The organism is Paenarthrobacter sp. NPDC089675 (assembly GCF_044749185.1).
Taxonomy (GTDB): domain Bacteria; phylum Actinomycetota; class Actinomycetes; order Actinomycetales; family Micrococcaceae; genus Arthrobacter.
The window spans coordinates 1-57,671 of sequence record NZ_JBIVHM010000002.1; the positions used below are offsets into that span (position 1 = coordinate 1).

The 57,671-nt window shown below is 63.4% G+C and carries 51 protein-coding genes (1 of these 51 running past the window's edge); 14 read left to right on the forward strand and 37 right to left on the reverse strand.

What is annotated here, in order from left to right:
* Positions 1-121 precede the first annotated feature (121 nt).
* On the reverse strand, positions 122-2,515 hold the full coding sequence (locus tag ACIPY2_RS04135) for an ATP-binding cassette domain-containing protein (RefSeq protein ID WP_400265113.1): 2,394 nt from the start codon (positions 2,513-2,515) through the stop codon (positions 122-124).
* Between the two features lie 213 nt (positions 2,516-2,728).
* Between ACIPY2_RS04135 and ACIPY2_RS04140 the strand changes: the two genes are divergently transcribed.
* From ACIPY2_RS04140 to ACIPY2_RS04150, 3 genes are read left to right on the forward strand one after another with little or no spacing between them, the layout of a single operon-like run.
* Complete coding sequence (locus ACIPY2_RS04140; RefSeq protein WP_400265114.1) at positions 2,729-3,865, forward strand: type III polyketide synthase; 1,137 nt, start codon at positions 2,729-2,731, stop codon at positions 3,863-3,865.
* A complete protein-coding gene (locus tag ACIPY2_RS04145) occupies positions 3,862-4,584 on the forward strand; it encodes a class I SAM-dependent methyltransferase (RefSeq protein WP_400265115.1) in 723 nt (240 codons plus the stop codon). The genes ACIPY2_RS04140 and ACIPY2_RS04145 overlap by 4 nt, the downstream gene beginning before the upstream one ends.
* Complete coding sequence (locus ACIPY2_RS04150; RefSeq protein ID WP_400265116.1) at positions 4,581-5,711, forward strand: FAD-dependent oxidoreductase; 1,131 nt, start codon at positions 4,581-4,583, stop codon at positions 5,709-5,711. The genes ACIPY2_RS04145 and ACIPY2_RS04150 overlap by 4 nt, the downstream gene beginning before the upstream one ends.
* A 2-nt stretch (positions 5,712-5,713) precedes the next feature.
* On the opposite strand, the gene ACIPY2_RS04155 is transcribed toward ACIPY2_RS04150, so the two are convergent.
* Positions 5,714-6,121, reverse strand: coding sequence for a nuclear transport factor 2 family protein (locus tag ACIPY2_RS04155; protein ID WP_400265117.1), 408 nt, complete (start codon positions 6,119-6,121; stop codon positions 5,714-5,716).
* 70 nt (positions 6,122-6,191) lie between these two features.
* On the opposite strand from ACIPY2_RS04155, the gene ACIPY2_RS04160 reads away from it, so the two are divergent.
* Entirely contained in the window at positions 6,192-6,866 is a 675-nt protein-coding gene (locus tag ACIPY2_RS04160; protein ID WP_400265118.1) for a peptide deformylase, read from the forward strand.
* An 18-nt stretch (positions 6,867-6,884) separates the two neighbouring features.
* Here the strand turns inward: ACIPY2_RS04160 and ACIPY2_RS04165 are convergent, their stop codons facing one another.
* Positions 6,885-8,897 (reverse strand): S9 family peptidase, encoded by a 2,013-nt coding sequence (locus ACIPY2_RS04165; RefSeq protein ID WP_400265119.1) that lies wholly within the window; start codon positions 8,895-8,897, stop codon positions 6,885-6,887.
* A gap of 69 nt (positions 8,898-8,966) precedes the next feature.
* Between ACIPY2_RS04165 and ACIPY2_RS04170 the strand changes: the two genes are divergently transcribed.
* From ACIPY2_RS04170 to ACIPY2_RS04185, 4 genes are all read left to right on the forward strand, one after another.
* Positions 8,967-9,824, forward strand: coding sequence for a methyltransferase domain-containing protein (locus ACIPY2_RS04170; protein ID WP_400265120.1), 858 nt, complete (start codon positions 8,967-8,969; stop codon positions 9,822-9,824).
* A gap of 81 nt (positions 9,825-9,905) precedes the next feature.
* The gene (locus tag ACIPY2_RS04175; RefSeq protein WP_400265121.1) at positions 9,906-10,367 is read left to right on the forward strand and encodes an NfeD family protein; all 462 of its coding nucleotides are present in this window, start codon (positions 9,906-9,908) and stop codon (positions 10,365-10,367) included.
* Positions 10,368-10,456: 89 nt separating this feature from the next.
* Positions 10,457-11,437 carry an SPFH domain-containing protein gene (locus ACIPY2_RS04180; protein WP_400265122.1) on the forward strand — a complete coding sequence of 327 codons (981 nt, stop codon included), beginning with the start codon at positions 10,457-10,459 and terminating at the stop codon, positions 11,435-11,437.
* A 250-nt stretch (positions 11,438-11,687) separates the two neighbouring features.
* A complete protein-coding gene (locus tag ACIPY2_RS04185; protein WP_400265123.1) occupies positions 11,688-12,035 on the forward strand; it encodes an RNA polymerase-binding protein RbpA in 348 nt (115 codons plus the stop codon).
* Between the two features lie 74 nt (positions 12,036-12,109).
* Here ACIPY2_RS04185 and ACIPY2_RS04190 read toward each other — a convergent pair whose 3' ends face one another.
* The 18 genes from ACIPY2_RS04190 to ACIPY2_RS04275 all read right to left on the reverse strand — a co-directional run bounded on the left by ACIPY2_RS04190 (position 12,110) and on the right by ACIPY2_RS04275 (position 32,765).
* The gene (locus ACIPY2_RS04190) at positions 12,110-12,862 is read right to left on the reverse strand and encodes a polyprenol monophosphomannose synthase (protein ID WP_400265124.1); all 753 of its coding nucleotides are present in this window, start codon (positions 12,860-12,862) and stop codon (positions 12,110-12,112) included.
* Positions 12,863-13,003: 141 nt separating this feature from the next.
* Positions 13,004-14,653 (reverse strand): amidohydrolase, encoded by a 1,650-nt coding sequence (locus ACIPY2_RS04195; protein WP_400265125.1) that lies wholly within the window; start codon positions 14,651-14,653, stop codon positions 13,004-13,006.
* Between the two features lie 47 nt (positions 14,654-14,700).
* The gene (locus ACIPY2_RS04200; RefSeq protein ID WP_400265126.1) at positions 14,701-17,649 is read right to left on the reverse strand and encodes a DEAD/DEAH box helicase; all 2,949 of its coding nucleotides are present in this window, start codon (positions 17,647-17,649) and stop codon (positions 14,701-14,703) included.
* A gap of 24 nt (positions 17,650-17,673) precedes the next feature.
* Positions 17,674-18,468: a twin-arginine translocase subunit TatC gene (gene tatC / locus ACIPY2_RS04205; protein WP_400265736.1), complete on the reverse strand. Its 795-nt coding sequence runs from the start codon at positions 18,466-18,468 to the stop codon at positions 17,674-17,676.
* 48 nt (positions 18,469-18,516) lie between these two features.
* Entirely contained in the window at positions 18,517-18,795 is a 279-nt protein-coding gene (gene tatA, locus ACIPY2_RS04210; protein ID WP_400265127.1) for a Sec-independent protein translocase subunit TatA, read from the reverse strand.
* 35 nt (positions 18,796-18,830) lie between these two features.
* Positions 18,831-19,181 (reverse strand): hypothetical protein, encoded by a 351-nt coding sequence (locus ACIPY2_RS04215; RefSeq protein ID WP_400265128.1) that lies wholly within the window; start codon positions 19,179-19,181, stop codon positions 18,831-18,833.
* 9 nt (positions 19,182-19,190) lie between these two features.
* Entirely contained in the window at positions 19,191-21,230 is a 2,040-nt protein-coding gene (locus ACIPY2_RS04220; protein ID WP_400265129.1) for a helix-turn-helix transcriptional regulator, read from the reverse strand.
* A gap of 94 nt (positions 21,231-21,324) precedes the next feature.
* Positions 21,325-21,720, reverse strand: coding sequence for an FKBP-type peptidyl-prolyl cis-trans isomerase (locus ACIPY2_RS04225; protein WP_387438366.1), 396 nt, complete (start codon positions 21,718-21,720; stop codon positions 21,325-21,327).
* 79 nt (positions 21,721-21,799) lie between these two features.
* Positions 21,800-22,729: an FKBP-type peptidyl-prolyl cis-trans isomerase gene (locus tag ACIPY2_RS04230; protein ID WP_400265130.1), complete on the reverse strand. Its 930-nt coding sequence runs from the start codon at positions 22,727-22,729 to the stop codon at positions 21,800-21,802.
* Positions 22,730-22,855: 126 nt separating this feature from the next.
* The gene (pafA, locus tag ACIPY2_RS04235) at positions 22,856-24,220 is read right to left on the reverse strand and encodes a Pup--protein ligase (protein ID WP_400265131.1); all 1,365 of its coding nucleotides are present in this window, start codon (positions 24,218-24,220) and stop codon (positions 22,856-22,858) included.
* Between the two features lies 1 nt (position 24,221).
* A complete protein-coding gene (gene prcA, locus ACIPY2_RS04240) occupies positions 24,222-24,926 on the reverse strand; it encodes a proteasome subunit alpha (RefSeq protein WP_400265132.1) in 705 nt (234 codons plus the stop codon).
* Between the two features lies 1 nt (position 24,927).
* Positions 24,928-25,737: a proteasome subunit beta gene (prcB, locus tag ACIPY2_RS04245; RefSeq protein WP_400265133.1), complete on the reverse strand. Its 810-nt coding sequence runs from the start codon at positions 25,735-25,737 to the stop codon at positions 24,928-24,930.
* Positions 25,738-25,815: 78 nt separating this feature from the next.
* Entirely contained in the window at positions 25,816-26,019 is a 204-nt protein-coding gene (locus ACIPY2_RS04250; RefSeq protein ID WP_400265134.1) for a ubiquitin-like protein Pup, read from the reverse strand.
* 116 nt (positions 26,020-26,135) lie between these two features.
* Complete coding sequence (dop, locus tag ACIPY2_RS04255; protein WP_400265135.1) at positions 26,136-27,809, reverse strand: depupylase/deamidase Dop; 1,674 nt, start codon at positions 27,807-27,809, stop codon at positions 26,136-26,138.
* Entirely contained in the window at positions 27,806-29,614 is a 1,809-nt protein-coding gene (arc, locus tag ACIPY2_RS04260; protein ID WP_400265136.1) for a proteasome ATPase, read from the reverse strand. Before arc ends, dop begins: the two co-directional genes overlap by 4 nt.
* Positions 29,615-29,711: 97 nt before the next feature.
* Positions 29,712-30,770 (reverse strand): tRNA (adenine-N1)-methyltransferase, encoded by a 1,059-nt coding sequence (locus ACIPY2_RS04265; RefSeq protein WP_400265137.1) that lies wholly within the window; start codon positions 30,768-30,770, stop codon positions 29,712-29,714.
* A 111-nt stretch (positions 30,771-30,881) separates the two neighbouring features.
* Entirely contained in the window at positions 30,882-32,045 is a 1,164-nt protein-coding gene (locus tag ACIPY2_RS04270) for a site-2 protease family protein (protein WP_400265138.1), read from the reverse strand.
* Entirely contained in the window at positions 32,046-32,765 is a 720-nt protein-coding gene (locus ACIPY2_RS04275; RefSeq protein WP_400265139.1) for an HAD family hydrolase, read from the reverse strand.
* 122 nt (positions 32,766-32,887) lie between these two features.
* Here ACIPY2_RS04275 and ACIPY2_RS04280 point away from each other — a divergent pair, with 122 nt between their 5' ends.
* Positions 32,888-33,793, forward strand: coding sequence for a PAC2 family protein (locus ACIPY2_RS04280; protein WP_400265140.1), 906 nt, complete (start codon positions 32,888-32,890; stop codon positions 33,791-33,793).
* Between the two features lie 14 nt (positions 33,794-33,807).
* Here the strand turns inward: ACIPY2_RS04280 and mshC are convergent, their stop codons facing one another.
* Together mshC and ACIPY2_RS04290 are read right to left on the reverse strand one after the other, a co-directional pair.
* Positions 33,808-35,088: a cysteine--1-D-myo-inosityl 2-amino-2-deoxy-alpha-D-glucopyranoside ligase gene (mshC, locus tag ACIPY2_RS04285; RefSeq protein WP_400265141.1), complete on the reverse strand. Its 1,281-nt coding sequence runs from the start codon at positions 35,086-35,088 to the stop codon at positions 33,808-33,810.
* 15 nt (positions 35,089-35,103) lie between these two features.
* Positions 35,104-35,937 (reverse strand): undecaprenyl-diphosphate phosphatase, encoded by an 834-nt coding sequence (locus ACIPY2_RS04290; RefSeq protein WP_400265142.1) that lies wholly within the window; start codon positions 35,935-35,937, stop codon positions 35,104-35,106.
* Positions 35,938-35,988: 51 nt separating this feature from the next.
* Here ACIPY2_RS04290 and ACIPY2_RS04295 point away from each other — a divergent pair, with 51 nt between their 5' ends.
* The gene (locus ACIPY2_RS04295) at positions 35,989-36,921 is read left to right on the forward strand and encodes an aldo/keto reductase (protein WP_400265143.1); all 933 of its coding nucleotides are present in this window, start codon (positions 35,989-35,991) and stop codon (positions 36,919-36,921) included.
* Positions 36,922-36,955: 34 nt separating this feature from the next.
* Here ACIPY2_RS04295 and rfbA read toward each other — a convergent pair whose 3' ends face one another.
* Positions 36,956-37,822, reverse strand: coding sequence for a glucose-1-phosphate thymidylyltransferase RfbA (gene rfbA, locus ACIPY2_RS04300; RefSeq protein WP_400265144.1), 867 nt, complete (start codon positions 37,820-37,822; stop codon positions 36,956-36,958).
* Positions 37,823-37,876: 54 nt separating this feature from the next.
* On the opposite strand from rfbA, the gene rfbB reads away from it, so the two are divergent.
* The 3 genes from rfbB to ACIPY2_RS04315 all read left to right on the forward strand — a co-directional run bounded on the left by rfbB (position 37,877) and on the right by ACIPY2_RS04315 (position 43,233).
* Positions 37,877-38,875 (forward strand): dTDP-glucose 4,6-dehydratase, encoded by a 999-nt coding sequence (gene rfbB, locus ACIPY2_RS04305; protein WP_400265145.1) that lies wholly within the window; start codon positions 37,877-37,879, stop codon positions 38,873-38,875.
* 5 nt (positions 38,876-38,880) lie between these two features.
* Positions 38,881-40,290 carry a sugar nucleotide-binding protein gene (locus tag ACIPY2_RS04310; RefSeq protein WP_400265146.1) on the forward strand — a complete coding sequence of 470 codons (1,410 nt, stop codon included), beginning with the start codon at positions 38,881-38,883 and terminating at the stop codon, positions 40,288-40,290.
* 219 nt (positions 40,291-40,509) lie between these two features.
* The gene (locus ACIPY2_RS04315; protein ID WP_400265147.1) at positions 40,510-43,233 is read left to right on the forward strand and encodes a WecB/TagA/CpsF family glycosyltransferase; all 2,724 of its coding nucleotides are present in this window, start codon (positions 40,510-40,512) and stop codon (positions 43,231-43,233) included.
* Here ACIPY2_RS04315 and ACIPY2_RS04320 read toward each other — a convergent pair whose 3' ends face one another.
* The 13 genes from ACIPY2_RS04320 to ACIPY2_RS04380 all read right to left on the reverse strand — a co-directional run bounded on the left by ACIPY2_RS04320 (position 43,234) and on the right by ACIPY2_RS04380 (position 57,496).
* Entirely contained in the window at positions 43,234-44,559 is a 1,326-nt protein-coding gene (locus ACIPY2_RS04320) for a hypothetical protein (RefSeq protein WP_400265148.1), read from the reverse strand.
* 4 nt (positions 44,560-44,563) lie between these two features.
* Positions 44,564-45,940 (reverse strand): O-antigen ligase family protein, encoded by a 1,377-nt coding sequence (locus tag ACIPY2_RS04325; protein WP_400265149.1) that lies wholly within the window; start codon positions 45,938-45,940, stop codon positions 44,564-44,566.
* A complete protein-coding gene (locus ACIPY2_RS04330) occupies positions 45,921-46,610 on the reverse strand; it encodes a hypothetical protein (RefSeq protein WP_400265150.1) in 690 nt (229 codons plus the stop codon). Before ACIPY2_RS04330 ends, ACIPY2_RS04325 begins: the two co-directional genes overlap by 20 nt.
* A gap of 2 nt (positions 46,611-46,612) precedes the next feature.
* Positions 46,613-47,386: a hypothetical protein gene (locus tag ACIPY2_RS04335; RefSeq protein ID WP_400265151.1), complete on the reverse strand. Its 774-nt coding sequence runs from the start codon at positions 47,384-47,386 to the stop codon at positions 46,613-46,615.
* The gene (locus tag ACIPY2_RS04340) at positions 47,386-48,552 is read right to left on the reverse strand and encodes a glycosyltransferase (protein ID WP_400265152.1); all 1,167 of its coding nucleotides are present in this window, start codon (positions 48,550-48,552) and stop codon (positions 47,386-47,388) included. Before ACIPY2_RS04340 ends, ACIPY2_RS04335 begins: the two co-directional genes overlap by 1 nt.
* Positions 48,549-49,820 carry a glycosyltransferase gene (locus ACIPY2_RS04345; protein WP_400265153.1) on the reverse strand — a complete coding sequence of 424 codons (1,272 nt, stop codon included), beginning with the start codon at positions 49,818-49,820 and terminating at the stop codon, positions 48,549-48,551. The genes ACIPY2_RS04340 and ACIPY2_RS04345 overlap by 4 nt, the downstream gene beginning before the upstream one ends.
* Positions 49,817-51,283, reverse strand: coding sequence for an oligosaccharide flippase family protein (locus ACIPY2_RS04350; protein WP_400265154.1), 1,467 nt, complete (start codon positions 51,281-51,283; stop codon positions 49,817-49,819). The genes ACIPY2_RS04345 and ACIPY2_RS04350 overlap by 4 nt, the downstream gene beginning before the upstream one ends.
* Entirely contained in the window at positions 51,280-51,942 is a 663-nt protein-coding gene (locus tag ACIPY2_RS04355) for an acetyltransferase (protein ID WP_400265155.1), read from the reverse strand. Before ACIPY2_RS04355 ends, ACIPY2_RS04350 begins: the two co-directional genes overlap by 4 nt.
* Positions 51,939-53,111 (reverse strand): DegT/DnrJ/EryC1/StrS family aminotransferase, encoded by a 1,173-nt coding sequence (locus ACIPY2_RS04360; RefSeq protein WP_400265156.1) that lies wholly within the window; start codon positions 53,109-53,111, stop codon positions 51,939-51,941. Before ACIPY2_RS04360 ends, ACIPY2_RS04355 begins: the two co-directional genes overlap by 4 nt.
* Positions 53,108-54,127 carry an NAD-dependent epimerase/dehydratase family protein gene (locus tag ACIPY2_RS04365; RefSeq protein WP_400265157.1) on the reverse strand — a complete coding sequence of 340 codons (1,020 nt, stop codon included), beginning with the start codon at positions 54,125-54,127 and terminating at the stop codon, positions 53,108-53,110. Before ACIPY2_RS04365 ends, ACIPY2_RS04360 begins: the two co-directional genes overlap by 4 nt.
* Positions 54,124-55,233, reverse strand: a complete 1,110-nt coding sequence (locus ACIPY2_RS04370) for a Gfo/Idh/MocA family protein (RefSeq protein WP_400265158.1) — start codon at positions 55,231-55,233, stop codon at positions 54,124-54,126. Before ACIPY2_RS04370 ends, ACIPY2_RS04365 begins: the two co-directional genes overlap by 4 nt.
* Positions 55,234-55,279: 46 nt before the next feature.
* Positions 55,280-56,968: a sugar transferase gene (locus ACIPY2_RS04375; protein ID WP_400265159.1), complete on the reverse strand. Its 1,689-nt coding sequence runs from the start codon at positions 56,966-56,968 to the stop codon at positions 55,280-55,282.
* Between the two features lie 267 nt (positions 56,969-57,235).
* Positions 57,236-57,496 (reverse strand): hypothetical protein, encoded by a 261-nt coding sequence (locus tag ACIPY2_RS04380; RefSeq protein ID WP_400265160.1) that lies wholly within the window; start codon positions 57,494-57,496, stop codon positions 57,236-57,238.
* A gap of 39 nt (positions 57,497-57,535) precedes the next feature.
* Between ACIPY2_RS04380 and ACIPY2_RS04385 the strand changes: the two genes are divergently transcribed.
* Positions 57,536-57,671 carry the 5' portion of a DUF5703 family protein gene (locus ACIPY2_RS04385; protein ID WP_400265161.1) on the forward strand. 98 nt of this gene lie beyond the right edge of the window, so 136 of the gene's 234 nt are visible here — the first part of the coding sequence; it begins with the start codon at positions 57,536-57,538; its stop codon lies beyond the right edge, outside the window.

Below are 57,671 nucleotides of genomic sequence, written 5' to 3' on the forward strand. Positions count from 1 at the left end.
GGCCCCCGAAGGGCAACGCATCGGTTTCAGGCTGACTCTAGCCATCCGTCGAAACCCGTCTACTCCCGGCTCACGAATACCCGTGCATGCCAGTTGGAGGATGATCCGGAGAGGGGTCTGGTCAGGCGCCCACGTAAGCCGCCAAGTGCTTTGCCGTCAGCGTTTCCCGGCCAGCCACCAAATCCGCCGGCGTTCCCGCGAAAACGATCCTGCCGCCGTCGTGCCCCGCGCCTGGACCCAGGTCGATGATCCAGTCCGCATGAGCCATCACGGCCTGGTGATGCTCAATGACGATCACCGATTTACCTGATTCGACCAACCGGTCCAACATGCCCAGAAGGTTTTGCACATCGGCCAGATGCAGGCCTGTGGTTGGCTCATCCAGAACGTAGATGTCACCTTTTTCCGACATCTGTGTGGCGAGCTTTAGCCGCTGGCGTTCGCCCCCCGATAACGTGGTCAACGGTTGGCCGAGCGTCAGGTAACCGAGTCCGACGTCGGACAAGCGCTCCAGGATCTTCTGTGCGGCTGGCGTCCGCGCTTCACCGTCGGCGAAGAACTCCTTGGCCTCGTTGACCGACATTGCAAGCACTTCTGCAATATTGCGGCCGCCCAGCGTGTATTCGAGGACTGAGGCTTGGAACCGCTTGCCTTCACATTCCTCGCAGGTTGACTCCACAGTAGCCATGACTCCGAGGTCGGTGTAGATGACGCCCGCCCCGTTGCACGTTGGGCAAGCCCCCTCGGAATTTGAGCTGAACAGCGCGGGCTTCACGCCGTTGGTTTTGGCGAAAGCCTTTCGGATAGGTTCAAGAAGGCTCGTGTACGTTGCCGGGTTGCTGCGACGGGACCCTCGGATTGCCCCCTGGTCGATGACAATGACACCTTCGCGTTTGGCCACCGATCCATGGATGAGCGAACTCTTGCCGGATCCGGCCACGCCCGTCAGCACGCACAGGACGCCCAAAGGGACATCTGCATCGATGTTACGGAGATTATTGGTGGAGGCTCCCCGGACTTCCAACCAGCCAGTTGCGGGGCGTACCGAGGACTTGATGGAAGCCTTGTCGTCAAGGTGGCGGCCCGTGATGGTGTCACTCCCCCGCAAACCTTCCAAGTCACCTTCGAAACACACTGTTCCGCCTCCCGAACCGGCCCCGGGGCCGAGATCCACCACGTGATCGGCAATCGCGATGGTCTCTGGCTTGTGTTCCACCACCAGCACGGTGTTCCCCTTGTCGCGCAACTGGAGCAGCAACTCATTCATCCGCTCGATGTCGTGCGGGTGGAGGCCGATGGTTGGCTCATCGAAAACGTACGTGATGTCTGTCAGGGAAGAACCCAGATGGCGGATCATCTTGGTTCTTTGAGCCTCTCCCCCGGACAAAGTGCCGGCCGGACGGTCAAGTGACAGGTATCCAAGGCCGATTCCCGCAAAGGAATCAAGGAGGTGCTGAAGCCCCTTGAGGAGAGGCGCAACGGATGGTTCATCGATCCCCCGGATCCATTCGGCCAAGTCACTGATCTGCATCTTGCAGACATCCGCGATGCTCTTTCCCAGGATCTTCGAGGACCGCGCCTCGGGGCTGAGGCGCGTGCCGTCGCACTCCGGGCATGTGGTGAACGTTATGGCCCGTTCCACGAATGCCCGGACGTGGGGCTGCAGGGAATCCACATCCTTGGACAGCATCGATTTTTGGATCTTGGGGATGATGCCTTCGTAGGTGAGGTTGATTCCTTCAACCTTCACTTTGGTTGGCTCGCGGTACAGGAGATCGTGCAGTTCTTTCTTGGTGAACTTGGCGATCGGTTTATCCATGTTGAAGTAACCGGTGCCACTGAAGATGCGCCCGTACCAGCCATCCATGCTGTAGCCGGGAACTGACAGTGCACCCTCGCTGAGGGATTTGCTGTCGTCGTAGAGCGCGCTCAGGTCGAAGTCGTTGACGGAGCCCATGCCTTCGCACCGGGAACACATACCGCCGAGGCGGCTGAAGGAGGCTTTCTCGGTTTTGGTCTTTCCTTCGCCCCGGTCGACCGTGATCGCGCCACTGGCCTTTACGGTGGGAACGTTGAAGGAATAGGCGTTGGGTGAGCCGATATGCGGTTGACCCAAGCGGCTGAAGAGGATCCGCAACATGGCGTTGGCATCGGTGGCCGTTCCCACGGTGGATCTCGGGTTCGAGCCCATTCTTTCCTGGTCCACGATGATGGCCGTGGTCAAACCTTCGAGGACGTCCACGTCCGGGCGTGAAAGCGTCGGCATGAAGCCCTGGACAAATGCGCTGTAGGTTTCGTTGATCATGCGCTGGGACTCGGCTGCGATAGTGCCGAAAACAAGCGAACTCTTGCCGGAGCCAGAGACGCCCGTGAAGACCGTCAGGCGGCGTTTAGGGATCTCAATGCTGACGTCCTTCAAGTTGTTCTCCCGCGCGCCTTGGACGCGGATGAGGTCGTGGGTGTCGGCAGCGTGCGGCGGGGCGGCCTGCGTATCGAGGTTCGCGGCAATGCTCATGATCTCTCCATCTGTGGCGGCGGCGCCTGACGGTTTCCCCTCGGCGCCGCATGTCCCTGCCGGCTTGCAGGCCAGTACGTTCGATTCTCGTTCGTCGGCGCGGGCGCGGCAACGGCTCCTCCACCCTAACCGGCGGCGCAACTGCGGGGCTGGAACACGCCAGGACAAATGTCGAGCCATTGTCTTCCGCCCCATACTCACTAAGAATGGAGCATGCCGGTATACATGAGGTCCCTCGAAACCGCAGTCCCGCCAACCATCCTCGTTCAGTCCCAGGCGAGAGACGTCTTTGCCGCACAACCTGGCCTGACACGTCTGGGTTCCCGGCTTGTCACCACCTGCTTCGACTCCGCAGCCATTGATACCCGTTACACGGCCGTCGCGGAACTGAGCTTGGACGCCCACCCCGAAAATCCGCTGTTCTTCGATCCCGCGTCCAACCGCGTGCTGAGCCCAAGCACCAAGGTTCGCAACGCAATCTTCGCCACCGAAGCAACCAAGCTCTTCATTGAAGCAGGCAAAGCGGCCGTTGCCGCCGCGCCCGGAATCAGCCTCGACGACATCACGCATGTGATCACGGTTTCGTGTACGGGGTTCTTCAATCCCGGACCGGACTACAAGGTGGTCCGGGCCCTTGGCCTGCAGCCGTCAGTGCAGCGCTACCACCTTGGCTTCATGGGGTGTTACGCGGCATTTCCCGCACTGAGGGCGGCCAAGCAGTTCTGCACGGCAGACCCGGACGCTGTGGTACTCGTCATCTGTACCGAACTGTGTTCGCTTCACGTGCGCACCTCCAATGATCCGGACACCATCATGGGCTCCGCCATTTTCGGTGATGGTGCCGCGGCGGCCATCGTCACCGCCAAGGAACCGGAAGGGCCCGAACCCGTCATTCGGCTGGACCACTTCGAGACGGTCCTGACGCCGGTTGGTGAAGAAGCCATGGCGTGGAACATCGGTGACGAAGGCTTCGAAATGGTGCTTGGTTCCTACGTTCCGCACATCATCGAAGAGCACATCACGGGAGCGTTGGAACCGCTCCTGGCAAAGGAACCAGGGCTTGCGGAAATGCCCTACCGCGACATCACGCACTGGGCCATCCACCCTGGTGGGCGAAGCATCCTGGACAAAGTCGAGTCAAAACTCGAACTCACCCCGGAGCAGCTGGTACCGGCGCGGGAGACCTTGCGGGAATACGGAAACATGAGCAGTGCAACGGTGCTGTTCGTCTTGAAGTACATGCTTGACCGACCCGCCACTGAACGGGAGGAGCGCATCTGCTCCATGGCGTTCGGACCGGGACTAACGGTGGAGACGGGCCTGCTGACGCTGGTCTCCCCCGGGCTGTGACACCTTGGGGGTCCCTGCGCGAACGGGACGTGCATGCCGTTGAAGACATGGACAGGCCGGACTGCGACCTTCGGCGCCTGAACCGCAGTTACGCGCGATTTCCCGTTGTTAACTCGCTTCTCTCGGGGTGGCGGACGACTTATCGGAAGCGGTTCGTCCCATTGCTGCGGGTACGTGAATCAGCGGAAGTGCTGGATATTGGCTGCGGGGGTGGCGACGTTGCCCGCAGCCTGGCCCGATGGGCGTTGCGGGACGGATTTTCTCTTCGGGTCACGGCGATAGATCCGGATGAGCGCGCTTATGAGTTCGCAAGGACGTCCCCCTCTGTGGAAGGCGTCCGCTACAGGCAGGCGCACAGCTCTGAATTGGTTTCAGAGGGGCGGCGCTATGACATAGTGCTGTCCAACCATATGCTGCACCATCTCGACGACGCCCAACTCGCCGGCGTGCTCAGTGATTCGGAACTGCTTACCTCGGGCGTCGCGCTCCACAACGACCTGAAGCGCAGCAATCTGTCCTATGCGCTTTTCCTTGCAGGCTTCTGGCCTTTGGGACTTGGCTCTTTCATTTGCGGAGACGGCCTGGTGTCCATCCGCCGAAGCTACACCCGGGCGGAGCTGGAGGAGCTTGCTCCCGAAGGTTGGCGGGTCCAAGACAACGGCCCGTGGCACAACCTGGTGGTCTACGAGGCAACGAAGAATCAAGGAAAGGTGCCGTGACGGACGTAGCCATCATCGGCGCAGGTCCGGTCGGCCTGATGATGGGACTGCTGCTCGTGCAACGGGGCCGGTCGGTGCGCATCCTGGAGCGGCGTACTTCCAGGAGCGGTCTGACGAGGGCCATCGGCGTCCACCCGCCTGCCCTGAAAGTACTTGACCGGGCCGGCATCGCCCCGGCGCTGATTGCCGAAGGGGTGCGCATCGGGAGAGGGCTCGCCTACAGTCGCGGCCGCAAGGTGGCCGAACTGGCTTTCGACGGCGACCCCGACTTTCCGTTCATCCTTGCCGTCCCCCAGCCGGTCACCGAACGAGCTCTCGAGAGTGCCGTTCTCGCCTTGGACCCCTCGGCAATTGTCCGGGGCGCGGTGGTGGATACCGTTGACGACGACGGCGGCAGCGTCAGGTTGGCCTTTGGCTCACCGTCGGGTCGGGGCTCCTTGAGGGCCAGGCTCGCCATTGCTGCTGACGGAGCCCACTCGGTCTTCCGGGAACGTTTGCTGCCCGAGCTGTGTGCCCGCACCTACCCTGACAGCTACTTGATGGGGGACTTCGAAGACACAACAAAGCATCCCAGTGACGCCGTGCTCTTCCTCGAACCGGAGGGAATTGTGGAGTCGTTCCCGCTTCCCGGCGGTGTGCGCCGATGGGTGGTCCGGCTGGCCGCCCCGGCGGTGAATCCGACGGCGGACGGCCTTGCCGGGTTGGTAAGAGCACGGACAGGCGAGGTACCCGAAGCGTCAACGAACACCATGCTCAGTGCCTTCGAAGTGCAGTCACGGCTCGCCGGACGGATGGTTCACGGGCGGACCGTGCTGCTGGGCGATGCTGCCCACGAGATCAGCCCCATCGGCGGACAGGGTATGAACCTCGGCTGGCTCGACGCCGCTGCGTTGGCTCCCATCATGGATGCCTCCTTGGCCGGCGCAGATGTGGGAAGGCAACTGAAGGACTTCGAGCGGAGCCGCAGGCGGGCAGCGTGCAGGGCGTCCAACCAGGCGGGACTGAACATGGCGCTGGGAAGGCCGCTCCCGCCCGCCGCAATGAAGCTCCGGAATTCGTTGTTCGCCGGCGTCCTGCAGTCCAAAGTGGTGGCGGATATGGTCGAACGACGGTTCACGATGCGCTGACGTTACGAAGGAAGAGTGTAATAGCAGTCGTACGTATCCTGGCTCGTGATGAGCCCTCCCTGCACTTCAAACACGGCAGTGCTGCGGGCACGGATAGTCTCTCCGGCATCCCAGTGCGGAAGGTCCATCAGCAGCACCGCCGACCAGTTCATCTCGAGTACCACACGGGTACCCTCGGTGGTTGTCCGGACTATCTCGAAACGCTGCCCGGCAACGATGGACTTACTGTCGTCCGCGCCTGACAAGGTCTCCTGCTTTGTCCGGGTGGAACCGCTCCGGGCCAACGCATGCGGCCACTCCGTCAGGGTGAAGTCCTCCGACAGGAAGCGACCGATCTCGGTGGCGCCTCCGCCGGCCTCGACAGTCCGGACAAAGCCGAGCACCACGTCCAAGGGGTTGATTTTGCTCATTCGATGAGCCTAGCCCACGGCGGCGGCACCCTTGAGGGTGAAAGGAAGTTCCAGCAGATAGGCTCTGTCCATGACGCAGCGAACTAGCCCGCAGCCCGGGCCGGCTACTGACTACAGCCCTGCCCAAATCCGGGATATCGTCAGGTCCCTGCTCGACGGCGAGGCACTTCCGCCCATTGTCCAGGCAGGACACCCCGTGCTCAGGCAAATGGCGGCGCCATACGATGGGCAGTTGGAGGACTCGGAACTCGACGGACTCATTGCCATGATGCGTGAGGTCATGCATGCCGCACCCGGAGTGGGCCTGGCCGCACCACAGCTGGGCATCCCACTCCAGATCGCGGTGCTTGAAGACCAGTACGAAATTGATCCGGCTTCGGCAGCTGCCCGCAGCAGGGAACCGTTGGCGTTCATGGCAGTGATCAATCCGCAGTACCAGCCCGCCGGGAGCGACGTCGAAACGTTCTACGAAGGGTGTCTCTCGGTAAGCGGGTACCAGGCGGTTGTCTCCCGGCACCGCACGGTGGAATTGAACTGCATTGACCGTGATGGTCGTTCGCTTCGGCAGCTTTACTCGGGTTGGCAGGCCCGCATTGTTCAGCACGAAACAGACCACCTGCACGGCACTCTTTACCTGGACTGCGCGGAAATCAGGTCCCTCACCACAAATGCCGAATACGCTGCCCGCTGGGCGCAACCCGACCCAGGCCAGGCACGACGGGCGTTGGGATTCCTTCCTGACTAGTCCAAGCAGCGGACTTTGTCAGTCTTCCATCCGGTTCAGCCTGCTTGGCAAGTGCTTCGCCCACCAAGCAAGGATGTGTTCGAACCTCTGTTTGCGGTGGTGTGGTGTTCCCGACCTCGATAATTCGTGGTCTTCGCCGGGGAAGACGAGGAGGGCCGCCTCGACTCCTCCCGCCTTCAGGGCTGAGTAGTACCTCTGCCCCTGTTCGATAGGGCAACGGAGATCGTCCTCGCTATGGATGACAAGAGTGGGCGTCTTCACGTTGTCGACTACTGCCATGGGGCTCTGTGCCTGAAGCTGCTCCGGGCTGCCGCCGGTGTATTCATCGCCAAAGAACCAGCCGATGTCCGCTGATCCCTTGAAACTGACCGGATCCAGGAAACCGCGTTCCACGATTGCGGCTTTGAAGCGATGATCATGGGCGATGGTCCAGGCGGTGAGGTATCCACCGTAGGAGCCGCCCATGATGCCGGTCCGCTCCGCGTCCAGCGTGGGGAACCGGGACATTGCGGCATCGAGGAACGCGAGAACGTCCTGCATGTCCAATGTACCCATACGTTCTTTGATAGCGGCGCCGTGGGCCTGTCCGTAACCGGCTGATCCGCGGGGATTGCACATGACCACCGCGTATCCCGCAGCCGCATAGACCTGTGCCTCATCGAAGAAGGCTCCCGTGTATTGGGCGAACGGCCCGCCATGGATCGAGAGCAGGACCGGGTGGGGTCCTGGACCTTCCGGCAGGACCACCCATCCATGGACCGGGTACCCGTCGGTCGACACTGCGTCCAGCTCCAGAGGCTCCGCCACCCTGCTGTTGTTGCGAAGTTGACCTGAGAAATCCGTGAGGAGACGGAGTTCTCCGCGTTCCAGGGTTGCGACATCTCCTGCGGTTGCAGCGTCCGAAAAGCTGACAGCGATCTCCCCGTTTGCCGCGACCGTCGCACCGGTCACTACACGGTTTCCGTGTACCAGCGGTGAAACCTTGCCCGCGGCGGTGATGTCGAGCAACTCCACTGTGCCCAGGGCCGTGTTGAGCACCAGGACGCTGTCCGGTCCACTCGGCTCCAAGGGACCGGAGGCATCCAGCTGCTCAGGATCGGTTAGCCCGAGGGCCGCTCCGCCGTTTGCCGGCATCACATACAGTGCCGAGTTGCGGGCCACAAAGTCACGGCCCGACTCCCCCAGTTGCCGTGCGGTGAAGAAGAGCCACTGTCCATTGCTTGACGGCCTGACGGCATCGACGGATTGCGGCTTGTTGTTGGTGGGTAGTACGGGCTCGGGCTCGCCACCTGAAGCGTCCATCCGGTAGATGGAGGTGACGAGGTCGTCGTCGTGCTGTGCGTGCAATGCGGCGACGAAGTAGACGTACCTTCCGTCAGCACTGAAGCAGGGAGCATCATGGTCAGAGTCCCCAAAAGTGAGCTGCCGGATCCTGCTGACGGGGGCGGGAACGGCGGTTGTCTCATGGGCGGCCCGTCCGCGGGGAACAACAACAGGTTCGCCACCCAGCTCCGGAACGTCCAGGACAAACAGCTGCTGGCGCTGGTCGGCAACATAGCCAATCCCGTTCATTCTGTACTGCTTGGCCGTGACCAGGCGGGCATCTTCACGTCCGGCGGTTACGCCGTCGACGGTTCCGTAACGGCCAGGCTCGGGCACGCGGGCTGTGAAGACGATCCTGTGCGAATCCGGTGCCCATGCAAAACCGGTGACTCCCGCGTGTTGTTCCGTAACCTGTTGAGGTTCGCCGCCGGCCGACTCAACCACGAACAGTTGCGGCTTGCCGTCCGCGGTGGTGCGGAGGAAAGCCAGAACCAGGCCGTCCGGAGAGAAGGCCGGAGCGGAGTCCCGGAACCCCCTCGTGATGCGCCGCGGATGCTTGGAAGGATCCAGGGGCACGGACCACAGCTGCCCCACGTAAGCATCTGCAAGGAAATCGGGCCTGGTGACGGAGACCACGGCCTTGGTTCCGTCGGGATGGATCGCAGGTGCGGAGACGGCATTCAACAGCGTAAGTTGCTCGGGTTTCACGTTGGCGAGCCTAGCCGCGCAACCACATAGCGGCGGCCTGACACTCCGTCGCGCCGTAGGATTGAAGCCATGCTTTCCGACGCCATTGCCGCCCTTCGCTGCCCCGTCTGCCATGGGAACTGCCGGCTCAACGAGGGCGCCCGTCGGTCCGTGGTTTGCTCTGCCGGCCACGTCTTCGATGCAGCCAAGCAGGGCTATTTCAATCTGCTGACCGGCAAGGGCACCGTGTTTGAAGCGGACACCGCCGTCATGGTGGCCGCCCGCCAACGCTTCCTCGAAGGCGGGCATTACGCGGAACTAACGAATGCCCTCGCCGGCATTGCCGGCACATCGCTTGCAGGCCCGGAGCCGCTGATCCTCGATGCCGGAACGGGAACCGGCCACTACCTGCACGCGGTCCTGGAGGAGTCTCCCGCTGCCACGGCCGTGGGTCTGGACATTTCCAAATTCGCCTTGCGCCGCGCTGCCCGCCTTAATCCGCAAGCGGCCAACCTGGTGTGGGACATCTGGCGTCCCCTTCCCCTGGCACGGCACTCGGCGGACGTTGTCATGGTGGTGTTCGCACCTCGAAACGCCCCGGAGTTCGCCCGCGTACTTCGACCCGGCGGAAAACTCATGGTGGTGACCCCCCGTCCGGGGCATCTCGCGGAAGCGGCCGAACGCACAGGGATGCTTGCCATCCAGGATGACAAGGCAGAGCGCCTGGTGGAGTCCCTGTCCCGTCATTTCCGTCTGGAAGGGCTGGAGGAGCTCGAAATCCCGCTGGTCCTGTCCCCCGACGACCTGGCCGATGTAGCGGTCATGGGGCCGGCGGGACACCATATCGATGCTGAAAACTTGGCAGGATCGCTCGCTGCCACCGGACCTGTCTCCACGGTTGCCAAGTTCAGCATCAGCGTTTTCAGTCCCCGGTTTTCCGCGCCCTGACGTGGGGCTCTGCCGCGGGCTAGGATGGAAGAGCAGCGGCTGTGACTTCCGTTGGCGGAGTCCGGGACCAAGGGGGAACCGATGTTTGAATGGCTCGGCGAGAACTGGTGGGCTTTGTGGCTCACCCTCTTCCTCGCGTTCGCAGTGGTGGAGATGCTTACGCTCGACCTCTTCTTCATCATGCTGGGCGGTGGCGCCTTGGCCGGACTGGTGGCGGACTTTGCCGGCGCCGACTTCTGGTTGCAGATAGTCATCTTCAGTGTCGTCTCCCTCCTCATGATTGCCTTCGTCCGTCCTGTCGCGCTCAAGCACCTGCACAAAGGTCCGGTGGAGCAGCGCACCAATGTGGACCGCCTGATCGGCCAATCAGCCCTGGTCATGGAACCCGTGAGCGGGACCAGTGGCCTGGTCAAGATCGCCGGTGACGTGTGGAGCGCCCGCAGTACGGCCGGAACCATCGACGCCGGTGCGACGGTGCAAGTCACCGGCATTGACGGAGCGACGGCGGTTGTCGCCTCCACCACTGAAAGCAGCCCCCGCTAGGGCAACCAGGTTTCTCTCGACACGGCAGCCCCGGGGCTGCCTGCGTTGAGCCGTATCAAACCACTCAATTGGGGAAATGAAGGAGATGTATGGACGGCCTAGGAGGAACAGCAGCCGCGGTAGTGCTGATTGTTCTTGTCATATTTGTCATCATCGTGTTGGTCCGCTCGGTCAGGATCATCCCGCAGGCCCGTGCCGGCGTCGTTGAACGCCTCGGCAAGTACCAGCGCACGCTCAATCCGGGACTTACCATCCTGATCCCGTTCGTGGACAGGCTGTTGCCGTTGCTGGACCTCCGCGAACAGGTGGTGTCCTTCCCGCCGCAGCCGGTCATTACCGAAGACAACCTCGTGGTCTCAATCGACACGGTGGTCTACTTCCAAGTGACGGACCCGCGTGCAGCCACTTACGAGATCGCAAACTACATCCAGGCCGTGGAACAGCTGACCACCACCACGCTGCGCAACGTCGTGGGCGGGTTGAACCTGGAAGAGGCCCTGACGTCACGTGACCAGATCAACGGCCAGCTCCGCGGTGTGCTCGACGAAGCGACAGGTCGCTGGGGAATCCGCGTTTCGCGGGTGGAACTGAAGGCGATTGATCCGCCGCATTCCATCCAGGATTCCATGGAGAAGCAAATGCGTGCCGAGCGTGACCGCCGCGCGGCCATCCTCACGGCTGAAGGAACCAAACAGTCCCAGATCCTCACCGCCGAGGGCCAGCGGCAGGCTGCAATCCTGGCCGCCGAGGGCGACGCGAAGGCCGCTATCCTCCGGGCCGATGGTGAAGCGCAGGCCATCCAAAAGGTCTTCGATGCCATCCACAAGGGAAACCCGGACCAGAAGCTGCTCGCCTACCAGTACCTGCAAACGCTGCCGAAACTGGCAGAGGGTACCTCCAACAAGCTGTGGATCATCCCCAGCGAAGTGGGTGAAGCCCTGAAGGGCATCGGAGGAGCACTCGGCGGGACCAACGGTGAGTCGCCGGTCCAAGGACTTTTCGGTGGAACCAGTGTTCCGAAGGAACCTGCGGCCGCCGGTTCCCCGGAGGAAGCCGCGGATTCGCGGTAAGGGGAAGTCCCTGCGGGAGCGGTTGGCCGGCGGCCGACCGCTCCCCTTTTTAATGCTTTTGAGCTGCGGCCAAGCATGAGCGTATAATGGGATATTTGTCCGGCTGGTTCAGCCTGGATGGAACATAAAAGCTTGGCCAGGCGTTGCAATAAGTGATGCAAGGTGTGCAGAAGTAGTCCGTGAGCAGCCAGAGTACGGTTTACGGCTAGCGCGGGGTTTCCGGCCCTGCGAACAGACAGAGGGAGTAATCATGAGCGATCGCAGCCTGCGGGGCATGCGTCTTGGCGCCCAAAGCATGGAAACCGAATCCGGTGTGGAACCGGCACCGCGCCAGCGGGTCGAATACCGCTGCGAGGATGGCGAGCAGGTCTTCGTAACCTTCTCTGCCGAAGCCGAAATTCCTCCTGTTTGGATTTCCAAGACCGGTAAGGAAGCCCTCCTCGTTGACGGTGAGCGCCCGGTGGATGCCAACGAGAAGGCCGTACGCACGCACTGGGACATGCTTCTGGAGCGTCGCACGCTTCCTGAGCTGGAGCAGATCCTCGAGGATCGCCTCAACATCCTGCGAGAGCGCCGCGGAGAGCGCCGCTCCGCCTAAAGGGATCCCGAACAGAAAGGTCGGGCCCGGTTTTCCTTGCGGAACGCCGGGCCCGACCTTTCTGTTTGCCGTTCCTATTTGGCCAGCGCGTTCTTTTTTCCCGTTTTACCGGTGATCTTGGCCCAGCGGGCGGCGAGCCCCCATTTGGTGACGTTGAGCATTGCCTCAACCACAATGTTTCCACTCATCTTGGATGCACCGAGCTCACGTTCGACGAACGTGATGGGCCGTTCTTCGATACGCAGGCCCAGCTTGGCTACACGCCAAGCCAAATCGACCTGGAAGCCGTACCCGACGGACTCGACTTCATCCAGCTTGAGTGCCTCCAAGGTGGTGCGACGGAATGCGCGGTAGCCGCCGGTGACATCCTTGATCTTTACGCCCAGCATGATCCTGGCGTAGGTGCTGCCGATTCGGGAGATGGCCTGGCGGTACAACGGCCAGTTAACCACGCTGCCGCCCGGTACCCAGCGCGAACCCATGGCGAGGTCGGCACCATCTTTCACTGCTTCCAAGAGCAGGGGAAGCTGTTCGGGCTTGTGCGAACCGTCCGCGTCCATTTCCACCAGGACGTCGTAACCGGCCGCAAGGCCCCACTTGAAACCTGCGATGTAGGCGGCGCCGAGGCCTTCCTTACCCTTGCGGTGTAGTACGTGTACCTGGGAGTCCTCGGCAGCGATGCCGTCAGCCAGCTGTCCTGTGCCGTCCGGGCTGTTGTCATCAACCACAAGAACATCCGAGTCCGGTACGGCTGCGCGCAGGCGGCCCAGTGTCTTGGGGAGCGATTCCAGCTCGTTGTAGGTAGGAATAATCGTCAGGACACGCAAGAAGAGGCCTTTCCTTGATGGAGCGGTCAGATGAGCCGGACCGGGCCAGGAAGCCTGGCGCGTCTGGCGCAACTCTCCATTATAGGACGAGCTCTGAAGGTAAACCGCCGATTGTGGCACCGCCCACAAAGACAGGGATGGTCAGGCCCGGAGGGACCCGTGGGAATACAGCTCGATGCCGTCCCTGACCGTTTGCAGGCAGACAGGATCTGACCCGGTATCCAAGGCCGGAAGGAGAGGAGTCCGGGCGCGCGGATCCGTGCTCCACGACTGAACGCGGCTGTCTGCAACCTGAACCATCAGTTCTTCCACTTCCCAGACGGCAAAACTTGCGGGGGCGCCGGGAACCAGTTGGCCCATCAGCGGGTTGGGGTTCTTCGTGGCCCGCCACCCGGCCCGCGTGTGGCCGAGGAACGCTGCCCGGGCCGAGATCCGCTCTTTCGCATTATTGTGCTCCAGGCAGGCCCGAACGCTGGACCACGGACGGAGCGGGGTGACGGGACTATCGCTTCCAAAAGCAATGGGTACCCCATTGGAGTAGAACGAGGCGAAGGCATTCATTTCCTTGCTTCGCTCTCCCAGGCGCTTCTCGTAAAGGCCGCCGGCTTCACCCCACGCTGCGTCAAAGCCAGGTTGTACGCTGACGGTGACCGAGTACCGGGCAAGCCGTTCCACTGCTTGCTGATCTGCGAGTTCGACGTGCTCAAAGCGGTGGCCGGCAGCACGCACCCGCTGTTCACCGATCTCCCGGGCGGCCACATCCAAGGCTTCCAGCGCCGCGTCCAGTCCGGCATCGCCAATGACATGGAATCCGCCCTGAACGCCGGCCAAGGAGCAAGCGGCCAGATGCGCCGCGGCTTCGTCCACGGACAGGTACAGGTTTCCCTGATGGCCCGGGGCATCGGAATATTCAGCCCGCAACGCCGCAGTCCGGGACCCGATGGAGCCATCGATGTTGAGGTCGCCGGCGAGGCCCAGGACACCGGAGCCCAATCCATCGACGATGCTGCGCACATGCTGCTCCGATGAGGCCAGCTCGCCCCAGTAAGGCAGCACGAGTGGCATGCTGCCCGTCCGGTTCCACGCGTCTGCCAATTGGAGGTCTTTGCGTCCGGAGATGTGGGGTGCAGCCATCTCGGCAACTGCCACGTAGCCATTGGCCGCGGCTTCGCCGAGCGCCCGCTCCTGGTAGGCGCGGCGTGTCTCGTCGTCGAAGTTCCGGGCCGCACGGCGGGCGGCGGTATGGGCGTCACGAACCACGTGGGGTGTCCCGCCGAACCCATCCCGCCCGGTCAGCCCGGCCGATACAACAAGGGCCGGGGACACCAAAGCGGAATGCACATCAATCCGGGAAAGATACACTTCCTTGCCGCCGGCGGCACGGTCCAGTTCCTCGAGGGTCGGGAGGCGGGGATCGTCCCACGCGGTTTCGTCCCAGCCATGACCCACGACGATGCGCCCGTCAGAGGCACCGGCGACGGCGTCGAGCAGTTGCTGTGCCGAGCGGACATGGGCCAACTGCAGGCCGGCGAGGGCCACACCCGTCTCCGTCAGATGGACGTGGGAATCAACAAAGCCGGGAGCCAGGAGCGCGCCACGTAGATCAATGACCTCCATGCTTGCGTCCGCGATGGATGTCGCTGCTTGTTCGGATCCCACCCAAGCGACGGTATCGCCGTCGACCACCATGGCCGTCGCGAAGGGATCAGCCGCGGTGTAGATGGATCCGTTCCGGTACAGCGTGACCTTGCGGTCTGGATTCTGGGCGGCAGGCGCGCCTGGCTGGTTCATTCGCTAAGCTCCTCGAACGATTGGAAAAGTAGGAAATGGAACAGGTCTCAGGCCACAGTTGAGTAGGCCACTACGCCGCGGCGGACAAGGTCTATGGCTTCCCGGCAGATGCGCGCAATGCGCGGATCCAATTGCGGGATCTTGGCCAGCTGGTCCAAAAGGTCAACTACCTGCTTTGCCCAGCGAACAAAATCGCCGGCGGCGAGATCGGTGCCGTTGAGGACGTCCTGCAGGTGGCGCCCCTTGGCCCATTTGTACATCGGCCACACCAGGCCCAACTCAGGTTCGGCAGTCAAAGGCAGGCGGTTCTGCTCTTCGGTGTCTTCGAGGTGCGACCATTCACGGACAACGATGTCCACGGCCGTCTCCAAAGATACGGTTGGCATCTTGGGACGCAGCCCGCGGTCTTCCCGCTTGGCCTGGTAGACCAGCGTGCTTGCCAGGCAGGCAAGCTCGGCGGCATCGAGGTCGTTGATGGCCCCTTGGCGGATGGACTGGGAGATCAGCAGGTCCTTCTCCCCGTAAATCCAGCGCAGCCGCTGTCCGTCGGGGCTGATGGCGACCCGGCCGTCGTCGTTCGTCTCCAGATAGCCGTAGGCGGACAGGACATCGCAGACACGGTCGAAAGTCTTGGCGATGGTGTTGGTCCTGCCTTGGATCTGGCGGACCAGCCCGTCTGTTTCCTTCCGGAGCTTCCACCAGCGCTCGGACCAACGTGCGTGGTCCTCGCGTTCGCTGCACCCATGGCAGGGATGTGCCCGCAATGCCCTGCGGAGGTCTGCGATCCTCTGTTCCTGGTCCTGCGCGCGGGAGCCCAGTCCGAAGTCCTCGTGCCTGCTGTTGCGCCGTTGCCTGGGAGCATCGTCATTGACAGCGTGCCGCATGGAAGCAGCGAGGTCCCTGCGTGACTTCGGGACTTTGGCGTTGAACGACTTGGGGATCCGGATCCTGGTGACCGGCGATACTGGAGCATCCACATCGTGGACGCCAAGCCGCCGCAGCTGATTGTCCGAGGTCAGGATGGAGGGCCTCGGTTCGCGGGCGTTGGGGTCCGTATCAAGCACGACGGCGTACCCGGCCAGCCTGCCGCCGCCCACACTGATGACGTCCCCCGGGATGAGCCGGGTCAGCGAGTCGGAGACCCGGGACCGGCGGGCCCGCTGATGATCGCGGGCAGCATGGTTTTCGGCCTCACCAAGTTCACGCCGTAGCCGGGAGTACTCGCTGAAGTCTCCAAGATGGCACTCCATGGACTTTGCATAGCCCGCCAACGACTCTTCACGGCCGCGGACCTGGCGTGCCAAGCCAACCACGGAGCGGTCGGCCTGGAACTGGGCAAAGGAAGACTCGAGGATCTCGCGGGCCCTAGCCCTGCCGAACTGCGCAATGAGGTTGATACTCATGTTGTACGTCGGCCGGAAGCTCGAATTGAGCGGGTAGGTTCGCCTCGAGGCCAGACCAGCCACTGCGGCGGGGTCGGTGCCCGGTTGCCAAAGGACCACCGCATGGCCCTCAACATCGATGCCGCGGCGTCCCGCACGGCCAGTAAGCTGCGTGTACTCGCCGGCGGTGATATTGACGTGGGCCTCTCCGTTGAATTTCTCAAGCTTTTCCAAGACCACGCACCGGGCGGGCATGTTGACGCCCAATGCCAGGGTTTCCGTGGCGAAGACGGCCTTCACCAGCCCGTCCGCGAACAGTTTTTCCACCACTTCCTTGAAGGTCGGGAGCATCCCGGCGTGGTGGGCCGCGAAGCCCCGGATAAGCCCGTCACGCCATCCCCAGAAGCCCAGTACGTCGAGGTCGTCGGCAGGGATCTCGTGGCTTGCCTCATCCACCCGCTGGGCAATCAGCTGCTGTTCGCGTTCCGTGGTCAGCCAAAGGCCGGAAGCTGCGCACTGGGCAACGGCAGCATCGCAGCCTGCCCGCGAGAAAATGAAAGTGATGGCCGGGAGCAGGCCCTGCCGGTTGAGGCTGTCGATGACTTGGGGACGGCTGGCCTTCCTGACCGGGCTGCGCTGCGCCGTTTGCCGCTCATCACGCTGCCGGTCCTGGCGCCGCCTGCTCCGTCCCGCATGGCCGAAACGAGTGCTCGCATTCATCCGCGTTTCGGAACGGGCCATGGCGAGCAGGTCAGGGTTGACCTCGAACTCCGGCCCGGTCACGGCCTGCCGGACCTTGGAGGCGGCCGATCGCTTTGCAAAGGAGGAGCGTGGTTTTTCTACTGCTTCGTCAGATTCGCTGATGTCCGGAACCTCTGTATCCGGAATCGCCGGGGCGATTTCATCGAACGTCGTGTCGCCGGCGAAGAGGTCCACGATCTGCCGCCCCACCATGACGTGTTGCCAGAGCGGAACCGGCCTGTGCTCGGAGACGATGACATCCGTGTCGCCACGGACGGTATCCAGCCAGGCTCCGAATTCTTCCGCATTGGAAACCGTGGCACTCAGCGAGGCAACCTGCACTTCGCTGGGCAGGTGGATGATGACTTCTTCCCATACGGCGCCACGGAAGCGGTCGGCGAGGTAATGGACCTCATCCATCACGACAAAGCCAAGGTCACCCAAGGTTTCCGAGTCCGCGTAAAGCATGTTCCGCAGCACTTCGGTGGTCATGACCACCACCGGTGCCTCGCCGTTGATGGTGGTGTCACCCGTGAGCAGCCCAACGTTCGCAGCCCCGTATTTGGCGCCGAGTTCGGAGAACTTCTGGTTGCTGAGTGCTTTGATGGGGGTGGTGTAGAACGCTTTCAGGCCGCGCTGCAGCGCCAGGTAGATCGCGAACTCGCCAACGATTGTCTTTCCGGCTCCGGTGGGTGCCGCCACGAGTACTCCGCGGCCCTCTTGGAGCGACCGGCAGGCCTCCCGCTGGAAATCGTCGAGTTCGAAGTCAAGGGATCGCGCAAAGGAACCAAGGTAGGTCTTGGCTTCTGCTGTCCGGTTGGCTGCCGCCTGGTAGCGGTCTGACGGTGATGGAGAACCGGAGATGGAGGACATGCATCAAGCCTAGTGGCCCAAGGTCTACAGATTCTCCAGATCCGAGGCCGGGGTGGCGATATCTGCCGTGGCTTCCGTCTCAGCTGCATGCTTGATGGCGCGGCGTTCGCGGCGGCGGTCGTTGTAGATGCAGAGTCCGATTGCGGCAAAGAACAGGACAAGCAGCGGTCCGGCCAAGAGGAACATGGAAAGGGCATCAGCCCCCGGAGCCGCTACTGCCGCGAGGACGAAGACGAGGAATACGGTAATCCGCCACGCCTTGAGGATGGTCTTGCCGGAGACCAGTCCGGCCATGTTGATTCCCACCAGCAAAACTGGGACCAGGAATGCAAGCCCGAGGAACAGGATCATGCGGGTGACGAAGTCGATGTAATCCCTGGCATCGATGATGTTGGCAACCCCGGACGGGGTAAATTGCGTGAGCGCCCGGACCACCTGCGGCGTGACCATCCAGCCGACCCAGACCCCCGCCAGGAACAGCGGTACGGCCGCAGCCATGAAGCCGAGCGTGTATTGCCGTTCCTTCTTTGTCAGGCCCGGAGTGATGAACGCCCATAGCTGATAGATCCAGATGGGGCTGGAAAGGACAAGCCCGATAAGGATGGCTATTTGGAGCTTGAAGTCGAAAGGGGAAGCAATGCTGTTGAAGTTGATGGTCGCAATAGCGCCCGTATGGCCGGCAATGGAATCGACCGGCGACTTCAGCGTATCAATGACGGTATCGTACAAAAACCAGCCGGCGACGGCGGCAACTACCACACCTATGGCTGCCTTGATAAGCCGGTTCTTGAGCTCCTTCAGATGGTCCAGAAGAGCCATCCGGGCTTCAGGGTTGGCTTTGCGCCCTTTCGTTGTTACCACTTCTTCTTAGGCGCGGCTGGAGGGTGGGACGTCGGTTTCGCCGGTGTTCCGGGTCTTCGCGTCCGGGTGGTCGACTACCCTGCCTTCCACGGCGTCGCTGCTTCCGGCGGCGTCCTTGTTTTCAGGCTTGCCGTCGTTCTTCATTTCCTTGACCTCGGACTTGATGATGCGCATGGACTGTCCAAGGCTCCGGGCCATTGCCGGCAACTTCGGCGCAGCGAACAGCAGGAGAGCAACGATGATGATGATGACAATCGGCCACGGCCCGTCAAATAGTCGTCCCATTGGGGAGGTCCTTTCCTTTTGGATACATCCTACGTCTATCTTAATTCTATGTCGTGCAGAGACTGGGGTTGTCCCCGCTCCGCTTTGCGCTGCACGCGCTTCTGGCGACGAACTTCCTGACGGAAGGCTTTGGCCGTCAGGTAATCATGACGCATCTGCTCCGGCGAGGCAAAAACGGCCGAGCCAGGTGCCGGGCGTTCCAACGCCCCCTCCAGGTCGGAGGTTTCCGCTGTTGGGGAGATGTTGGTGAAACGTTTACCGGCGTCGCCCAGGTCATGGACCGTCGCCATGAATTTCCGGAAGAGCCGGTAGCCCAGCATGACGTGGAGGAGCAAGGAAAGGGCAATCAGCGCGATCCACAAAAGGACCCAAAACCACCAAGGCATCTGAGTAGTCTAGCCAGCCCTTCCGGATGAAGGGGATTCGTACTGCGTAAGTGCGGATTGGAGCCATGCCAGCGACTCGGCCCGGAGCTCCGCAGGGTCAATAATCCGCGCCGCTCCCCCATGCTGGGAAACCAGCATGGGTAACCAGTCCGTGTTGCCAAAACGCACTTCTGCCAGGAGTCCGCCGTCGGGCAGCGGCGCAGTGCGCTCCGCGTAGTAGTCGTCCGCCAGCCCGGAGCCTTGGCGCGTCAGCTCCAGGACGACCAGGACGTCGTCGTCACCAGGTGTAAAAAGCCGCGCTGGAACGTCTGTGCCCGGTGTTCCGCTGGCCGATACAGGCCGTCCGTTTGGCTCAAGGGACTCGATTCTGTCCAACCGGAAGTTCCGCATTCCGGACTTGCTATGGCAATAGGCCTCGAAGTACCACGTATTGTCCAGCGAGAAGAGCCTCAGGGGATCAACATCGCGTTCACTGACTTCGTCGCGCTGGGTAGACAGATACCGCAATCGAAGCTGGCTGCCCTCTCGCAGCGCTTGCGTGATGGTGGCAAAAGCCTGTGACTGCTCGGGCGCAACCGATGCGCCGGCCACAGCGTGGGCCAGGCGACCTGCTTCCCCGGCAGCGCCCGCCAGCTTGATGGTGACAGACTCCAAGGCGCTTCCGGCGTCGTCCCCGGACACTCCGGCCAAGGCCGGAAGGTCTCCGAGCATGGCGAGCCCCGTCAGCAGCGCGGCGGCCTCCTCTTCGCTGAAGCGGACCGGGCGGTTGAGGTCCAGGTGCTCTGTGATGTACACGTGGTCGTTTTCCCACTGGATGTCCAGCAGGTCATCCGGATAGCCTTCGGGCAGGCCGGAACAGATGAGGATCTTCAGGTCATCGATGAGAGCCTTGCGGCTGATGCCAAAGCGATCGGCCACTTCCTGGATGTGCAGGCCTTGGTGGTGTACCAGGAAAGGCACCAATTGAAGCATCCTGGCCAACTGGTCTTCCGAGGTTCGCTTCCGGGCCCGCGCAACGGGAACGGCGTCAGGGAACGTCACGGGAATTGCAGGAGCGGCGGTAAATGCTGCGGCGGCTTCGAGGCGGCGAACGACGGCGGCGCGCAACTCCGCGGGGCCCTCCACCCGGACGTGGGGTCCGTAGGACGCCAGTTCCTCCGCTAACTGGTCCGGGTCGCGGAAAGCCACAGTCAGTCCGTCGCGTCCATTCATGGACGCCGCTTCCGGCTGTCCTTCCTGATCAGCAGCCTGCCCGCCCCCGGCACGTTTCCGCAGGGCCAGGAGGCGGCCCGGCTCAACATACAGCCGCGCCTCTTGCAGCGGGAGCTCATGGAGGGTGTCAAGCTCCTGACGGATGTCGAAGCCTGCCGGCGGCTCAAAAGAATTGCCGTTCAGAATCGACACCGCGGTGGTCATCCTGGAGAGCCGGTAGAACCGCTTGGCTCCCCTCCCCCGGTCCAGACCCACGAGGTACCACTGTCCGAAACGGCTCCCGAGGCCCCAGGGTTCCACTTCCCGTCTTTCTTCCTTGCCGGTGCTTCCGGCGAGGTAGCCGAAACTGACCGGATGGCGTCCGTGCATGGCTGCCACGACGTCGTCGAAAGCCTGTCCGGCAGGCTTGATGCGTGGCTGGACGCCGGCGGGAGGCTCAGCGTCGCTGATTCCGCCTGCGGCCTGAAGCTTCCGTACCGCGTTGGCGGCGGCGGATCCAAGCGCAGCACGCTCCCACAACTGGGCGGCCAGCAAGAGTACGGTACTCTCGGCCGGCGTGAGCCTGACTTCCGGAAGCCTGTTGGAGTCCTTGCCGATCCTGTAGCGGGTAGACGCGGGATCATCGCTGCCGAAGCCAGTGTCCATCAGTGTTTCAATTTCGAACCCGAACTGCTTAAGGTCCACTTTGTCGCGTTCGAACATCCGGCCGAACGCAGCGTCATTCTCGGCCGAACCGTGGTAGACCTTTTCCCGCAAAACGGCGCGGCTGAGGCCGACCTTTGTGTTGAGCAGGGCAAGGAGCAGATTCAGGAGACGTTCGGTACGGGATGCGGACACGGTTGCTACGTTACTAAAAACCCGGCCTAAAACAGCAAGGCGCGTCTCCCTACGGATACATCCGGAGGGAAACGCGCCTTGTGCGTTGGCCGACTTAGCGGACTGCTACGAGGTCAACAACAAAAATGAGGGCTTCGTTGGGCTTGATCGCTCCGCCGGCGCCGCGGGAGCCGTAGGCGAGCTCCGAAGGGATTTCCAAGCGACGGCGGCCGCCGACCTTCATGCCCAGCAGCCCCTGGTCCCAGCCCTGGATGACCTGACCCACACCCACTCGGAAGTCCAGCGGCGCGCCGCGGCCCCAGGAAGCGTCGAACTCTTCGCCCGTGGACCAGGCAACACCCACGTAGTGGGTGGAAACGGTGTCGCCGGCTTTGGCTTCAGCGCCGGTGCCTTCGATCAGGTCCGTGATGCGGAGTTCGGTGGGGACTTCGCCTTCCGGGAAGTCGATCTCCGGCTTGGTGCGGTCGTAATCACGCTGTCCAAATGACATGGTTTCTCCTTGAAGTGGGTGGGTGTCAGGTTCAAGCTTAAGCCAGTGTCCGTTTTTTGGACTGGCTGTCCTTCTACCGTTAGCTGGCGCCGAGGATATCCACGACGAACACGAGGTCGCCCTTGGCTCCTCCGGAACCCGCTGCACCGTAAGCAAGATCCTGCGGGATGACCAAGAGGACACGGGAGCCCACGGTCTTTCCGGTGAGGCCCTGCGTCCAGCCCTTGATGACGTTGGAGAGCGGGAAGCTTGTGGACTCGCCGCGGTCATAGCTGGAATCGAACTTTTGGCCGCCAACCAGGTTGACACCGACATAGTTGACCGTGAGGGTGTCCGTTGCCTTGACCGTGGCACCGGTTCCCTTGATGAGATCCTGCGCAATGAGCTCCTTGGGAGCGGCCACACCGTCCACGGAGATTTCCGGAATGCCCTTGTCGTTTTCCTTGACGGTGGGAAGGCCGGCCGGCGGGGTGACTGTTTCGCCTTCAGGCTTGTCCAATGCTTTCGGTGTGTCCTTGGCGGACAAAAGCTTGAAGACTACCAACTGGGTGGAGGCTGCTTCTCCGCCGGTTGCGTTGCCGGGTGCCGCAAATGCGATGTGCGAGCCTACCTTCGCACCCACGATTGCGTTGTAGATGGCGGCATTGCCGGACTTCAGCTTATCGCTGAGCTCAATCGGCTGGGGGCCCGAGGGGTAGGTGTCTTCCAGCGTTTTGCCGTCCGTGCCATCCACGGCTACGTAGGCCAGTTCGGCGGTCTGGCCGGCCTTGATGGTGTCGCCCTTTCCTTCATCGACTACCTTGACGGTGGTTTCAGTCACGGCAAGGGGCTTGGAGAAGTCCACGCCCGGGGCCTTGTTGTCACCGTTGTCGGTCACTTTCAGGGAGGACAGCTTTGAAACGTCACCCGTGGACTGGCTGGTGGGCTCTGGCGCAGGCGTGCTGCCTCCTCCCCCGCAAGCAGTCATGAGCAGGAGGGCAGGAATGAGTATTGCTAGGAGTCGTCGCACAAAAAAGACACTTTCGTCGGGACAGCGGACATTCGGAGCGGCAGGCAAAAGCCAAGGTGTGCCGCAGCCGATCAGGTGCCTCTTTGGAAAGAGACCAACATCCAGAGTAACCGGCGAAGCTGGGAGTCAGCTCATAGAGTCCAGCAGGGCATCGACTCTTTCATCGACGCTGCGGAAAGGATCCTTGCAGAGGATGGTCTGGTGTGCGCGGTCGTTGAGCTTCAGATGTACCCAGTCCACCGTATAGTCGCGGCCGAGTTCCTGGGCCCGCCGGACAAAGTCCCCGCGCAGCTTGGCCCGCGTGGTCTGCGGCGGAGCGTCCACGGCATCCTTGACGTCGGTCTCCGTCACGAGGCGGCGCGCGGCCCCCCGGGACTGGAGAAGGAAGAACAGACCGCGCTGCCGGGAGATGTCGTGGTAGGTAAGGTCGAGTTGGGCGATTCTTGGCGAGTCGAGGCTCAGGTCGTGCCGGTGCATGTAGCCATCCATGAGCTTCTTCTTGATGGCCCAGTCCACCTCAGTGTCGATGGTCCGGGTGTTGCCGCTTTCGATCGCATCCAGCGTCCTGCCCCAGAGGTCCAGGATCAGCGGAACATGGGCGTTGTGGGCCCCGTTGGCAGCAACAAACTCGGTGACTTTGCCCAAGTACTCGCGCTGGATGTCCAGTGCCGAGAGCTGCCTGCCGTTGGCAAGACGCACCAAGGCGCGGCCGCTGAGGTCGTGGGAGATTTCCCTGATGCTTCGTATGGGGTTCTCCATTCGCATGTCACGCATGATGACGCCGGCCTCGATCATGCGAAGGATGAGGTCCACCGTGCCGACCTTGAGCAATGCGGTCGTTTCGGACATGTTCGAGTCCCCGACGATCACATGGAGCCGGCGGTAGAACTCTGCGTCGGCATGCGGTTCGTCGCGCGTATTGATGATGGGCCGCGATCTGGTGGTTGCCGAGGAAACACCTTCCCAAATGTGGTCGGCACGTTGGGAGAAGGCGAATGTTGCTCCGTGGGGTGTCTTCAGGACCTTGCCCGCGCCGGCGATCAACTGCCGGGTCACCAGGAATGGGATCAAGATCTCGGCGAGCCTGGAAAACTCGCCACGACGTGGAATGAGGTAGTTTTCGTGGCTTCCGTAGGAGTTGCCCGCTGAGTCCGTGTTGTTCTTGAACAAGTAGACCGTGCCGTTGAAGCCCTCTGCCGCGAGTCTCGCCTGGGCTTCGTCGACGAGGTCGTCCAGAATCAGTTCTCCGGCGCGGTCGTGGGCGATCAGCTGTGCCAGGTCGTCACATTCGGCGGTGGCGTACTCGGGGTGGGAACCAACATCCAGGTACAGTCTGGAACCGTTGGTCAGGAAGACATTCGAGGACCGGCCCCAGCTGACAACTTTGCGGAAGAGGTACCGCGCCACTTCTTCAGGAGCCAGGGGCCGGGAATCGGGACTCGAATAGGAGATCCCGAACTCGGTTTCAATTCCGAATATCCGCTTGTCCATCTCAAGCCTCCTCTGTGAGCAGCTGTGCCACGTCTTCCGGGAAAAGGCGCCGGAATGCCCTGCGGGAGCCCTCGTTTTCCGATGCCCGCTCCAAGACCGCGGCTTCCACCGCTGTTGCCGGAAGTGCCTCGGCTTCCTTGTCCGCTGCGAGGGCGCGCAGGGCCAGGCGCATGGCACCGGCAAAGCCCAGGCCGGGCTCCCAGGACGCCCTGACGACGTCCGAGATCTGGTCTGCGACGCCACCCATCACCACAAAGCCGTTTTCGTCCGCGATCGAACCATCGAAGGTGAGCCGGTACAGGTGGTCTTGCTCCTGGTGCGTACCGACCTCCGCCACAGCAAGTTCTACTTCAAACGGTTTTTGTTCCGCAGTGAAGACTGCACCCAGGCTCTGGGCATAAACGCTGGCAAGGCCGCGGGCTGTGACGTCCTCGCGGTCATACGAGTAGCCCCTGACATCCGCATACCTGACGCCCGCCTGTCGCAGGCTTTCGAACTCGTTGTACTTGCCCACGGCGGCGAAGGCGATCTTGTCGTAGATCTCGCCGATCTTGTGCAGGGACGGTGAAGGGTTTTCGGCGACCAATGCGATGCCGTCGGCACAGCTGATCACAATGACGGATCGGCCGCGGGCAATGCCCTTCCGGGCAAAGTCGGCACGGTCCTTCATCAACTGCTCGGGTGAAACATAGAACTGCTGCGTCATGTCAGGCCTCCCGTCCGGCGATTGCACGCGATTCAACAATGGACGCGGAGATTGCCGCCAGCTCGCGTTCCGGCACTCGGCGGTGGCCGGCGCGGTTTACCGCGTAGATCACCGGATATAGCTGCCGGACCGGGTCGGGGCCGCCGGTCGCGGAGTCGTCGTCGGCGGCGTCGTAAAGGGCTTCCACCGCAACGGCCACAGCGTCTTCCTCAGGAAGATTCGGCCGCCACAGTTTCTTCAAGGCACCGCGGGCGTAGACAGACCCGGACCCGACAGAGTGATGTTCGTATTCCTCATACCGGCCTCCGGTGAGGTCGTATGAAAACAGGCGGCCGGTTGCCGACACATGGTCGAAGCCGGCAAAGAGGGGTATGACCGCCATGCCCTGCATGGCCATGGGCAGGTTGCCACGGATCATCGCCCCAAGCCGGTTGGCCTTGCCGACGAGGCTGAGCAGGGTGCCCTCGATCTTCTCGTAGTGTTCGAGTTCAACCTGGAACAACCTGGTGATATCGATGGCCAGTCCGGCCGTGCCGGCAATTCCCAGGACGGAGTAACGGTCGGCGGGGAAAACCTTCTCGATATGGCGGCTGGCAATCACATTTCCCATGGTTGCGCGGCGGTCGCCGGCCATGAGCACGCCTCCGGCGTACGTCATCGCAACGATGGTGGTGGCATGCGGCGTCGCCGGAACCGGACCGGAAGGCAGCGATTGGTTGAACGGCAGGAGTTCGGGACGCGAGCGTTGGAGATGTTCCGTGAATGAAGACGTTGCCTGGTTGGCCAGGGGGCCGATTGATGGGTCCTGCATTGCTGCACTCCTTCGACTCGCGTTCCGTTGCCCGGCGGCCTCGCGCCTGCCGGGCATTACATCCGTTGTGGGCCGGGGCTACTGTCCGCCCTTTTGGACAAAGGCCCTGACGAACTCTTCGGCGTTCGACTCAAGTACGCCGTCGATCTCGTCAAGAAGGTCATCCACGCCCTGGGTTGCCTCGGAGGCCTGGGCCTCGGGCGCCGCCGGAGGAGCCTCCGGAACGTCGACCTCGGTCTCCGTGTCCCGTGCCTGCGGTTGCTGCTGCTCCTGAGCTGCCATTTCTTTCTCCCTACTGTCAGTCCCCGTCATGAGGACTTCCTACTGCCATATTGCCACGCAACGGGTGGTTGCGCCCGGCTTTGCCGATGCACCATTTGGTTGTGCCGGGCGGTGTTTCAGCCCCTTGGCGGAGCAGGGTTTTGGCCCAGCAATTCCGCCAGGAACGGACCCGCTTCCCGGTGCCGGTCAAAGAGCCCTCCCGTCAGCGCGCGTGTCCCCCGCAACGGCTCACGGGTGGGGACGCGTTGCAGCTTTCCCAACCCCGGAACATCGAAGATCACTGAATCCCAACTGGCTCCCACAACATCCTTGCCGAAGCTGGACACACACCGTCCCCGGAAGTAGGCACGTGTGTCCGACGGCGGTTCGCCAACCGCCCGGGCGATGTCGGCGTCGTCGACAATCCGCTTCATCCTGTCCTTGGACAGCAGTCTGTAGTAAAGGCCCTTCTCGGGCCGAATGTCGGACCATTGAAGATCCACCAGGCCAAGCCGGGCGTCGTTCCATTCCAGGCCATCGCGATTGCGGTAACCCTCAAGGATCGACTTCTTGGCCACCCACTCCACCGAAGAAGCCGCAGACGACGGATCGTTGCCCAATGCGGTCAGTGTGGCTTCCCATTGCGAAAGCACGCCATGCGTATGTCCGTCCCCAGCGACGGAATCGGCAACCCCGGTTTCCTGGGCCAGTTTGGCTGCGGCTTCGAAATACATCCACTGCAGGTCAAGTGCTGTCACCTGCCTGCCATCGAGGAGCCTGACCTTGGCGGCGAGAGTGGTGTCGTGGCTGATCGACTGGAGTGCCTGGACGGGCTCATGGACCTCGATCCGCGGAGCCTGCCCGGCCTCGATGAGGCTCAACACCATGGCCGTGGTCCCGAACTTAAGGTAGTTGGATACCTGGCTCAGATTGGCGTCGCCAATGATGACGTGCAGGCGCCGGTACTTGTCCGCGGTGGCATGCGGTTCATCCCGCGTGTTGATGATCGGCCTGCGGATGGTGGTCTCCAGGCCAACTTCGGCCTCGAAGAAGTCCGCCCGCTGGCTGATCTGGTAGCCGGAAGTGGAACTGTCCTGGCCGCGGCCCACACGGCCGGCGCCACAGACAACCTGGCGCGAGACGAAGAACGGCGTCAACCCACGGATGATGTCTCCGAAAGGAACCGATCGCGGCATGAGGTAGTTCTCGTGTGAACCGTAGGAGACGGCCTTGTTGTCCGTATTGTTCTTGTACAAGTTGATCGGCGGGAGGGAGGTATCCGTCGCGACCTTCCGCACGGTTGCAAGGGCAACGAGGTCTCCGGCCGCATCCCAGATGACGGCGTCCCTGGGGTTGGTCACCTCCGGGCTTGAGTACTCGGGGTGGGCGTGGTCGACATAGAGCCGTGCTCCGTTGCCGAGGACCATGTTCATCAGGAGCGAGCCGGACTCGTCTGCCCCGTCGAGTTCGAGCTCCTGCCGTCCATAGGCCAGGGCGACAGCCTCGGCGTCGAGCACCGGCGGCTGGTCGGTGAGCTGGCTGGGGTCCGCGGCGGAACGCTCCAAGGTCCAGCCGCGGGCGTCGTGGAGCGGCTCCTCGTCGGTGTAGTCCCACCTGGTTTCCGCGCCACCCGCTGCGCGTTGCCTGGTGACCGTGGCGTAGGCCTGGATGATCCGGGCAGACATCATGGTGGCATTTGCGCCGGGCGCGGACGGAGCATGGATGCCATACTCCGTCTCCGAGCCCATGACGCGCATGGCCCCGCCTGCCGGCAGCTTCTCCTGGGGCGTTCCTTCGGATCCAGCCGTCACAGGTACTGGCCCGTGTTGGCAGTGGTTTCAATGGACTTTCCGGGTTCCTGGCCCGCCTTCCCCTGCACGATGGTACGGATGTAGGTGATCCGTTCGCCCTTCTTGCCGGAAATCCGCGCCCAGTCGTCCGGGTTGGTGGTGTTCGGCATGTCCTCGTGCTCACGGAACTCGTCCACCACCGCACGCAGCAGGTGATCGATGCGCAGACCCTTCTGATGGTTGGTCAGCAGGTCCTTGATGGCGTACTTCTTGGCACGGTCAACCACGTTCTGGACCACGGCTCCGGAGTTGAAGTCCTTGAAGTAGAGCATCTCGGTATCGCCATTGGCGTACGTGACCTCAAGGTACTCGTTGGACTTCTCCGTGGAGTACATGGCTTCGACGGTCCGCTGGATCATGGCATCCACGGTGGCCTGCACGTCACCGCCGTACTCGGCCAGGTCCTGGGCATGGAACGGCAGGTCCGTGGTGATGTACTTGCCGAAGATATCTGCTGCGGCTTCGGCGTCGGGCCGCTGGATCTTAACCTTCACGTCCAGTCGACCGGGCCGCAGGATGGCGGGGTCGATCATGTCCTCGCGGTTGGAGGCACCGATCACGATGACGTTATCCAGGCGCTCCACGCCGTCGATCTCGCTGAGCAGCTGCGGAACGATGGTGGTTTCGACGTCGGAGGACACGCCGGTGCCGCGGGTTCGGAACAGGGAATCCATCTCATCGAAGAACACCACAACCGGGCTGCCGTCCGAGGCCTTCTCGCGGGCCCGGGCAAAGATCAGCCGGATGTGCCGTTCGGTTTCGCCGACGTACTTGTCCAGGAGCTCCGGCCCCTTGATGTTCAGGAAGTAGCTCTTGAGATCCGTGTTCCCGGCGCGCTCGGCGGCACGGGCGGCCAGTGAGTTGGCCACGGCCTTGGCAATGAGGGTCTTGCCGCAGCCCGGGGGGCCGTAGAGCAGGATGCCCTTGGGCGCCTTGAGGCCATGCTCGCGGTACAGGTCGGGGTGGAGGAACGGTAATTCGACGGCGTCGCGGATCTGCTCGATCTGGGGTCCAAGGCCACCGATGTCCTGGTACGTGATGTCCGGTACTTCTTCCAGCACCAGGTTCTCGACCTCGGCACGCGGAACCTTTTCCAGGGCATATCCGGTGCGGGAGTCAAGCGACAGGGCATCGCCCACCTTCAGATGGACGCTCTGCAGGGCACCTGACAACCGGACCACGCGTTCCTCGTCCGCGCGGCCCACTACCAGGGCACGGTCCTTCCCCAGCAGTTCCTTGAGCGTCACCAGCTCACCAGCACGTTCGTAACCGAGCCCTGCCACCACAAGGAGGGCCTCGTTCAACAGCACTTCCTGGCCGACCGCGAGTTGGTTGACGTTGACCAACGGGCTGATGCCGACGCGCATCTTCCGGCCCGCGTTGAAAATATCAACCGACTCTTCCGTGGCCGCCTGGCCGGAATTTCCGGCTGTCGGCTGGCGGCGCGGGTTGATCTGCACTACGGTTCCGAAGCTGTACGGCGGCTGGCCTTCCTGCTCCAGGGCGCCTTTCAACCGGAGGATTTCGGCCTTGGCGGTTTCCAGCATGGAAACCAGTTTGGTGTTGTTCTGGGTGGCGGCGGCGAGCTGCCGATCGATGTGGCGAAGCTTGTCCCGAAGGATGTTGATCTGCCGTTCGGCAACCGTGAGTTCGCTCGAAGGGTCTGGCGGTTGGATGGCTGCGAGCCTTCGGCGGGCAGCCTCTTCCGCTGCGGCGTTTGCTTCTTCCGGCGTCGGCCGTCCAATGTCGTTGTTCGACGTATCCACGATTCATCAGCCCCTTCCTGCGCTTAACAAGACCTTAGTCCCGAAAAGCTCAGGGTGCTGGGTGACATCCGGAATGCGGACCCTATTGTGACCTTTGTCAGTTTGTGACCGGGGGGTCGTCCTGGACGTTTGTTCCGGCAATGGCATCGCGCGCCGCGCGCCGCAGTTTCTTGTCGGAGACCGAACGCTCCCCGACCGCCCCGGGCGTCCATGCGTTCAGGTCTTCTTCGCTGAACTCGGTCTTTGACGGGCGGCGCTTGACGGAAATGCCCGTCACGCCGTCGGCCAGCCGCCGCGTTACCAGCAGGAATCCGGTGTGTGCCACCATTCGGTGGTCCGGACGGACGGCCAGTCCTTCGAGGTGCCAGCCGCGGACCATGGATTCCCAGGCATCGGGCTCGGTGAAACGGCCGTCGGCCCGGATTGCTTCCGCAGTCCGGGAAAGCTGCGTCACAGTGGCGACGTAGTTGATCCATACGCCACCGGGCGCGAGGACAGTGGCCACGGCGTCGAGGCACTCCCACGGTGCCAGCATGTCCAGCACCACGCGGTCGATGGAGCCGGGTTCTTCGGCCTTGACGACCTCTTCCTGGAAGTCGCCCAGGGAGATCTGCCAAGCCGGGTGCGGACCACCGAAAATGGTTTCGACATTACCGCGGGCGATGTCGGCGAACTCTTCACGCCGTTCGAACGAATGGAGGTAGCCGCCGTCGCCGACGGCGCGGAGCAGCGAGATGGACAAGGCACCGGAGCCGACTCCGGCTTCCACGACGCGGGCGCCCGGGAAGATATCGGCCATGGTGACGATCTGCGCGGCGTCCTTCGGGTAGACAACAGCGGCGCCGCGCGGCATGGACAGTACAAAGTCGGACAGGAGCGGACGCAGGGTCTGGTACTGCTGGCCGATGTTGTTGCTCACCACCGAGCCGTCCACCTTGCCGATGATTTCGTCGTGGTTCAGGTATCCCCGGTGCGTGTGGAAGGCTCCGCCAACCTCAAGGGTGATGGTGTTCATGCGGCCGCGCTCATCGGTGAGCTGAACACGTTCTCCCACACGGAAAGGACCCCGCCTGCGTGCTGCACCCGTTGGTTGCGCTGGCGCGCCCGTTGTTGCCTGGGTGCCTGCGCTTGTTTCCGCGGCGGTTTCGCTGCTCATGTGGTGTTCCTCGCTCCTGGGCGGCTGGGCCGCCGCGTCTTGCTGCCTTACGGGCGCCAAAAATTCGTTGGTCTTTTTTACGGCCGGCACGTAACTCTACCGGCAAGGGTGTCAGGCGCGCCCGCTGCGGCGGGCTTCTTTGCCTGTTATGGCGGTCACTACCGCCTGCTGGCGAAGCAATCCGGTGACGTAGCCGTTGTGGTCAACCACCGCGTACTCGCCTCCTTCGAGCTTTGCCAGATATTGGATCAATTCCTGGCCCTTCGACCACTCCGGTACGTAAGCGCCGGCGGCAAGTGCATGCGCGACGGCCGTGACCGGCGTCGTCGCCAGTGCTTCCGGCGGCACCGCGGAAGCTGCCTGCGGGTCCACTACTCCCTGTGGCTTGCCGTCCGGCCCGCAGATGACGACGGCGGGACTTCCGGCCGGCGCGACAGCCAGCGCGTCGGCCACGCTGGCTGAATTCGCTATTCCGACGGCGGGATCCGCCAGGCCGGCAGCGCTGACCAGGTAAAGGCGGCTCCGCAGGCGGCCGTGCTGGATGGAGCTGGAGGCACCCATCCAAAGGAACCCGCAAACGAGGATGGTGACCATGGCGAAGGTGATGTCCAGGCCGTCGCCCGACAGGACCGGCCGCACGATAAACCAAATGAAAAGGGCGGCAGCGATCGCCCGTCCGGACCAGCCCGCCGCGATAGTGCCCTTGTCTTGGCTGCCCGTTGCTTTCCACACGGCTGATTCGACCAGGCGGCCACCATCGAGTGGTGTTCCTGGCAAGACATTGAAGATGCCGATCAGGAGATTGGCCCACATCAGGATGTTCGCCAAGATGTCCGCCACGCCGTCGAAGGACCTGCTGATGACGAAGGGTGCCAGGACGCCGGCAAGCAGGAAGTTTGCGGCCGGACCTGCCATGGCAACGATGACGGCCCTGCCAGGGGAAGCCGTAAAGTTCTCGAACTGCGTGTGCCCGCCCCATAGGTTCAACACAATTTTCTCGGTTGGCCATTTGAAGGCCTTGGCGCTCAGGGCATGCGCCAACTCATGGATCAGCACCGAGACGGCGAGCAGGACAGAGTACCCAAAGGCCACAAGGTAGGCCCAGATCCCAAGACCGCGGATGTCGTGCATGAGCACGGGACCGTAAACGATCACCGTAAAGGCCGCGATGACAAACCACGAATAGGCAAGGTAAACCGGGATGCCCGCAATCCTGCCGAGCGGTATGCCGTCCTTCTTGGTGGCAGCGTGATGTGGCGCGGAGGGACTGCTCACTTAGTTGGCCCCTTCAAGCAGGCTTTGCGGGGCCGGGCGTTCACTGACCAGCCGGACGAGGTCCGCCGTCGACTTTCCTGCGAGGGTGTCCCAGATGACCATCCGCTCATCCTCGGGAAGGGGCACTTGGTGGGGCACGCCCACTGTGACCACGCCGGAGGCCATGGCCGCCGTAGCTCCGGGAACAGAATCTTCCAAGGCAACGCACTGCTCCAGCTTGAGGTCGTCATCGTCAAGGCGCAGACGGTCCACGGCAGTGAGATAAGCCTCCGGATGTGGCTTTCCGTTACGCACGGTGTCTCCGGTGACCAGGAACTCGAAGTAAGGCTTGGGGAGGCTGCCGACAACGACGCTTGCCAGTGGACCTTCGGACATGGTGACCAGGGCGCAGCGGATTCCTGACTGGTGGAGGTCCTCGAGCAATTCCCGCGCTCCCGGCCGCCACGGAACCTCCTGGCGGACTTGACGGATCACCTGGGCGCTGAGGTGATCGACGATCGCACGTGCTTCCATCGCGACGCCGGCCGACTGCAGGATGGCGGCCGAATGCATCAGGGACTGCCCCACCAATTGCATTGCCTGACCGTGCGACCACGTACCGCCATGGGCTTCGACCAAAGCGTGCTCCGCGGTGATCCAGTACGGTTCAGTGTCCACGAGCGTGCCATCCATATCCCAGAGCACGGCTTTGAGGGAGGGCTGGCTGGGTGAGGAATGCATGGCTTCAAGTCTACGTGGAACCGGGAGTGGAGCTCGCCGGGCCTGCGCTGTGGGCGAATACCGGACACGCGCCCGCATGAAATGCCATGCATCCACGAGGGTCTTGGACGTAGGGTGAGTGGATGAACAGTGTGGACGGGAACCCCGAAGGACAGGACACCGCTGCAGAGCCTGAGCGTTTCCTCAAGGAACCCGCTGAAGGCCAACGTGTCACCGTGATGATCGCTGCTTTCGAAGGATGGAATGACGCCGGCGAAGCCGCCAGCGACGCTTTGCACTACTTGAACAAACTGTGGGACGGCAAGAAGGTCGGCACGGTGGATGCCGAGGAGTACTACGACTTCCAATTCACCCGCCCCACCGTGCGCCGCACGTCGTCGGGTGCGCGGAAGGTGAAATGGCCGTCAACGCGGATTTACAAGGCCTCCGTTCCGGACAGCAACGTGGACGTGGTGTTCGTCCTGGGCACCGAGCCGTCGTACCGCTGGCGCGCCTACACCACCGAGCTCTTGGTGCACGCCGAGGCGCTCAAGGTTGATTCCGTCATTCTTGTCGGCGCGCTGCTGGCCGATGTTCCGCACAGCCGCCCGATCCCCGTGAGCACAACCACGGAGGACAACTCATTGCGGGAGCGGCTGAACCTGGAGGCCTCCCAGTACGAGGGGCCGGTTGGAATCGTGGGAGTGCTTGGTGAGTTCGCCATGCTTGCCGGGCTGCCCACCGTCTCCTTGTGGGCTGCAGTCCCCCACTATGTCGCGCAACCGCCCTCCCCCAAAGCGCAGCTCGCAATCCTCCACAAGATCGAGGACCTGCTCCAGGTTCCCGTTGACAGCCGGGCCCTGGCGGAGGAGTCGGAAGCCTGGGAACGTGGAGTCGACGAACTCGCCACCGAGGACCCGGAGATCGCGGCCTACGTGAGGCAGTTGGAGGAAGCAAAGGACACCGCGGATCTTCCCGAAGCCTCCGGAGAATCGATTGCGCGGGAATTCGAGCGGTACCTCAAACGGCGCGGAAAGGACCGCCCGTAGCTCCTGCCCGGCCGCTAAAGTTCGACGCCGAGCAGCGCGTTGACTGCGTCGCTCACCAGGGCGCCGTCGGTCGCGGAGGTCTCCCCGCCTTCGGCCGCAAGGGCGGCCTGGGCCCAGTGGTCGACGGCGGCAACTGCCCCCGGAGCGTTGAGATCGTTTGCCAGTTCCGACCGCATCGCGGCCACAAGGGGTCCGGCCGAAGCGGCCGGTGCCTTGGCCGCGGCTTCCCGCCAGACTGCCAGCCTTTCCTTTGCAGCTGCGAAGTCCTCGGCAGTCCAGGACCAGTCGGAGCGGTAGTGGTGGGCAAGGATGGCCAAACGGATAGCGGCAGGTTCCTCGCCCTCCGCACGGAGCTTGGACACGAGCACCAGGTTTCCCTTGGACTTGCTCATCTTCTCGCCGTCAAGGCCCACCATGCCCGCGTGGGCGTAGTGGCGGGCCAGCGGGACGTGTGAGAGGGAGTAGGCGTGGCCGGCTCCCATTTCATGGTGCGGGAACACAAGGTCTGATCCGCCACCTTGGACAGTGAACGGAGCCGGCAGGTATTTCTGGGCGATGACCGTACACTCAATGTGCCATCCGGGACGGCCGTCCCCCAGGCTGGCACCGGGCCAGCTCGGCTCTCCTTCGCGCGCCACCCGCCACAGGAGCGGATCGAGTGCCTGCCGCTTTCCGGGCCGGTCGGGATCGCCTCCGCGTTCGGCAAACAGCGCCAGCATCTCTGACTCGCCGAGGCCCGATACGTCGCCCAGGGTCCACGCGTCGGTGGCGGAGGACTGCTTCCCCGCCAGCTCGACGTCGTAATAGACATCCCCGTCCGGTTCGCCCTTGGTGCCCGGGACGCGGTAGGCCACGCCGTCCGCGATGAGCTTCTCGATGGCGGGAACGATTTCGGGGATAGCCTCCACCGCTCCGATGTAGTGATCCGGGGCCAGGACGTTAAGGGCGTCCATGTCGGTGTGGAACAACTCGATCTGGCTGGCCGCGAGCTCGCGCCAATCCACGCCCGTCGCCTGTGCCCGCTCAAGGAGCGGATCATCGACGTCGGTCACGTTCTGGACATAAGCCACGCGGGTCCCCGCGTCCCGCCACGCGCGGTTCAGGAGGTCGAAAGCCACGTAGCTGGCTGCATGGCCCATATGCGTGGCGTCGTATGGCGTGATTCCGCAGACATACATGGATTGCTCCTCCTGCGGCTCAAGCTCGACGACGCGGCCAAGGGCGGTGTCGAAAAGGTGCAGCGGCGGCAGGCTGCCGGGCAGCTCAGGAACAGGGCGGGAGATCCACGATTTCACGACTCAACCTTAGTGCTAGGCACTGATCACACCGAAACCGAGCAGGACATACAACGCCAGGCCCAGCAGGATCCGGTACCAAACGAAGAGCCTGTAGCTGCGGGTGGAGACAAACTTCAGGAACCAGCCGATGATGACGAAACCAACGACGAAGGCGATGACCGTGGCCAGCGCGGTTTCCGGGAGGCCGTAAGGTCCTGCAAGGCCCTCCTTGGAAACGGTTTTGTACAACTGGTATAAGCCGCTGCCGAAGACCGCAGGAATGGCGAGAAGGAACGAATACCGTGCGGCGGCCTCACGGGTGTAGCCCATAAGAAGGCCGGCCGTGATGGTGCCGCCTGAGCGCGAAACACCGGGGATCAAGGCCATTGCTTGCGCGAAGCCGTAAAGGATGCCGTGCTTGTAGGTCAATTGGGAAAGATCCCGATCTTGCCGGCCGATGGCATCCGCAACCGCAAGGATCATGCCGAACACGATCAGCATCGTGGCAACAAGCCACATGCTCCGGAACACGGACTCGATCTGGTCCTGGAACAACAGGCCCAGGACGACGATAGGGATGCTGCCGAGGATCACCAGCCATCCCATGCGTGCGTCGGGGTTGTCGCGCGCCACTTTGCCGGTCAGGGACCCGAACCAGGCCTTGATGATACGGACAATGTCGCGCCAGAAGTACACGATCACCGCGGTCTCGGTGCCCAGCTGCGTAATGGCCGTGAAGGCCGCGCCCGGATCCGAAGCATTCGGCAGGAACGAGCCCACGATCCGCAGGTGCGCGCTCGAGGAGATCGGGAGGAATTCGGTGAGGCCTTGAACAAGGCCCAGGAAGGCTGCTTCTATCCAGTTCACGTGAATAGACCCTACGTCATGAAGTATGGGAACTCCCCGTAAGCTATCAGCATGCAGCAGCGTTATGTCGGGAACAGCGGGTTCCGCGTGTCCTCTTTGTCCCTCGGAACCATGTCCTGGGCCCAGGAGACCGACGAACAGGACGCCGCCGAGCTGTTGCGCCTGTTTGTTGACGCCGGTGGCACCGTGATCGACACAGCCGCCTCATATGGTCAAGGCCAGGCAGAGGCGATGCTGGGTTCCATGCTGGGCGATGTGGTGGCGCGTTCCGAAGTGGTAATTTCCACGAAGGCCGGCGTATCCCAGTCGGAGTCCCGGCGCAGTGTCAATGCCTCGCGCGGTGCCATGCTGGCGGCGCTTGACGCGAGCCTGGCTCGGTTGGGCACCGACTACATCGATATCTGGTTCGTTCACGAATGGGACCCCAACGTGCCCCTGGACGAGACCCTGTCAGCGCTGGAGCTGGCCCAGCGGACAGGCCGGGCCCGCTATGTGGGCATTTCCAACTACAACGGTTGGCAGACGGCCAAAGCCGCGGCCGTTGCCGGATTCACCTTGGTGGCGAACCAGTCGGAGTACTCGTTGCTCAACCGGCGGCCGGAAGAAGAGCTGATCCCCGCGGTGGAGGACGCCGGCCTCGGCCTCATGGCCTGGGCGCCACTGGGACGCGGTGTTTTGACCGGCAAGTACCGTGGCCAGATACCTTCGGATTCGCGCGGCGCCCAAGGGCGCCTGGCGGCCTATGTGGAACCATACCTGGAACCTCGCGCCTCCCGTGTGGTGGAAGCTGTGGCCATGGCGGCCCGGGGTCTGGGCCGCACTCCCGTGGATGTCTCCTTGAGCTGGTTGCTCTCACGCCCTGGAGTATCAACTGCGATCGTCGGAGCCCGGAATGCCGTGCAGCTGAAGGAGTTGCTGGACGCCCAGCTCTCAGTCCTGCCCGCCGAAATTGCGCGCGCACTGGAAGACGTTTCCGCAAACTAACCGCCCACAGCGGGCGCCGTCGTCGTAGTTTCCGCTATCGCCGGTCGAGGATGTCGAGCAGATAGCTGCCGTAACCGCTCTTGGCGAGCTTGGCTGCTTGCTGGCGGAGACCGTCGTCGTCCAAGTAGCCCATCCGCCAGGCCACTTCCTCCGGGGCGCCGATCTTCAGGCCCTGCCGGTTTTCCGTGGTTCGGACGTAGTTGGACGCATCATTGAGGTCACCGAACGTTCCCGTGTCCAGCCAGGCGGTGCCCCGCGGGAATTTCTGCACATGCAGCCTCCCAAGCTCCATGTACCTCCGGTTGATGTCCGTGATTTCCAGTTCGCCGCGCGCTGACGGCTGAAGCTCCTTGGCCATGGCGACCACATCGTTGTCATAAAAGTACAAGCCGGGGACTGCGTAATTGCTCTTGGGCTGCGCAGGTTTCTCCTCAATGGAAACCGCCAGGCCGTCGTCGTCGAACTCCACTACGCCATAGGCGGTGGGATCCTTGACCCAGTAACCGAAGATGGCGCCGCCGTCGACGTCGTTGTATCGGCGAAGCTGCGCACCCATGCCAGGACCGTTGAAGATGTTGTCTCCAAGGATGAGGGCAACTTTGCCGCTGCCAATATGGCCTTCGCCGAGGATGAACGCCTGGGCCAAGCCATCGGGCGTCGGCTGCTGCGCATAGCTCAGGGAAATGCCGAATTGGGAGCCGTCACCCAGGAGGTTTTCGAATTGCGCGGCATCGGATGGGGTGGTGATCACCAAGATGTCGCGTATTCCGGCCAGCATGAGAGTGCACAAGGGGTAATAGATCATCGGCTTATCGAAAACAGGCACCAATTGTTTGCTGATTCCGAGCGTAATTGGATGGAGCCTTGAGCCTGTTCCTCCGGCCAGAATAATTCCTCGCATATTTGCCGTCCCCTCCCCTGCCGGTTGGCCCCTCGCGGCGGCTACGCTATCGCCATGCAGAGAATCCTTGTCACCGGCGGCGCCGGATTCATTGGATGCAACTTTGTCCACTACATCATGGGCCACAGCAGCCTCCATGTCACTGTCCTTGACAAATTGACCTACGCCGGAAATATCGAATCCCTGGAAGGCCTCCCGGGCACGCGGTTCGAGTTCGTCAAAGGGGATATCTGCGACGCCGAGCTCGTTGACGGACTGACTTCCGACGTGGACGCCGTGGTGCATTTTGCCGCCGAATCCCACAACGACAATTCGCTGCAGGACCCCCGGCCATTTGTGGATACCAACCTTGTTGGCACCTACACCCTTATCGAGGCGGCGAGGCGGCACGGGACGCGTTTCCACCACGTATCAACCGATGAGGTCTATGGCGACCTTGCATTGGACGACCCGGCCCGCTTCACCGAGGACTCCGTCTACCGGCCCACCAGTCCCTATTCCGCAACGAAGGCCGGCTCGGATCTCCTGGTGCGGGCGTGGGTCCGGTCCTTCGGACTCCGGGCGACCATCAGCAATTGCTCCAACAACTACGGGCCGTACCAGCATGTTGAGAAGTTCATACCGCGGCAGATCACCAACATCCTGGACGGCATCAGGCCGCGGCTGTACGGCGAAGGCCGTAACGTCCGCGACTGGATCCATGTGGAGGACCACTCCTCCGCCGTGGCCGCGATCCTGGAGCACGGCAAGCCCGGCGAGACGTACTTGATCGGGGCCGACGGTGAATTGTCCAACCGTACGGTGGTGGAAAAGCTGCTTGTGCTGATGGGCAAGTCCCCCGATGCTTACGATCTCGTGACGGACCGGCCAGGACATGACCTCCGCTACGCCATAGACTCGGCAAAGCTGCGGCGTGAGCTTGGCTGGGCGCCCCGGTACAGCGATTTCGACGCCGGGTTGGTGGCCACCGTCCGGTGGTACCAGGAGCACGAATCCTGGTGGCGGCCGCAGAAAGCAGGCACGGAGCTGAAGTACGCAGGGCAAGGCCACTGACACCGATGGGCCATGCACCCGACCTCACCTCCAGCACCACTTCCATCCCCGGTTTGCTCCTGTTCAGGCTCCCGGTGCACGGGGACGAACGAGGGTGGTTCAAGGAGAACTGGAACCGCGCCACAATGGGTGCACTGGGGCTCCCCGACTTTGGTCCCGTGCAAAACAACATCTCGTTCAACGCCCTTCGCGGCACGACGCGGGGCATCCATGCCGAACCCTGGGACAAGTTCGTCTCGCTGGCCTCCGGAAGGATCTTCGGTGGATGGGTGGACCTCCGGGACGGTGCTTCCTTCGGTACGGTGTTCTTTTGCGAGTTAACCCCCGGCGATGCGGTCTTCGTGCCCCGTGGCGTCGGCAATGCCTTCCAGACGTTGGAGGACAACACCGCCTACACCTACCTGGTCAACGACCATTGGAGTGCCGGAGCCCAGGCGGAGTACACATTCCTGAACCTGGGCGACCCGGACGCTGCCGTTCCTTGGCCCATCCCCCTGAACCAGGCCACCATGTCCGCACAGGATCTCGGGCACCCGTTGCTCGGCGCCGTCAAGCCCATGAAGCCCCGGCGCACGCTGGTGCTGGGTGCAAACGGCCAAGTGGGAAGGGCCCTGCGGCAGGTGTTCGACGACGTCGAAACAGTGGACTTCGCCGGCCGGGAGCAGTTCGACCTGGGCTCGGGCTCTTCGTACAGCGGACTGGATTGGCGGAAGTACTCCACGGTCATCAACGCCGCCGCGTACACCCGCGTGGATGCGGCCGAGACAAGCGAAGGCCGTGCCGATGCCTGGCGCATCAACGCCGCTTCCGTGACCCGTTTGGCCAGGGCCGCCGTCGAACATTCACTGACGCTGGTCCATATATCCAGCGATTATGTCTTTGACGGAACCGCCCGCGTCCACAGCGAAGACGAGCAGCCGAGCCCGCTGGGCGTCTACGGCCAAAGCAAAGCTGCCGGTGATGCCGCAGCAGCCACTGTTCCGCGGCACTACATCGTGCGGAGCAGTTGGGTGGTGGGAGACGGCGCCAACTTCGTCCGGACCATGGCCGGTCTGGCCGAACGGGGAGCGGCGCCCTCCGTAGTCGACGACCAATTCGGGCGGTTGTCGTTCGCGGTGGACATTGCCGCCGGTATCCGCCACCTGCTGGAGACAAGCGCGCCCTACGGAACTTACAATCTCAGCAATGACGGCCCTGTCCAGTCCTGGTGGGAGATTGCACGGGAGGTCTACAGGCTGCGCGGGGCCGATCCTGAGCTGGTTGCGCCGGTGGACACCGAAGCATACTTCAAGGCCGGCACGGCTCCACGGCCACGTAACAGCGCCCTGGACCTCAGCAAAATCCGAGGCGTGGGTTACAGTCCCATGGACGCGGGCAAACGGCTCACCGAGTACTTGCAAGGCCCGGAGGTTTAGCCGAACAAGCTCTGGCGGCGTAGGACGATTCGTCCTACAGTGGCCCTACGGCACCTCGATCGGACGGGGCCGGGAGACAACTCAAGAAAACAGTTGGTCAGGGCAGCACCTGCTGCCCACGGCGATCCAGGGCAGTGCAGCGGCCTGGGATCGCCGGTCGATGGTTTACGCCTTGAGTTGGACGCCTGAGCGTCAGACTCCGAGTCTGGAGAGCCGATCATGCTGCTGCCAAACACCGTCCCCTCTGCCCGTCGGCGTGCCGGAACGGACCCGGTTCCGTGGAGCCGCCACGCAACATTCGGCAAACCGGCACCTTCACTCAACGAGCCTGTCGAGGCCGAAGCGGGTCAATGGCCTGCCGTGATCCTGGGCGGCACGCACGTTGACCTCATGGGCTTTGATGACGCGGTCCGGGTGATCATGGCCGGGGCCTCCCAGGCAGGGCCACCGTTGGCAGTGTGTTCGGCAAATTTGGACCACATACGCCATTTCGGTACAGGGGGCAGATGGTCCGGCACCTTGGACGGGCGCGCCGTGCGTTGGCTGACCCTGATTGACGGAGCTCCGCTATCCGTGCAGGCCCGGCGTCTCACAGGCATACCGTGGCCACGGCTGGCGGGAAGCGATCTCGTGGAACCAATCTTGGCCGAGGCTGAAAAACGCGGGCACAGAGTAGGGTTCCTTGGCGGCACCGAGGCTGCGCAGCACTTGATCCGGGAGCGGTTCTCCGCTGAACGGCCGGGACTTGAAATTGCCGGCTGGTGGGCTCCGGAGCGGTCCGTCATCGGTGATCGGAAGGCCTCCCACAAGTTGGCAAGGGACATCGCTGCGAGCGCCCCGGACATCTTGGTGGTGGGCCTGGGAAAACCTCGCCAGGAATTGTGGATCAACGAGTTCGGCCACTTGACCGGGGCAAAGGTGTTGCTGGCCTTTGGTGCCGTGGTGGATTTCCTGGCCGGGCACATCAGGCGTGCCCCTGAATGGGTGGCTGATAACGGACTCGAGTGGGCTTGGCGCCTCATGTTGGAACCCAAGAGGCTCGCGCGGCGCTACCTTGTCGATGGCCCTGAGGCCTATGTCAGGCTGCGCCGCGACAGCGGAGTCGGGTTCCGGACCGGTTCAGCTTCCCGGCCGCTTGGAGGTGCGGCCGCCATTGACGTCCCGGGGCATGCCCCCAGCCATGCCCCGGGATCCTTCGCTGCCGTGGGGCAGCCTGCTGACGTGGCAGTAATCGTGGTGACGTATAACAACGCCGACGACATTGGACCGTTGATCGATAGCCTGCGTCCTGACGCCAGGACTGCCACGATCAAGGTGGTGGTGGCAGACAACTCACCCGACCATCGCACGGTTGAGGCCCTTGGCAAGCATCCGGATGTCATGGTGGTGCGAACGGGCGGCAATCTTGGTTACGCGGGCGGCATCAACGTTGCTGTCCAAGCGGCAGGCAGCGCGGCTGCGTATTTGATCCTCAACCCGGACCTGCGTGTTGAAGCAGGTTCCATTGCGGCCATGCGCCAGCGCTTGGATCTGTCGGGGGCCGGCATGGTTGTCCCTGTCCTCCTCGACGACGACGGGAGCGTGTATCCATCGCTGCGCCGTGAGCCGGGAGTGCTGAGGGCAATGGGTGACGCCGCCTTGGGCAGCCATCTTCCGGGCCGCCCCGGTTGGTTGGGTGAAATGGACTTCGACGCCGAAAGCTACAAGTACGCCCATCCTGTTGAGTGGGCAACGGGCGCGGCTATGTTGGTGGATGCCGGCGTGGCTGCTGCCGTGGGTGTGTGGGACGAGCAGTTCTTCCTCTATTCGGAGGAAACTGACTATTGTAGGCGGGTTCGCGACCGGGGTGCGTCCATCTGGTTCGAACCCTCGGCAAGGATGTGGCATGAGCGTGGGGGGTCGGGCACGTCACCGCAGTTGACGGCGTTGATGTCCGTTAACCGTGTCAGGTATGCGCAGAAGTACCTCGGAAGGGTTCAGCGCGGGGCTTTCCGCATGGCGGTGCTCGGCGGGGAGGTGGCCCGCATCAACAAACCCGGACATTCCCAGGCCGCATTTGCCTTGTTGGACCGCCGTCGTTGGAATTCGCTGCCGGCCGCGCACCGGGGCGAGGCAAAGCCTGCATCAGGAACAGTCATTATCCCCGCCCACAATGAGGCCGCCGTTATTGCCAGGACCCTGGAGTCGTTGCGGGAAGTGTTGGACTGGGGCACGGTCGAGGTGCTGGTTGCCTGCAATGGCTGCAGTGACGACACCGCGTCGATTGCCGCGCGGTTCGATGGCGTGCGTGTGTTGGAAGTCGGTGAAGCCTCGAAAACCGCGGCCTTGAATGCCGGTGATGCTGCGGCCCGGTCCTGGCCCCGCCTGTATCTGGATGCGGATATCGAGGTGACGGGTGACGCCGTGGCCGCCGTACTGAACTCCTTGGCTGACGGTCCGCTCCTGGCCGCCCGGCCGGCATTCCGTTACGACACCACCGGCGCTTCCTTCGCCGTTCGCGCCTACTACCGTGCCCGCAACCGTATTCCGGACAATCTGCGAGCGCTGTGGGGTGCGGGGGTATACGCGCTCAGTGAGGACGGGCACCGGCGCTTGGGGACTTTCCCGACGTTCACGGCCGATGACTACTACGTTGATGGTCTCTTCGGAGCTGACGAGAAAGCTGTCCTGGGCACCGTACCGGTGGTGGTCCGCACGCCCCGTTCGGCGGCAGCCCTGCTGGACATCCTCCGCAGGACTTACAGGGGCAACGCCCAGCAGGACGCGGCTTCCGGGGGCGGGTCGGGGCCGCGGACACTGCGGCAGTTGCTGGCTTCAGTACGTGGGCCATTGACGGCCTTCGATGCGCTTGTGTACGCCGCGTTCGCCGCCGCGGGCCGCCGTCGGGCTTCCCGCCCTCACGCGCTTAAGGCCGGCTGGGAGCGGGACGATACCAGCCGATAGTCAGAAGCCGCAGCTTCCACCGCCCTCAATGCGGTAGAGGTGGACTGTGTTGCCGTCGGCAAAGGTATCTGTGAAGGTGCCGTCGCTGACCGGTATGGTCCGGTTCTCGTCGATGACGACGGCGGTGGTGCCGCCGCATGCGAGCCGGAAGCTCGCCTGGCCGCCGGACGGCCTGTTGGCGCCCGCGAAGACGTAGACCTTACCGTCGTGGAGCCTGGCGCTGGAGTCCACGGGCCCGGTGGCTGTGGCGGCCCCGTCGAGGAAGGGCGAGTTGAGTACGGGGGCGAGTTCCTTGATCTGCTTGTTGACTGCTGTTACTGCGGGCAGGACGTCACCGGGACAATCCCGGAGCACGTGCTGGGTGACGCAGTCGCCGCCAAAACTGTGGTTGAAGTACACGATTCCCCGGGCACCGTGGATGAGGCTGCTCCACACGGCGGCTCGGAGCTGGGGCCCGGTGATGGTTGTTGCTGCGGGCGAGTCCTCGAACGGGTGTCCTGCTTCCACGAAGGCCCACACGGGAGCTGCTCCCCCGGCCAGTTTGCGGATGCGTTCGACTGTCCAACCGTAGTTTGCAGCGAGGCGGCATTCTTCCGGGTCGAGGTCCCGTACGTTGCCGTTGATGGCTCCCCCTTCAGTCTTGGCGCAGATGTTGGGGTCCGTGAACCAGTAGTTGTCTGCGGAGACGACGTCCTGGAACCGGCGGATAAAAGCCTGGGATTGTTCATCGGAGAGCCAGAAAGTAACCCCTTTGCCGTAGTTGGCGTACACCATGGCTCCGGGCGGTGCCGCAGCCCGCAGCTGCTGTTGCACGGTGAAACCGCACTTCGCTTGCTCGGGGACGCAGATGTCGCCCTCCCCGGGGTACTTGCCGGTCCAGGGCGCATCGCCGCCCCCGCCCCACATGTCCACCTCATCTCCAAGGGCATAACCGGAGGCGAGGGAAGCCTGGAAGGTGGGTATCGCGTACATTCCCGAGCGCCTCACCAAGGCGAGGTCCGAGTCCGGGGTGAGGACGACGTATGTGTTCAAGCCAGCTGCCAGGTCCTTGGCGACGTAGTCCTTTTCCAGGGCGCTTTCGAACCAGACGCCCACCGGGAAGTAACCCGGGTCGGTGGGAAGGGCGTTGCTGAATCTGGCATAGAAGGCTGTTCCGCCGTCCACTTCCCGCAGGGTCGTGCCCGGCGGGTGCGTCCTTGCGGGCTCAGGTTGGCGGGCGGGGATGCCTGTCAGGTCAGGCAGGGGCGTTGCGCCGCTGATGGTGGCAGTGGCAGCAAGGCATAGCAGGGCCAGGACTCCCAACGCTGCCTTTACCCTGCCTTTCATGTGCCTACCCGCCGTTGCTCTGCCGGCCCGGGGGCGGCCCGGTTGCCGGGCCAGGGTCGACGCCGCTTGGTTCCTCGGTCCTGGCCAGCCGCCACAGGGCTCCGGCAATTCCCAGCATGAAGAAGATCATGTTGGCGGACATGGCGAAGGAGAGCCCGTCGAAGAAGGCGAACGTCACTGCGATGGCTGCCAAGGAGGCCAGGACGGCCTGCGGCAGTTGCCGGCTGGCCGGGTCCGTTCCGCGTTTCCTGGCCCGCCAGGCGGCCGCGAGCGCGCACAGGATCAGGCCAAGGAAGGCGAGCAGGCCGGTCACTCCGAGTTCAACGAGGATTCCCAGGTACTGGTTGTCCACGATCACGTAGTCCGGGAGGAACGTTCCGAAGCCACGCCCGACTATGGGGTTGTTGGCCAGCATGCCGAAGGCGGTGGTGTAGGCGCTGGTCCGGGAGCTGATGCTGGGGTCGGCCGTACCTACGGTGAACAGTCCCCGGAGGGTGCCGAGCATGCCGGGGGTCAACACGTACAAGGCGCCGGCAAGGACGATCGCCAGGAGCATCGCCCGGCGACGGACCTTTTTGGACCACGAGGGGACCAACGCGATGATGGCCACCCCGAAGGCCGTCAGTGCCGACCGCGAAACGGACAGGACTGCCGCGGCGGAGATGATTGCCGCGGGCAGCCAGCGCAGCAACCATCCTCTGTGGTGGTCGGTAACGGCGAAGGTGATGGCTATGGGGAGGGCTGCGACGAGGACGACGCCGTATTCCAGGGGGTGGCTGGCCATGCCGGCGGCACGGACAAATCCACCCCGGGACTGAACTCCGGATAATTCCGTCGCGGCGCTGAAACCGGGGAACCCGATCCAGTCCACCAACGATGAGCCGGTGGCGAACTGGAGAAGGCCCAGCAGTGCGGTTCCGGTTCCCACCATCACGAGCGCCCTGAGCACTTTCACCAGGGTCCGTTGGCTGGCCAGGCCGTCGTTGATGAGGAGGAAGATTCCGGCCCAGCTGGCCAATCGGATGATGCCGCTGTCTGCCGGGCTTGCTTCCGGTTCGGGTACTCCGTGCAGCATTGCCAGGGCGTAGCTGGTCAGGGCTATGGCAAGGAAGATGGCCATGGCGTTGCGCACCATTTGCGATCCGGTGCGGCTCGGTGTGGTCCGTTGGAGTTGGTAGAGGAGCCACCAGGCGAAGGCGAGCAGGCCGCACAAGGTGCTTGGCCGTCCTACTGATCCGAGCGCGGTGATGGTCAGGTTGGACGGGATGGCGCAGCTGAGGAGCAGGTAGGCGATGACGAAAGAGGAGACGTCTCTGCGTTCCAGGGGTTGGAGCGCAACGGCCGTGCGGATGCTGTTTGTCTCAGACCCGGGATTCTTCACGGACCACCTCCGGCAATTGTTCCTTCCGTTGCCTGCGGCGCCGCAGGGCGCGGTCGATGTAGATGGTTGCGACGGAAGTAGCGGCCAGGCAAAGGGCTTCGAGGACAACGGTTCCTTTCAACCGGGTCACCGGTGTACCGCCGCCGAAAACCACCTCGGATTTGGATGGTGTGGTTTGCGTTGAGATGAGGTCGCCCTTGACAGAGGCTTCGGCCTGGAGTTGCACAGTTGCGTTGTTGATGCGGTCCAGCAGGGCGGCGAGCACTTGATTGACGTTCTCGGCGCTGGAGTCGACCACCTGGACTTTCAACACCGGTTGGCTGTACGTCTTGTTCCATTGGCCGCCGTTGTTTGGCAGGGTCACGGAGAAGCCCTTTTGGACGCCTGCACCGTAGAGCGTCCCCCTGGTCAGGGCAAGATCCACCGACGGCGCCTCCTGGTTGACCCTGCGCTTGACCATGTCGGCGAATTCGGCCAGTGTCATGGCACTGCCACCTGAGATCCAGTAGGCGGGTTCCCGTTCCGGAGCCAGGAAGGTGACGTCCGCTTCGGTCCAGAACACGGGCTCCGATGAGCGGATGGCCCCCAAAGCCGCGAGCCCCAACACCAGCCCGAGGGCCACGATGTACCAGCGGCGAAGGAGGATGCCCAGGAAAGTGGCTGCTGTCATGGCTAACTCGGCCCGGATGAAAGGGGCAGCACGCCGTCGACTTTGGTACCCGTCTCCTCATGGGATTTGGATACGTGCTTGTTGCCCGCCCTCAGGACATGTTCCACCGCGACGCTGCTTTGGTCAGGTGCTGGTACGTCCCCGGAACCTTGGAGTCGCCGGGCGTCGTCCTTGCGCCGCTTCCGGGTACGCAGGAGTCCGTCCAGCAGAACGGAAATGACCAGGGTGAGTACCAGGCCGCCGGCGGCTGCCACCAGGACCAACTGGGTGCGGGCCTTGACTTCCGGTGCGGCCTGGCGGTCCACCAACAGGTTCATGGTGGTGATCCTGGCGGGGACGGCGACGTTGAGTGCTTCCTGCATTTCGTTGAGGGAACGTGGAGTTTCGTCCATGACGGCCTTGAGCAGCGCCATGGTCTGTTCCGGCGAGGAAGCGTTGGCCGTAATGACCAGGATCGCGCCGTTGGTGCCACGATCCGGTTCGGCCGTGTATGTCGCTGATCCGAAGTTTGCCAGGACCCGTTCCTTCACAGGCTGGGACGTCAGCTTGCGGATCAGGATGTCCAAGGCCTCGCTCATGCCGCCGAGGTACAGGTAGGGGTTTCCCGCTGCTCCGATGCTTTGGCTCGAGGGCATGAGGACAAGGCTGGCCTGGGCTTTGAACTTGTCCGGGGCGTTCATCTGGATGGCGACACACAGGAGCCCTGTGACCAGGAGGCCGGCTACCACTGCGTACCACCGGCGGGCAATGCTCGCCATTACCGTACGGATTTGCATCAATTGCTCCCAACTGGACGGGGAGCTCGCGTCTGGCCAGGCTCCGTGGTTTGCTGTCCGCCCAGCAGGGCGAGCAGGTGTTCTGCGCGTACTTCCCACGTATGGGCATGTGATGTGGCTTGAATGTCGAGTCGCCGGGCGTGGGTTGGTGCGTTGCGGAGTGCCGCTTTCGTCAGAGCCACGTACTCCCCTGCGTTGCCGGCCACGTCGACGTAGGGGTTGTCCAACCAGCGGGTCGCCGGCAGGTCGGTGGCCACCACCGGCAGCCCCGCGGCGAGATATTCGAGGGTCTTCAGGGGGAAACTTGCCGTGTTGAATTCCGACGCGGCGTAAGGCGTCAGCCCTGCTGCCGCACCGGCGAGGACCCGGGCAACCTCGGACGGAGCCACGTGACCGAGCCAGCGGACGTTCGGCAGGGCCAGGAAGCGGTCCAAGGTTTGGGACATGCCGGGTTCCCTTTCGGTCCGTGGTCCCATGACAACAACGGGCAGGCCGCAGCGGCCGAGTTCTTTGAGGATTTCCGGGTCCAGGCGTTCATTGAGTTGCCCGGCGAGCACAGCGTAGGGGGCAACTGCGGGTCCGGGTACCAGGGTCAGCGGCGCACGGCACCCGTTGGGCAGGACATCCACCGTCCTTCCCGATATTGCAGCGAGCTTGCTGGCCAGGGTCGGGGTGACCGCGCTGACGTGGTCTGCCATGCGGAGGTTAGACGTCAGGAGCCGTGCCACGTGCCCTCGCTTCAGGCCCAAGAGTGCGGAGGCCGAAAGCCAGTCGTCCGTGACGTGAAGCAACCTGGGAACGGGGATGCGGGCGGGAAATTCGACCAACGGGGAAGCGTTGACCACCCCGGTGATTCCGCCAAGCTCACTGGCTGCTGCATGCATGGTCCATTGGGCCAGTGCCTCGGTGGTCCGGCGGATAACGGCCCGGCTGAAACCAGGAAGCGCCGGCAGCCGGAGCCGGAAAATGTTCCCCTGGGCTGCCTCGGTGCGTCCCAGGAGGCTCGTTGCTGAATGCCGCAGGACGTCGCGGTGCCTCATGATCGAGGCAGGCTGGTCCACCCACAGAACTTTGACCTTGGCGGCCAAGGCTTCGACGAGGAGCCGGTCCGTGCCCGGGATACCGTCCCAGCGGCCCCCGGAGATGTACATGATGGTGCCGTTCACGGCTTGGCCCCTTCCGGTACGGGGTTCACGGACGCTGCCGAGGCAACCGGGCGGGAATTGAAGTCCTCTGCAGCGGCATGGCCATGCAGGCGTTGCCAGCGCCGAGCTGCAACGTAGGCGGCGTAACGCGCCAAGGCAGCCGCCTCGGCGCCCAACATGCCCGTTGGCGCCCCACCGGCAAGGGCCTCGCCGTAGAACCTTAATTGGTCACGCGCCGCGGCGGTCAGGGAGAACCTTTCCTCCACCAGCGCACGTCCCAGATCCCCGAGGTGCTGCCGGAGCGCCCCGTCATCCAGCAGGCGGGCCAGCAAGCTTGCCAGGGCGCCGCTCCCCTGTCCCGCGGTTCCGGGACCCGATCCATACCAGCCCTGCCACAAGAACCGCGGCAACGAATCCTCGGTCAGCAGCTCCCAGAAGCCCGACTCACCCTGGACAACCAAGGGCTTGGCGAAGGACATTCCCCGCAGCGCCGATCCCCCCATCCCCAACACCACATCCGCCACGGCGTAAGCTGGCCGGGGATCCGCCAGTTCACCGGTCAGGACCACCGTCGAGCGTCCGGTGGCCCGATTGACCGAGGCCGCGCGGGTCCGCACCACAACTTCGGCAGGTCCTGATCCGACGATCAACAAACGGATCGGCCACTCCCTGGCCAGCACCTCCACGGCATCCATGGCCGCCAGGAGCCCTTCCAGCTTCAGCTCGTGGGCCAGCCGGGAGACACAAACCACATTCAACATGCCCTCCCCCGGCGCCCAGCGGCTCCGGAACCCCGCGACGTCGACGTCCGCCGTCGGGCTGTTGGCGGCAACATCAACCGGCGGCTCCATCAGCTTCACGCGTGACCGGCCGCCCATGGCCTCCACCGCCCGGATCTGTTCGGTGCCTACCATCAGCGGCATGGACTTGGGAATGAAGGGCGCTACAGCCATCGACATGACAGTGGCCACTGCCGTGGCGCCACGCACCAGTTTGGCTGCGGCCAGGCACTCTAGGGCGGGCGGCCACTCGTAACCGTGCAACACATCGATGCCGCGCTCGCGGACCGTGGTGGCCAGGGCGCGAACGACCCGGGGTGAAGGCCGCTTCCCCGGCTCGGGAGCCTGGACGTACTCCAGGCCAAGCCCGGCCGCTTTGCGGGTCAGCGGACCCGGTTGTCCAAACAGCAGGACCTCGTGGCCCAGCTCCATGACGGCGGCGGCGATTTCAATCGCATTGAGCTGGCTGCCACCCAGGCCCAGGTGGTGGGGATAAACGAGGATCTTCATGCCGTTGCCTCCTCCTGGCCACGACCCCAACGCCGTATGGCGGCCACATCGGCACGCCGGAGTACCAGGGTGGCTGCCATGGCAAGCAAACCGACGCCCGTGGAGGCCAGGACGGCGCCAAGGGCCGAATGCAGCGCTTGTGTCACCATCCAGGACGCAAAACCGGTAACGACGGCGGCTACCACCGGAAGTGCGAGGCGCGCCGCCACCTCGCCCAAGGGAACCCCGGCCTTGCGCAGCGTGGCCAGGTACATCGGGGTTGTCACCAGCAATGCCACCGCAAACGGAGCCACTGCCAGTCCAGGCATCCCGCCAAGGGCCGCACCCGCGATAAGGCAGGGCACCAAAGCCAAAAGGGCCACCAGTTGGACGCTGAAGATGGAGACGGAAAACCCGAGGACCACCAGGAAGTCGTAGATCAATTCATGGAGGATGCGCAAAGCGGTCAGCGGGCCAAGCCACACCAGCGCAAGTCCGGCCGGAGCCCAGGCATCGCCATAAACAAGGGTGACAAGTGCCACGGCGCAGCCAACCATCACAGCACAGACCGGGAGCAGAACGGCGGCGAGGGTCCCCACCAGGGACAGCATCGCATGCCGCATGTCTTGGGGACGGTCCTGCAACCTCGCGAACATCGCCGGGGCGACGCTGCGCAACGGCTGCGACAACAGACTGGCAGGCCACCCCGCCATGTTCACAGCCATCACGTACAGGCCAAGGGCGACCGAACCCAGCATCTTTCCCGCCACCAGTTGGTCCACGTAGCCAACGCCGAACACCACGAGGCTGGCGCCGGCAAGGGGCAAGCCGAAGGCAAGCAGTTCCCGCGCCGAGGCGAGGGAGAAACCAAACCGGTAAGGCAAAGGCGAGAAGACGATGAAAAGCACAGCAGAAACCAAGCTGGCCGCTACACGTCCAATCGCCAGGCTCATCGCTCCGAAACCGGCCATGACCAGGAGCAGCGAAACACCGGCGCCCAACCACACGTTCACTTGGTCGATGGCCATCCGCTGGCCCTGCCGGAAATTCCGTTGGAGCAATGCGGCCGGGGTGGCGACCAATCCGTTGAAAACAATGCAGCTTGCCAGCAGGCGCACAACGTCGGTGGCACCTTGGTTCCCCATGGCCGCAGCGAACAAGGGCGCCGCGAACCAGGAACCCGCAAACAGCAGGACACTGCAGGCCGTCGAAATGGTGGTGACCGTGGCCGCGATGTTCTTCGGATCGCCCGGCCACCGCACAATGGCCAGGCTCACTCCAAGTTCGTTGAAGCTCAGCACGGCTATCAGGGCCACGAACGCCACCGCGTACGTACCAAACTGTTCCGGCCCCAAGAGCCGGGCCAAGGCAATCCCGATGCCAATGGTTCCCAGGCGCGTCACAAAGGCATTGACGACGCTCAACACAAACGCCTTCGACGGCGTAGGCCTTCGCCCGGGTGCCACTTGCTTCTGGAGGGTCACAGGATGCCCTCCAACGCCGGGAAGTTTCCACGGCGTATGACCTTCGCCGGGACACCGGCCCAGGTTTCATCATCGGGTACGTCGCTGAGAACGGCAGCTCCCATGCCGATCGTGGCACCGGCCCCGACTGTGCGGCGCTCGCGGACACTGGCGTTCATCCCAAGGTACGCACCCCTGCCGATGTGTACGTTGCCGCCCAAGGAGACCCCGGCGGCAAAGGTTGCGAAGTCGCTGACCACATCATCGTGGGTGAACGTCACTCCGGGCATGGCCACCACATGGCTGCCAAGGGTGACGGACGCGGTCATGGTGACGTGCGCGAGGATGATGCTTCCGTGGCCGATGCGGCAGCCTTCCGGGACGTGGACGGAGGGGTCGATGGCCGTGGCATACCGGTCTTCCGAAAGCCCCAGGGCACGCAGCCGCATCACCACGCTGTCGCGGCCCGTCCCCGAACCGATGCACACCAGGAGCATCGCGTGCGGAAACTTCAGCGCGTCACGTATGGGTCCCAGCACGTGGGCACCGTCCACGACGCGCCCCAGCTTGTCTTCGTCGTCGTCGAGAATCCCGATGACGTCGAAGGGACCACTGCTGCGGACCATGGCCAGCACTTCCCTGGCCAGGCCACTGGCTGCGATCAGCAGGAGCTCGCTCATCGTCCCCGTCCTGCCGCGCGAAGTACGGAGTCGATGACGCGGACCTGGTCGCCCAGGGCCAATTGATGGAAGAGGGGAAGGATGAGGGTGTGGTCCGTCAGCCATTCAGTCGCGGGCAAAGGGGCTCCGTCGCTTTCGCGGCCCGCGTAGGCCGGTTGCCGGTGTGCAGCCATGATGCCGCGCCGCGCGGAGATGCCGTCGTGGGCGAGGTGGACCATGAGCTGGTCCCGGTCGGTCGGGAACGGCGGCCCGACCTCCAGCCAGCAGGATTGGAAGTTGCCGGTCCCGTACGGTGGATCGTCCACCAGCCTCAGGCCGGGAACATCGGCGAAGGCACCGGCATAGTTGGCGGCAAGCTCCCGCCGCCGCCGCACGGCCTGCCCGAGGCGGCCGAGTTGAACGAGTCCGACGGCGGCCTGAAGGTCGGTCATGCGGTAGTTGAAACCGACCTCGAGGTACTCCTCCGCGGGGGCCAGGATGCTCGCGTGCCGGTCGGCGGCGGAGACGCTCATGGCATGTTCGCGCAGGCGGCGGGCCCGATCCGCGAAGTCTTTTCGGGGCGTGGTCAGCATCCCGCCTTCGCCCGTGGTGAGGATCTTGCGCGGATGGAAGGACCACGCTGCCAGTTCGGCACCCGCCCCGGCGGGCCGGCCCCTGTAGCGGGAGCCGATGGCGCACGCTGCGTCTTCCACCACCATGATGCCCAAGGGATCGCACAAGGCCCGGATCGGGTCCAGGTCCACGGGAACGCCCCCCTGGTCCACGGCGATGACGGCCTTGGTGCCCGGCGTTAGTGCTGCCTCCACGGTGCCTGCCGTGATGCAACCCGTAAGCGGATCGACGTCGGCGAACACCGGCCGTGCGCCTACGTAGCTTGGTGCGTTGGCTGTGGCAATGAACGAAAACGACGGCACCACCACATCGTCACCGGGACCAATTCCGGCCACGGCGAGCGCCAGGTGCAACGCTGACGTGCAGCTGGAGACGGCGACCGCGTGGGGAGTTTGCTGCTCCAGTGCGAAGGCTTCTTCGAATTGCCGGACCTTGGGGCCCTGCGCCACCCAGCCGGATGCGATGACTTCGGCTACGGCTTGCGCTTCCTCCTCGCCCAGCCAGGGCTTCATCACGTCGATCCGGGTCAACGGCACTGCGGCCTCGGAGGTTGTCATCGCGCACCCACCGCCGGTGCTCCGGATCCGGACCCCGCCCTTGAAGCAGCGATTTCCCGGCGCAGCGGACGCCACCAGTCCACGAGGGACCGCAAACCGTCTTCAAGCCCGACGGCGGCTTCGAAGCCAAGGTCGCGGCGGGCGCTGCCTGTGTCGGCGAGCCGCCGCACAACGCCGTTGACGGCTCGTTCGGGCCCGTGTTCCAGGTGCAGTGGCGACTCCATGACCTGCAGGAGCGTCCGCGCCAGTTCGGCCAAACTGGTTTCTATCCCGCTCGCTACGTTGTAGACGCCTTCGTTGACGTCACTTGCAGCTGCGAGCACATTGGCCCTGGCCACATCCGCGGTGTGGACGAAGTCCATGGTCTGTGTTCCGCTTCCGAAGATCAGCGGCGGAAGCCCGTCGACAATCCGTTCCATCCAACGGACAAGCACTTCGGTGTACAGTCCGTGGACGTCCATGCGGGGCCCGTAGACGTTGAAGTACCGGAGCAGGACATAGTCCAGGCCGGACATGGCCCGGAAGCTCCTGGCCATCCCTTCGTTGAAGGATTTGGCTGCCCCGTAGAACGTGTCGTTGTTGTGGTGGTGGTGCCTCTCAGGAGTGGGGAACTCTTCAGCCATTCCGTAGACGGAGGCGCTGGAGGCGGCGATGACCTTGCCCACCCGGTGCTGCACGGCCGCTTCAAACACGTTGAAGGTTCCGTCCACCAGGACTTCCAAGGCAAGGCGTGGCTCTTCGGCGCACTGGGTGATGCGGATGGCGGCCTGGTGGAAGACGAGGTCCTTGCCCTTGGTGAGGTCGTGCACCAGATCGCGGTCGCGCAAGTCGCCTTCAACGAGTTGGACCCGTCCTGTGGCCAGGGCATCATCGAGGTTCGCGCGGCGCCCGCGGACCAGGTTGTCCAGGACGTCCACGTGGGAGACACCGGCGTCGAGCAGTTGGTCAACCAAGGTGGAGCCGATGGTACCGGCTCCTCCCGTGACCAGCGCCGTGGCGCCGAGGAGGGCGTTCACGGTGCAACCTGGAGTGAAACTTCGTTTCCCGCGACCAAGGCGGACTGCCCGTCGGTGCCGAGGCTGGCAGTGACGGCTTCCAGGACGGACAGGACGCGGAGGCCGGATTCGCCGCTGGTCCTGGGATTCGTGTGGTTGCGGATGGACGCGGCCAGCTCGGCCACCACCTGGGTCAGGGGTTCGCGTTCCTGCAAGGCTGGAGACCACGTATCGCCAAGGCGGTAGGAAATCGCTGAGGCTTTCTTGTCCGCGGCGGAGCGGGGCTGGTGCTCCAGGCTCACTCCGCGGTCGTAGACGCTCAGCCGTTGCTGGGGGTTCAAATCGTCCCACACCAGAGTCCGTTTGGAGCCGCCGATGATCATCTGCCGGATCTTGGTGGGACTGAGCCAGTTCACGTGGATGTGTACCATGGCATCGTTCGGAAGGCCGAAGGTCAGGTGTCCCACGCAGTCCCTGCCCGTGCCCAAGGGGTCTGCCCCGTGCGCTGAGATTTCGGTGGGATGCAGGCCACCGGGAAGGATGAAGTCGAGGATCGAAAGGTCGTGCGGGGCAAGGTCCCAAAAGACGTTCACATCGGGCTGGACGAGGCCAAGGTTGATCCTGACGGAGTCCACGTAAAGGATGTCGCCGAGGGCGCCGCTTGAGACGAGCTCCTGAATTTTCAACACGGCCGGCGTGAAGCAATACGTGTGGTCCGCCATGAGCACCAGGCCGCGGGCTTTGGCCTCTTCGACCATTTCAAGCCCCTTCGCCCGGCTGTCGGCCAGGGGCTTTTCCACCAGGACGTGTTTGCCGGCGCGCAGGGCTGTCATCACCACTCCGTGATGGGTATGCGCCGGAGTGGCCACTGCGACCGCATGCAGGTTGTAGGTGTCCAACAGTTCGTCGAGGGACTCCACCACGGCTACCCCGCCTACCGTCTCGGCCAGGCGAAGGCCGCGTTCCACGTCGAGGTCGCATATGGCCACGAGGTCCCAGTCGGGGCTGGCTTTGAGGTTCCGGGCAAGGTTGGGTCCCCAGTATCCTGCTCCGACTACTGCTATCCGCAGCTTGGGCCGCAGCCCGTGGCCGTTGAGTTGGCCTGATGGAATGGTTCCAATGCTCATTTTCCACTCGGATTCTGTGAAGGTGACTGAGTTGTTGGTGGGTGGATCAGTAGGCGCCGGCCGGTCTGGTCATGGCGCGGAAGGTCCGCCACATGATCATGAGGTCCCCGGCGATGGACCAGTTTTCGACGTAGTAGAGGTCCAGCCGAACGGCCTCCTCCCACGGCAGGTCCGAGCGTCCGTTGATTTGCCAAAGCCCCGTGATGCCCGGCTTGATCAGCAGCCGGCGGCGGGTGTGCTGTTCGTATCCGTTGACTTCGCGCAGCAGGGGTGGCCGCGGTCCCACCAGGCTCATGGAACCTGTCAGGACGTTCCAGAATTGCGGCAGCTCATCGAGGGAGTACTTGCGCATCCATCGGCCGCATTTGGTGATGCGGGGGTCGCCGCGGATCTTGAACAGCACCCCGGCGCCTTCGTCCTGGGTGCTCAACTGTTCAAGGCGTGCCTCGGCATCAACCACCATGGAACGGAATTTCAACATCTTGAACGTCGTTCCCCGCTTCCCGATGCGTTCCTGCCGGAAGAGCACGGGACCGGGACTGTCTGCCCTGACGATCAACGCGAGGACCAGCAGCAGCGGAGCGAGCAGGAGCAAGGCCGTTGCCGCCACGGTGACGTCCATCAGACGTTTCAGCGTGTGCTTGCCGCCGGAGTAATGCGGGATGTCCACATGCATCAGCGGCAGCCCTTCAACAGGACGCCAGTGGATGCGAGGTCCGGCAACATTGGTGAGGGTCGCGGCGAGAACGAGTTCAGCGGAGTCTTCCTCGAGTCGCCACCCCAGTTCGCGGATGAACTGGTTTCCGCCGGGCACGGGGCCGGCCACGATCACAGCGTTGGCTCCGGTCATTCGGACGGTGTGGGCCACGCCGTAAATGGACGCCAGTACCGGTACGCGCCGCTGGTCCACAATGAGTGAGGCCCCACGCCTGGCCCCGGGCAGGCAAGCGCCCACGATGTCATACGGTGCTCCGGATCGGCGGTTCACCTGCTTGATGACGTAGCGGACATCCTCCGGTTCGCCCACTACGATGGCGCGGGAAAGGCAGAGTCCCCGGACCTTTTGCCGGCCGAGCCAACGGCGGAATCCCCATCGGTTGAGGGCAAGGGCCGTAACGCCCAGTGGCAGCGACACCAGAACGAACGTGCTGACCGACTCGATCCTGAAGACTACTGCTGCAACACCGAGGAACCCGAAGACACGCAGGCTTGCCGACATCACGCGCTTGTACTCTTCCGGGCCGACTCCCAGAACCTTCGCGTCGCGGGTGCGGTAGATCTCCAGTGCGCCTATCCAGGCGATTCCGATCAGGAGGCCCAGGACGGATTGCCGGGCGGGTCCCGACGCGTAGGGCTGGAAAGCCTGGCCAAGCGACCCGAATCCCTCGGTGTTGAGGACATAGCCCGCGAAGACGGCTGCCGCAACCAGCGTGCTGTCTGCAAGGCGCAGGGCATGCGTGAGCGTGCGGGTCCAGGAGGCGCGGGTTTTGCGCGGGGTTGCCCCCGGGGCGGCCCGGGTAACTGGCGGCACGAGGTCCAGGGTGACATCTGCACTCAGTGCCGCCAGTCCCGCCTTTTCAGTCCGCTGTGCAGCAACGGACTTGTCAATCCAGGGAGACGCCGGCGGATTGACGTGGGCATGGGACGCCTGCTCAGGGAAGGCTGCGGGGCGGGCGTGGTTGGCAGCCTTTGGTGCTGCCACCTTGCCGTACCGCAAGACTGGAACTTTTGCCATGTCAGCCTTCTTTTGCAGACCTGCCTATGCCTACAAACCAGTGAAGCTTCGGGCTTCAGGGGGCGCACCAGTAGTCGGTACTCAACTTTGCGCAGCTTTGCCCCGTAGGCCTACTCGCGGGTACCTAGGGGCCGTCCTCGGCACTACGTGTTTTCACTCGCGCAGTCCGGGCCGTTTTTCCCGTTTTTCCGGTCCGGCGGCAACACAAAGTCGCGTGAAAAGGGGCACAAAAAACCGGCCACCAAAGGTGGCCGGTGGTTGGGGCAATCAGTCCTCCAGGCTTTCGAGGTCCTCTTCCCGGACGTCGTCCTCGTCTTCGTCTTCGTCCTCGTCGAAGACCTGGAGCGGAGTAACCTCGGAATAGGCCTCATAGAGCGCGTCTTCGTACACCTCGAACGCGTCTGCGACGGCGAAGAACGCCGCTTCGACGGTGGGGTCACCCTCCCCGCGACGGGCGGAAGCGGCAGCCAGGTGCTCTTCGAGGGAAGCAGTCAACGATTGAAGCGCGACACGCGGATCGATGCTCATGACTTCACGTTAGCCCGAAAAGGACCAAAATGGAGAGGGATGAAGGAACAATTTCAAGGCGGCTCCGTTGAGCGCCAACGAGACTACGCCCGTCAGTACGAATACCTCGTATTGACGGTTGGACCTGAGGATTCGCTGCCCGAGGCACGCCGCCGGCTCGCTGAACATTCCGAGT

Coding starts and splice junctions, on each gene's coding strand:
- ACIPY2_RS04135 (WP_400265113.1), bottom strand. CDS start 2,515: ATGAGCATTGCCGCGAACCTCGATACGCAGGCCGCCCCGCCGCACGCT.
- ACIPY2_RS04140 (WP_400265114.1), top strand. CDS start 2,729: ATGCCGGTATACATGAGGTCCCTCGAAACCGCAGTCCCGCCAACCATC.
- ACIPY2_RS04155 (WP_400265117.1), bottom strand. CDS start 6,121: ATGAGCAAAATCAACCCCTTGGACGTGGTGCTCGGCTTTGTCCGGACT.
- ACIPY2_RS04160 (WP_400265118.1), top strand. CDS start 6,192: ATGACGCAGCGAACTAGCCCGCAGCCCGGGCCGGCTACTGACTACAGC.
- ACIPY2_RS04170 (WP_400265120.1), top strand. CDS start 8,967: ATGCTTTCCGACGCCATTGCCGCCCTTCGCTGCCCCGTCTGCCATGGG.
- ACIPY2_RS04175 (WP_400265121.1), top strand. CDS start 9,906: ATGTTTGAATGGCTCGGCGAGAACTGGTGGGCTTTGTGGCTCACCCTC.
- ACIPY2_RS04180 (WP_400265122.1), top strand. CDS start 10,457: ATGGACGGCCTAGGAGGAACAGCAGCCGCGGTAGTGCTGATTGTTCTT.
- ACIPY2_RS04185 (WP_400265123.1), top strand. CDS start 11,688: ATGAGCGATCGCAGCCTGCGGGGCATGCGTCTTGGCGCCCAAAGCATG.
- ACIPY2_RS04195 (WP_400265125.1), bottom strand. CDS start 14,653: ATGAACCAGCCAGGCGCGCCTGCCGCCCAGAATCCAGACCGCAAGGTC.
- ACIPY2_RS04200 (WP_400265126.1), bottom strand. CDS start 17,649: ATGTCCTCCATCTCCGGTTCTCCATCACCGTCAGACCGCTACCAGGCG.
- tatC (WP_400265736.1), bottom strand. CDS start 18,468: ATGGCTCTTCTGGACCATCTGAAGGAGCTCAAGAACCGGCTTATCAAG.
- tatA (WP_400265127.1), bottom strand. CDS start 18,795: ATGGGACGACTATTTGACGGGCCGTGGCCGATTGTCATCATCATCATC.
- ACIPY2_RS04215 (WP_400265128.1), bottom strand. CDS start 19,181: ATGCCTTGGTGGTTTTGGGTCCTTTTGTGGATCGCGCTGATTGCCCTT.
- ACIPY2_RS04225 (WP_387438366.1), bottom strand. CDS start 21,720: ATGTCATTTGGACAGCGTGATTACGACCGCACCAAGCCGGAGATCGAC.
- pafA (WP_400265131.1), bottom strand. CDS start 24,220: ATGGACAAGCGGATATTCGGAATTGAAACCGAGTTCGGGATCTCCTAT.
- prcA (WP_400265132.1), bottom strand. CDS start 24,926: ATGACGCAGCAGTTCTATGTTTCACCCGAGCAGTTGATGAAGGACCGT.
- prcB (WP_400265133.1), bottom strand. CDS start 25,737: ATGCAGGACCCATCAATCGGCCCCCTGGCCAACCAGGCAACGTCTTCA.
- ACIPY2_RS04250 (WP_400265134.1), bottom strand. CDS start 26,019: ATGGCAGCTCAGGAGCAGCAGCAACCGCAGGCACGGGACACGGAGACC.
- ACIPY2_RS04265 (WP_400265137.1), bottom strand. CDS start 30,770: ATGAGCAGCGAAACCGCCGCGGAAACAAGCGCAGGCACCCAGGCAACA.
- ACIPY2_RS04275 (WP_400265139.1), bottom strand. CDS start 32,765: ATGCATTCCTCACCCAGCCAGCCCTCCCTCAAAGCCGTGCTCTGGGAT.
- ACIPY2_RS04280 (WP_400265140.1), top strand. CDS start 32,888: ATGAACAGTGTGGACGGGAACCCCGAAGGACAGGACACCGCTGCAGAG.
- ACIPY2_RS04295 (WP_400265143.1), top strand. CDS start 35,989: ATGCAGCAGCGTTATGTCGGGAACAGCGGGTTCCGCGTGTCCTCTTTG.
- rfbA (WP_400265144.1), bottom strand. CDS start 37,822: ATGCGAGGAATTATTCTGGCCGGAGGAACAGGCTCAAGGCTCCATCCA.
- rfbB (WP_400265145.1), top strand. CDS start 37,877: ATGCAGAGAATCCTTGTCACCGGCGGCGCCGGATTCATTGGATGCAAC.
- ACIPY2_RS04310 (WP_400265146.1), top strand. CDS start 38,881: ATGGGCCATGCACCCGACCTCACCTCCAGCACCACTTCCATCCCCGGT.
- ACIPY2_RS04315 (WP_400265147.1), top strand. CDS start 40,510: ATGCTGCTGCCAAACACCGTCCCCTCTGCCCGTCGGCGTGCCGGAACG.
- ACIPY2_RS04320 (WP_400265148.1), bottom strand. CDS start 44,559: ATGAAAGGCAGGGTAAAGGCAGCGTTGGGAGTCCTGGCCCTGCTATGC.
- ACIPY2_RS04330 (WP_400265150.1), bottom strand. CDS start 46,610: ATGACAGCAGCCACTTTCCTGGGCATCCTCCTTCGCCGCTGGTACATC.
- ACIPY2_RS04335 (WP_400265151.1), bottom strand. CDS start 47,386: ATGCAAATCCGTACGGTAATGGCGAGCATTGCCCGCCGGTGGTACGCA.
- ACIPY2_RS04345 (WP_400265153.1), bottom strand. CDS start 49,820: ATGAAGATCCTCGTTTATCCCCACCACCTGGGCCTGGGTGGCAGCCAG.
- ACIPY2_RS04355 (WP_400265155.1), bottom strand. CDS start 51,942: ATGAGCGAGCTCCTGCTGATCGCAGCCAGTGGCCTGGCCAGGGAAGTG.
- ACIPY2_RS04360 (WP_400265156.1), bottom strand. CDS start 53,111: ATGACAACCTCCGAGGCCGCAGTGCCGTTGACCCGGATCGACGTGATG.
- ACIPY2_RS04370 (WP_400265158.1), bottom strand. CDS start 55,233: ATGAGCATTGGAACCATTCCATCAGGCCAACTCAACGGCCACGGGCTG.
- ACIPY2_RS04375 (WP_400265159.1), bottom strand. CDS start 56,968: ATGGCAAAAGTTCCAGTCTTGCGGTACGGCAAGGTGGCAGCACCAAAG.
- ACIPY2_RS04380 (WP_400265160.1), bottom strand. CDS start 57,496: ATGAGCATCGATCCGCGTGTCGCGCTTCAATCGTTGACTGCTTCCCTC.